The following is a 57,671-nucleotide window of genomic DNA, read 5'->3' on the forward strand; positions in this document are numbered from 1 at the left end:
TTTCGATATACTTATGCGCATGAATACTGAAACGACAAATACAACTCAAATGCAAAAAGACGCTAAGCAAACGCAAGCCTTTCACTGGGCAGATCAATATGCGCAAAAAATTATACGCGAGCGCGGAGATTTGGACGTATATACTTGCGCTTCGGGCATAACCCCGTCGGGAACCGTTCACATCGGAAACTTCCGCGAAATCATATCGGTCGATTTGGTAGTGCGTGCGCTGCGCCGCTTCGGTAAAAACGTGCGCTTTATTTATTCGTGGGACGACTACGATGTATTCCGCAAAGTCCCCGAAAATATGGAAAAAAAAGAAGAATTGGAAAAATACTTGCGTTTTCCGATAACGATGGTGCCCGATACGAGCGGGAACGAAACCTCTTATGCGCGCCACCACGAAGTTGACGTGGAACAAGTGCTGCCTGTCGTCGGAATTCATCCCGAATTTTTATATCAAGCCGAACGCTACCGTTCGGGAATGTACGCTGAAGGCATGAAAACGGCGCTACAAAACCGCGACAAAATAAAAGACTGCTTGAACCGCTACCGCGACGAAAAACATAAAATTCCTGCCGAAGAAGAATACTGGCCTGTGGCGGCTTTTTGTTGTAATTGCAATAAAGATACTACCGAAATCATTTCTTACGACGGCGAATACGGTTTGGAATACCGCTGCACAAGCTGCGCCCATCACGAAAAGGCGGATTTACGCACTTCAAAAGAATTAAAACTCGGCTGGCGGGTCGATTGGCCTATGAGATGGCAGTATGAAAAAACGGTTTTTGAACCTGCGGGAAAAGACCACCACAGCCAAGGCGGTTCTTTCGATACGGCGCGTCTTGTAGCTGATGAAATTTATCATTGGCAAGCGCCGGTCAGTTTTCGCTACGATTTTATCGGCATAAAAGGTTTGCCCGGAAAAATGTCGTCGTCGAAAGGAAAGGTTATCAGCTTGCCGGACGTTTTGAACGTGTATCAGCCGGAAATCGCGCGCTATTTGTTTGCAGGTACTCGGCCGAACACCGAGTTTGCCATCAGTTTTGATTTGGATGTTATCAAAACTTACGAAGACTACGACAAAACCGAACGCATTGCATGGGGCGCCGATAAAGCTAAAAACGACGAAGTATTCGAAAAAGAAAAACGCATATACGAGCTTTCGCAAATAAAAGACGGAATGCCTGAATGTATGGCTTATCAAGTTCCTTTCCGCCATTTGTGCAATATGCTGCAAACGGCTTCGGGCGATATAGACGCCGTTATTGCTTCTTTACCCGATATAAAAAGCGGACAGCTTGAACGCTTCCGCAAACGCTGCACGTGCGCATGGTATTGGATAAATGAATGCGCGCCCGAAGAGTTCCGCTTTTCGCTTAAAGACCCTGCTTGTGCAGAAAAAGTTGCGCTGAGCGAAAGCGAAACTGTGTGCATACGTATGTTGTACACCGATATTCTTCCGAAACTTGACGGGCTTGAAGAAAAAGAGCTGTCTACAGCGCTGTACGATGCGGCGGGCAAGGCTGCTCTTGAACCTAAAGCATTGTTTGAAGCCGTATACCGTATTCTTATCGGCAAAACGCAAGGACCGCGCCTTGCAGGCTTTATAAAACTAATCGGAAAACAGCGTTTGGAAGCGCTTTTAAAGCCGTATTTTTCTTGACCAAATTTTCGTTTCTTACTACTATTAAAGGTATGAAAACACATATCTTTAATTATGGAGGACGAGTATGGACGAACTGAAAGGTACGCAAACAGAAAAGAATTTATTGACCGCTTTTGCAGGCGAAAGCCAAGCGCGCAATAAATACACGTTTTATGCGTCAAAAGCAAAAAAAGAAGGCTATAATCAAATAGCTCGTTTTTTTGAAGAAACGGCGGGAAACGAAAAAGAACACGCGGAAATTTGGTTTAAAGAACTGCATGGAGGCTCAATTCCCGAAACAACGGAAAACCTGTTGGATGCGGCTGCCGGTGAGCATTATGAATGGACGGATATGTACGCCGAATTTGCAAAAACCGCAAAAGAAGAAGGCTTTACACGTATTGCCGCTTTATTTGAAATGGTCGGAAAAATCGAAAAAGAGCACGAAGAGCGTTACCGAAAACTGCTTGAGCGCTTAAAAGACGGATCGTTGTACAAAGACGGCGAAAAAGTGTTTTGGATTTGCACTAACTGCGGTCATATTCACTTCGGCGAAAAAGCTCCGGAAAAATGCCCCGTATGTGCTCATCCGCAAGGCTATTTTGAACGCCGCGTAATATCATACTAAAAATTAAAAGCAAGGCGGCTAATGCGGATAAGCCGCCTTTTTACAACTTTGTCATTTGTGTTTTAGGACTTTCGTTTTTTTTTCTTGAGGCAAAAGGACAAATAATATTAAAGCTGCCGCGTAGGGAAGCGATGTTAAAAGAGACGGCGGAAAGCCGTTCGGAAACAATTGCAGTTTTGCCGCTGCGTATTCGGCAGCGGTAAATACGCTAAGCGCGGCGGCGGTTTTTGCTATGTTTTTGTTTCCTAAAAAAACTGCGGCTAGCGCAATCCATCCTTTACCGGCGCTGATGTTCGGTACAAAAGCGGATAATTTAAGTACGTATATAATTCCTCCTATCCCCGCGCACAAAGCGCTCAAACACCACGCTATGCTGCGGTACCGATCTAGCGGTATTTTACGGGCTTGTAACAAATCGCCGTTGCTTGCAACAACTCTTGTGCGCAGCCCCCACGCGCTGCGGTATAAAAATACGATTATAAGAGCCGAAGCTGCCAAACACAAAACGGATGCGGGATAGCGCGAAAAGCGCACCGATGACGCATTAAAAATGTTTGTGCCGGTAAGATATTCGGCTGCAACAGACCTTGTTCCAAACCACAGCGAAGACAAAAGGGAAGACAAACCGCTTGCAAATAAGTTAACCGACAAACCGACTAAAAACGGATTTGCTTGTGTACGCTGTGCAAATACGGCAAAAGCGTACATAAGCACAACGCTTATGCTCAGCGCTGCGGCAGCTCCTGCGGCAAGATTTCCGCTAAACAGTGAAAAAGCAAAAAATAAAAAAGCGGTTAAATTGATAATACCGTCGGCAAAAACCGCCGTAACGCCTGCGTATTCGCTTATCAGAGTGCCGAGCGTAATCAAAAACAAAGGCGAAAAAGAAATCAGCGCATAGCTTAAAAAATTGATCATAATATTTTCTTTTTTCCGGTAAAAGAAGCTGAAATAAGCAAAATAATTGCTCCCTGAATTAAATATCCCGAATCAAAAGACAAACGGCCGCTCAACGACGAGCGGCTGATGCCGGTAAAAATATAAGATAAAAAAAAGGAAGCCGGAATAAGGGCTGCAGGGTGTGCTCGTGCAATGAGAGCTGCCGATAAAGCGTTCCATCCCATCCCGGCATAAAAACCGCTGTGGCATGTGTGATAGATTCCTGCAACCGCAAAAAATCCGGTTAAACCGTGAAAAGCTCCGGAGAGCGACATAGCTCCGATGGAAATCGTGCGCACCGGATAAGCACAGTAAAGCGCAAATTCTTCGGCGCTGCCGCTTATGCGGAATTTATAGCCGGCTGCGGTTTTGTATAAAAAATATGCGGCGCATAGGGCAATCGGTATTGCAAAAAAAACAAAGCCGTTTAAAGGAGAAAGGGCCGGTATATCGGGTATGTACAGTTTTTCGTTGATGAGCGGCAGAGCCAAAAGGTTTTTGGTTTTGTCTCTGAGCGGTCCGGATACGGTATAATCGATAATCGGGATGAGTGCAGCGCCTAACAAAAAGGAAGAAATTAATTCGCTGATGTGCCGTTTGATTTTTAAAACGGCGGCAGCGCTTGCCGTTAGTGATGCCGCAGCTGCTGCAGTACAAGCTGCCGCAAGCAGCACAAAAAAGGAAAAAAATCCGCTTATTTGTGCGCCGGCGGGAAGCAATGCGTTCATTATTACGGCAGCGCAAAACCCGCCGATGTAAATTTGGCTTTCTCCTCCCAAATTGATATTGCCCGACTGTAAAGCCAAAACAGCGCCCGTTCCTGCGGTAATTAAAAGTGCGGCAGTATTAAACCATACGCCGAAATAATACGGCGATGTAAACACGGCGGTAAAAAAGCCGAATGCCGTTTGTACCGGGTTTTGCGCGGTAAGCGCAATAATAAGCATAGCGGTTACAAGCGCTGCCGCCGGCGCTATGTAGGATAGGTTGTTATGCTTCATAAAGATGTCCTTCGTTAAGAAAATAACATACGTCGGGGTTAAAAATTTCGGGACTGTCTGCACTCATAAAAAGTAAAATACCCGTTCCTTTGCCGGCATAAAAACGAAGCTGGCGCTCTAAAGCGCACACAGCCGGCGTGTCCAAACCTTGCGCCGGTTCGGATAAAATTAAAAGCATTTTAAATGTGTCGGTTTCACGCTCTATAATTAAACGCTGAAGCATACCGCCTGAAAGCGCTGAAACTTTTTCTTTTATGCCTATGGATATTCCCGCTTGATGTATAAGTTTTTGTGCATATTGTTCGGCTTCTTTTTTTTCAGGATGTTTTAAATAAACGCAAAGCATTTGCTCTACGGTTAAATTGGGAAACGAAGCGCGCAACGCCCGGTTAAACGGCACTATACCGGTTCCGAAATCGCGTAATTGTTTTACCGTCGGTACTGCGTTTTGTTTATGAGCTGTGCTCATGCTTTTATCCGTACTTGCCAAAGTTATACTGCCGCCGTGTACATAACCCGAACTTTTTACACCTGTTGTAAGGTTTTCAAGTATTTCAAGACCGTTTTCGCGTTTGCCGTAAATGCAAGTAATCGATTGCGGGTAAACGCAAAAGTCTATATTTTGTAAAAATATACCGTTTGCTGATTTAAAGCAAAGATTGTTTGCCGTTAAAAGCGCATTTTTTCTGCTGTAAGCGTTTTGCCGGCGTATAAGCTGTTCCGGTTGCGCAGGGCATCTGTTGTTTACGCCGCCGAACAATAGCGTGCGCACTTGATTTTTGCAAAAATTTGTGTCTGAGCATTTGATTAAAGCCGGTACTTTTCCGTTTACAATCGGTATTAAACAATCGGTGTATGCGAGCGCGTCGCTTATATTATGCGTAATTAAAATAACAGCTTTTCCCGTGCGCGCATAAGATTTGAGTGCAGGGTACAGTCTTTTTTTTTCGTCTTCGTTTAAAACGGCGCCCGGTTCATCCAAAATAAGCACATCGGTATTTTTGTATAAAGCTGCCGTTAAAGCCGTGTATAAGCGTTCGGCGTCGCTTAAAGAAGCGGCTTTTGCATGCAAATCAATAGGAAAATGCCATTTGCTTGTCAGTTGTTTTATGCTCAGTTCCGCTCGGTTAAAATCTATAAATGCACCGTGTTTCGGTTCATTTCCCAATATAATATTATCGCGCACGCATAATTCATCGGCTAAAAGCGGTCTTTGGTGCACGGCTGCAACAGTGCGTAAACCTTCATATAAAATCTTTCCCTCGTCGGCTTTTTTTTCGCCGCACATAATCGCCGCAAGGGTGGACTTGCCCGCGCCGTTTTCGCCTAAAAGAGCATATAAGCTGCCTTCTTCGATATCGCAGCTTAAACCGTCGGGTACGGTTTTATTCGGGTAGCGCTTGCTGATGTGTACCAAACGCAAGCGCTTTTGTTTTGTATGCGCAAGGTGAGCAGCGTTCAATTTTGCGTTGCTAAAACGAGCGTTCCGCTTTGAATGTCTTTATACACCGATGCAAGGCGCGTTCGGATATCTTCGGAAACGGTTTTCTCAAAAAGCGGGTCGTCCAGTATAAAATCGATATAACCGTCGCGTATACCCAGCGTTTTTGTTTGTCCGAACACGGTTTTACCGTGTAAGTATTCCATCGTTTGCTCGTATGCCGCTCTTTTTTGTTCCATAACCGAGCTTGAAACGACATATCCGGGAGCTTTTGAAAAACCGTTGTCGTCGAACCACGTTATATAAAAGCCCAATTCTTTTGCCGCTGCTATAACGCCTTGCGACGCTCCGCCGGCTATGGGTAATATAACGTCAACACCTTCATCGTATAAATTGCGGGCTATATCGGCGCCTTTTGATGCGTCGTACCAATTACCGACAATGCGAAACTCTACTTTTGTGTCGGCAACTGCGGCTTGGGCGCCTTCGATAAACGCCGGCAAAATAATCGTGTTCATAACCGGATATTCTTGCCCCGCTATTAAAGCAATTTTCTTTTGTTTGTTTGCGTACTTCATTGAATTTGATGCGCTTACCGCCGCAGCTGCAAAACCGGTAAGATATGCTTGTTCTCTTTGGTTGTAGCGGACTGCTGCGATTTGATTTCCGCCTTTAAACTGTGCATCCAAAATAATGAATTTTTGATTGGGAAACTGTTTAGTCAGCGGTTCTGCCAATTCGGGAATTGAAGGGTTGGAAGAAACAATCAACTCATATTCTGAACTTGCGGTTAACGCGGTCAGCTGAGATGCCCATTCGGCTTGATTGGTTCCGGCTTCTACGATGGTTAACAGCACTTCTTTTTGCAACCCCTTGTGCTCGTTGTATTCGTCAACCGCTTGGCTTACGCCTGCGGCAAGCATTTCGTATACCGGGTTTCCCGAAGTTATGCCGGGAACAAAAACCGCTATCTTTCGTACTTTTGCGTTTTGCGCCGTACAAGAAAGAAAAATAAAAACAATACAAGCCGCACATACGGCTGCCGTTAGCACACTGCGTTTTTGTACATTCATATAAAATCCTTATAAAAAAAATCGATAGGTTAATATAGTTTTATGTCAAACTATTGTCAAGTCTTTGATCTTTTTTATTTTTTTGCTGTTGTTGCCCGGCGCTGTCGGCGCTGCTTGCGGTACGTTCGCTGTATTTTGTTTGCCGCATTTTTATATGTGCTCAAAGTTTTGTTCCATACGGCATAAAAAATCGTACAGACGGTTTTTTTCTTCAGCGGAAAAACCTTTGTAGCATGTGTCAATTAAAGAGCGGGAAATTTGCTCCGTAGCATCCGTATATGCGCAGCCTTTAGGCGTAAGCGAAATAAAAACGACACGGGCGTCCCCTTGCGCACGGCTTTTTTGTACGCAGCCTATTTGTTCCAGTTTTTTTATAAGGGCGGTTGCCGTCGATTTGTCTTTGTGAATGCTACGCTTAATTTCGCCCATAGTCATTTTACCGTTTTTTGCAAGTAAATATAAAATAAAGCCGTGCGAAGAAACAATGCCGGAGAATCCCCGTTCTTCCAAACGGCGGTTTAAGTATGAGCCGATATCGCTTGAAATCTTCGATAAAAGTGACGATATGTTGTTTAAATCTTTTTCCATGCGTTCAGTATAACGGCGCACCTCTGCATTGACTAGCGCTTTTGCACCGGCTAGCGAACGTGCATTGACGAGCCCTCGTTTATTCCGTACATTATACCTATGATTTTGTTTTTTCTTAAAAAGAATTTTTGCGACGGCTGGGACAACCTTTTGTATTTAGTGCTGTTTAATTTAATATTGTTGGCCTTGTTTGCCGGTTTGTATTTTGCACTTTCTTTGCTGATAAGCGTGTCCGTGCCGCTTGCTTTGCTTGTAAGTGCCGTATCTGTGTGCATTTTAATGATTCCGCTGTTTGCTTTAAGCGATTCGTGTGCACGCTTGGCGGATTTTAAATCCGTTAGCGTAAAAGAAACTTTTGCAGCTTTTTCTGCGGTGTGGAAAGACGCGGTTTTATTCGGCTTATTGGTACAATTGCTTGTGTTTATGGGTGCAGTTGCGCTGCCGTTTTATTTCGGCATGAAAAACATACTCGGCTTGGTGCTGGGCTCCCTGATTTTTTGGATTTTAGTTGTGTGTGTGCTGTCTTTTCAATGGTTTATGCCGCTGCGTTCCCGTTTCGGCGGCGGCTTTCGTAAAAATATAAAAAAATGTTTTGCCGTATTTTTTGATAACGCGCTTTTTTCCGTGTTTATGTTTATATATTCGCTTGTGCTATTTGTGCTTTCCGGTTTGGTTGCTTTTATGGCGCCCGGTGCTGCGGGTGTAATTTTAGGTTACAACAATGCTCTTCGGTTGCGCGTATATAAGTATGATTGGCTGGAAACGCATCGGGATATACCGCCAAAAGAAGCGCGGCGCAGCATTCCGTGGGACGAACTGCTTGGTGAAGACAGAGAAACGCTCGGTCCGCGCGATTTAAAAAGTTTTATATTTCCGTGGAAATAGAGATAGCAGCAGCTTGTTTTAACATATTGTTATTTCTCAGTTATATATGATATAATTAGCCGTGATTTTAAACTGGGAGCAAGTATGCTTAGGGCAAAACAAAATTGGATAACGGTCGCTTCGTTTGCTGCCGTTTGCGTGTTGTTTACCGTTATAACTTTTTTTTTAACGAGCGGTCAAAGTTTTCTTTTTTCTTTTATAACGGCTGCTATTGTTTTATGCATATTAACCATTACCGGCTCTGCACTTAACCGATCTTTGTTATCAAAGATTGAATACAAAGTTTTGTATGAAAGTGAAACCGGGTTACTGAGCCGCTTTATAGAACGCATTCGCTTTTGTTATACGCTTGACGATTTTATACGCGCCGTTTCCGATATTTGCGAAAACGAAGGCGGGATTTCTGTTTTATACGTGGATAAAGCCGAAAATCAAGTGTTATACAACAGTTCTTCGTATATCGCTTGCGCCGAACAAACAAAACAAAAATTGGATTTGAATTTTCCGGCAGAATGGGCAGACGGATACTATTTTTTTGACGGGGAACTCGGACTTGTCAGCAAAAGTAGGCAAGCGCGCGGTTTTTTTATTGCATCCGATAAACGTCACTTATACTTTTTTTGCCGCTATGTGCATTTGTTTGATGAAGTTATATTTCCCCGTTTGTTCGCCGAAATAAAACATTTTCAATTAAGCGAAAAAACCTTTACGGGTATGAGCGAAATCAGTTCTTTGTCAAAAGAATGGGCATCTTTAGCGGATACGCAGCGCTCTTTTTTGCAAATTGAATTACCGAAAATCAATAAACTTGATATGGCGGCTTATTACCGTCCTTTGGTTAATATATCGGGAGACTACTATCAAGTATTTCCCATCAGTGATCATAAAACGCTTGTTATGCTCGGAGACGTGTCGGGTAAGGGACTTGCCGCAGCACTTCTTATGGGCGTTATTATGAACACGGTTCGTATTTTGAAAAATAAAGAAGATTTGAACGAAATTATTTTCTCAGTTGATAAAGCCATTAAAGGAATGCACTTGCAGGATAAATACACTGTTATGTTCCTAGCTCTTATCGACACCGAACAAATGAATATTACATACGTAAACGCTTCTATGGCGGATCCGGTTATTATATCGCGCGCGCCCGACGGTGGAAGGCTTCGCTTTTTAAAATCGAACGCAAGTCTTGTCGGTATTATAGACATGGAACCGATTACGCCGGTTGTACAAAAGCTGTATACCGGAGATGTTCTTTTTATTGCTTCCGACGGTGTTTCCGAAGCGATGAATGAAGAAGGTGTTGAGTTGGGTACTACGGAACAGTTTGAACGGGTGCTTAAAAAAAGCTTTGTAAAAACCGCACGTAATTTTGTAAACGACGTAGTCGATTTGGTGTTTGTTCACAGCGGTATTAAGCATTTACGCGACGACGTCAGTATCGTAGCGGTAAAGATAGGGGCGTCCGTATGATTTTTTTGTTTTTGAATATATGTTTAACCGTTGCTTTGCTTTGGTTTTCTTTAACGGTTGACTTTACTTTTTTGAAAAACCGAAGCAAATATTTTATAAACATGCTGCTGGTACAGATCGCCTCAGCTGTTATTTCCGTACTGTGTATATTGTTTTTTCGGTTCGATATGCACGGACTTTTAACCACATCTATAAAAATCTTTTTATGGCTGCCGTCTGTACAAGCGGTATTGATTTTTATGTGGAGTTTACGTTTTACCCGCGAAAAAAACAATCCGCTCGATTTTTTACTTGAAGTTCCGCTTTTGCTTTGTTCGTTTTATATTGTCTTTTTTTTGGTAACCCGTGTCAACTTAACCTCGAAAAGTTTAATTATTTTTTCTCTTCCCATTTTATATACGAATATCGACTGGTATGGTTTGTATAGACTGCTTTATACTTTTATATTGCCTTTGATTACCGTATGTATTTTATTTTTTAAATATGAGTTGTCTACAAGCCGGTTTTTACGGCAGCGTATGCTGTTTTTTATCGGAGCGCTGTGTATAGGAGAACTGCTTTATGCAGGTATCCGCCTTGCAACGACCGTGTCGCTTTACTACGGTTTTATCTTTTTAGTCCCCTTTGTGCAAGCGTTTGTACTGTATTTGCTGTATAAAATACAGTTTATAAACACGCTGTTCAGTTTTCTTTCTTTTTTACGTACGGCAGGATCTTTTTATTTGTTTTACATAGTACCGGCTTTGCCCGGAGCTGTTATATTCGCTTTGCTTTTGCCTCTCGCTTCTAAAAACAAAGTGTTGTTTTTTCTTTTAACTGCGGTATCTGCAGTTATTTTAGTGTTTCTTTTTTACATACTGCGCCGTGTTATGTCCCGGTTTGAAAACCAAAGCGAATCCGACTATGCCGAGCGTTTGGAAAAAGAACTGGCTTCTTTAAATTTTACCGATGCCGACATTCAAATAGAACAGCGATTTGCTCAAATCTTAAAACAAAATTTGGATATAGCAAACGTTATTATTTTAACGGAAAATAATGAAAATAAATTGATAACCCGGTATTCTTTGGATTCAACTCAGAGCGAATTCGATATCGACGATACATTGTTTTCTTCAGTAATCAACATGAAATTCCGCGTTATATTTAAAACGCACTGTGAAACCGTTTATGCGCTTTCTCCTGTTGCATCAAAACTTACCGCACTGTTTGACCAAACCAATACTGAAGTGATGATTTTGTTAAACGAAGGTTCTCACTTGTTTGCACTTATTTTACTTGGCAAAAAAAACATGGAACGTTCGTATACCGACTTTGATTTTGAAATGCTGAATTCGCTGTATTCGCACTTTTTTTTAATCGGTTATTACTTAAAAAACATCGCAAACGAAGCGCTTGTAGGTACGGTCGGCCGAGAAATCCGTTTTTCCGAAGAGGTAATTCAATCGTTGCGTAAAAATACCGACGCTTTTGTGCAAGACGGTTACGATGCCGACTCCTTTTCTTTAAGCGCACGTTCACTCGGCGGCGAATTTACCGATTTTATAAAATTGGATAACCGGCGCTATATGATTGTAATCGGAGACTTAAGCGGTAAAGGCTTGGCGGCGAGTATGTCTATGGCAATTCTTAAATCCATTATCCGTACCCTGCTTGCCGAAACGCGCGATTTTAAAGAATTGGTTCAAAAGGTAAATATTTTTATTAAACAAAATTTACCCAAAGGCACGTATTTTAGCGGAATGTTTTGCTTACTCGATACGAGCATGCGTACTTTGTATTATGCAAACTGTGCGCTTCCCGCTTTGTTTATGTACAATAAAACGTACAACAGCATGGTCGAAATACAAGGACAGGGAAAAGTACTCGGCTTTGTCGATGATATAACAAATCTTATAAAGGTAAAAAAGGTTCAATTAGCTGCAGGCGATATGCTCGTTGCGGTAAGCGACGGTGTAATCGGTGCAAAATCCGTACGTGGCGAACAATTCGGTAAAAACCGTATTCAGCAAGTTGTATTGGAAAACATGCAGTATTCGGCAGAAAAGATTTGCAGCTTTTTAGGGGAGGCGGTAAAAGCCTTTACGGTAAACGAACTTGAAGACGACGTAAGCGCCGTTGTGTTAAAGATTTTGTAAAACTTTGTTTTATAAGGATTTACTATGGAACAGCTGGTAATACAGGAAAAAAAAGGACCCAACTATGCTTTGTTGGAATTGACCGGTCCGGTTACCTCTTATAATTTTGCCGAATTCGAAAAAATGGCATACGATTTTATTCAAAAATCGCACCTTGTGTTGGATATGTCGCAAGTAACGGCGATGGATTCTTCGGCGTTAAGCGTGCTGATGGGCTGTTTTAACGACGGAGCAAAAAAAGGTTTTACGCTTTTTTTGCTTAAACCTTCGGATGCAGTGATGGATGCTTTAGCTTCAACCGGCTTTGCCGACAGTTTTCGAAGAATTTATTCGGTAACGGAGATTGTATAGTTCTATGTATTCGTATGCGCGGAATGCTGTTCGGTGCGCTTTTTCGGCTGTGCCGGCAGTAGCGTTTTTGCTTTTTATCGTTGTTTTTGTTTCCTGTGCGCCGCGCAAAACAACCGTACAAGGCGATTCTTCTTTGTCTTTGGATAGTACAAATACTGGAGCTTCTTTAAGTGCCGCCGATGCCGGTGTGCCGGCTGTGTCTGCATCGCCAATGTCCGCGCCGGTTAATTCTGCTCCGGCATCCGCATCGGGCAAGTCTGTTCCGCCGGCATCTTCATCGGCAGATTCTGCGCCGGCGATGTCAGGTTTTGCGGCAAAAAACCAAAGCGAAGTACAAAAACTGGAGCGCGTATTGCAGTCTTTGTACGGCGCTTTGCAAAATACCGCTTCGGATAAAGCACAAGAACAGTTGCACATTGCCGACTTTATAAAAGCAAACAAACAAGCTTTTTTAGCCGATTTGAGCGCCGTACTTCAAGCCGACACCGACGATCTTTTAACCCGCGTCGATAAAAAAGTGCTTTTAAGCGAAGATTTTATACCCGCCGATTTAAAGCCTTTGACCGCGCAAACGGCACAAGCCGGCTCGTACATTATTAACAGAAATGACCTTTCGCTGCGCTCCGTTGCCGAAAAAGCGCTCGCTGTTATGGCAAAAGACGCGCGTGCGCAGGGTATAACTATTTTAGTCAGTTCAAGTTACCGCTCGTATGCGTATCAAAAAAAAGTGTATGAGCGCAATGTTGCTCAAATGGGAAAACAAGCTGCCGACCGCGAATCCGCTGCACCGGGTGCAAGCCAGCACCAATTGGGTACGGTTATCGATTTCGGTTCCATTACCGACGAATACGCAAAAACCGATGCGGGAAAATGGCTTGCGGCGAACGCGGGAACATACGGGTGGTCTCTGTCTTTTCCCGACGGCTACGAATACATTACCGGCTACCGTTGGGAATGCTGGCACTACCGCTATGTAGGAATTCCTGCCGCGCGCTTTCAAAAAAAGTGGTTTAACGATATTCAGCAATATATGATTGAATTCATATATGAGTGGAAAAACCGGTAAACTACACGGGGCAGGGCATACCGGTTATTTTACAACGATATTTACCAGCTTGTTCGGAACGACAATTACCTTTACCGGTGTTTTGCCTTCGGTAAAGCGTTTGGCGCCTTCGGTTTTAAGAGCCGTTTTTTCCAATGCGGCTTTATCCGTGTTAAGCGCAGCTTCAAATTTATCGCGAATTTTTCCGTTTACCTGCACAACGATCGTACAGCTGTCGTCCGTGCACAGTTTTTCGTCCCATTCGGGCCATTTTTCGTATGCACAGCTTGTTTTGCCGCCGAGTTTTTCCCATAATTCTTCACCCATGTGCGGAGCATAGGCGCTCAGCATTAATACAAAGGGTTGCCATATATCGATCGGCAGCGTATCGGCTTTTGACAATTCGTTGACAAATATCATCATTTGACTTATAGCGGTGTTAAAGTTAAGGCTTGCCGTGTCTTCGCTTACTTTTTTTATCGTTTTGTGCAGCAGTTTTTGCAAAGCCGTTTTTTGTGTGCTGTTCGTATCTTCGTTTAGGTTATCCAAACTGGCGCACATCGGCTTTTCGCTGAGCGTCCATATTTTTTCCAAAAAGCGGTGTATGCCGATAAGCCCCTGCGTGTTCCACGGTTTGGAAACTTCAAGCGGCCCCATAAACATTTCATACATACGTACTGAATCTGCGCCGTATTCAGCAATAACTTCGTCCGGATTTACGACATTTTTGAGTGACTTCGACATCTTTGCAACGACGCGTTCCAAAACTTCGCCGGTTGCCGTTTCTTCAAAAATACCGGTTTTACCGGGAACTTCGCGCACTTCATCGGCGGGGACGAGGGTTTTGTTTTTGCGCTGAAAAGCGTACGACGTAATCATTCCCTGATTGATTAAACGCTGAAACGGTTCGGTTGTGTTTACCAAACCCAAATCGTATAACACTTTATGCCAAAAACGCGCGTACAGCAAATGTAAAACGGCGTGCTCGGCCCCGCCGACATATAAGTTTACCGGCATCCAATATTCTATTTTGTCCTTTGAAGCAAAGCATTCGCTGTTGTGCGGATCAAGGTAGCGAAGGTAATACCAGCACGAACCTGCCCACTGGGGCATTGTATTCGTTTCGCGCCGGGCAGGTTTTCCGCATTTGGGACAAGTGCAGTTTACCCATTCGCTTGCGTGGGCGAGCGGACTTTCTCCGGTGCCGGTGGGTAAATATGACTGTACTTCAGGCGGCATAAGCGGTAAGTCTTTTTCGTCAAGCGGAACGCAACCGCAGTCTTTACAGTGAACCAGCGGTATAGGCTCGCCCCAATAGCGTTGGCGGCTGAATATCCAATCGCGCAGTTTATAATTAACTGAAGCTTTGCCGATACCCCTTTGTTCAAGGTATGCAATCATAGCCGGTATGCTTTCGCGTGTGCTTAAGCCGGTTAAAAAACCGCTGTTTATACTGTACCCGTCTGCGGCAGTGCATTTGTCGGCATTGTTAAAAATCTGCGGAAAGCGGTTTTTAAGCGTTTGATACAGCGGCGTTTCGGTTTGCGTAAGCTCGCTTGTATCCGTACCGGCACCGTTTACAGCGGTGTTTGCCGCTTCGCGCAAAAGAGCGGCTCCTTTTTTTTCGTCGCCGTCTCCTATAAGAGTTGTTTCTTCTTTTGAAGCAACCGTTTTTATAACCGGCAAATGAAATGCTTGGGCAAAATCCCAATCGCGCTCATCGTGTGCCGGTACTGCCATAACTGCACCCGTACCGTAGGATATCAATACGTAATCGGAAACCCATATAGGGATTTGCTTTCCGGTTACCGGATTGATTGCATAGGAGCCGGTAAATACGCCCGTTTTTGTTTTTGCCAAATCGGTGCGTTCCAAATCGCTTTTTTTTGCCGCTTGTTCAACATAAGCTTGCACATCTTTTTTTTGTTCGGCTGTGGTCAGCAGGGGAAGCAGTTTGTGTTCTGGAGCTATAACCATATATGTTGCGCCGAATAAAGTATCGGCTCTGGTTGTATATACGGTTAATACGTCGTTTGAAAGCGATTTGGCAATCGGAAAATTTACTTCGGCTCCAGTACTTTTTCCAATCCAGTTTTTTTGCATAAGTTTAATCGATTCGCTCCAGTCAAGACCGTCCAAATCGTCTAACAAGCGCTCGGCGTACGCGGTTATTTTTAATATCCACTGGCGGATTGTTTTTCTGGTAACCGCTGTACCGCAGCGTTCGCATTTGCCTTCTTTTACTTCTTCGTTGGCAAGACCGGTTAAACAGCTCGGGCACCAATTGATTGGAGCTTCAGCTTCGTATGCCAAACCTTTTTTAAAAAGCTGTAAAAAAATCCATTGCGTCCATTTATAGTAATCGGGTTTGCAAGTAGTAACGCAGCGCTCCCAATCGTAAGAAAAGCCGAGCGCTTTTATTTGTTTTGTAAAATGTTCGATATTCGTATTTGTCGCAATGCTCGGGTGGATACCCGTTTTTATAGCGTAGTTTTCCGCAGGCAAACCGAATGCGTCAAAACCCATCGGATGCAGTACGTTAAAACCTTTCATGCGCAAATAACGGCAATAAATATCGGTTGCCGTATAGCCTTCGGGGTGCCCGACGTGCAAGCCTTGAGCGGACGGGTAAGGAAACATATCCAATACGTACGCACGTTTATCGCGCGTAAATGATTCGTTTTCTTCGCAGCGGAAAGTTTTGTTTTTTTCCCAATACTGCTGCCATTTGTTTTCAATTGTTTTAAAAGGATAGTTTGCCATATCCGGTATTATAGCGAGACGCGGCTTTTCGGGCAAGAGCGGCTAAAATAAGCTAAAAACTTCCTGTTGCCTGTTGTGCGCTATTCGGATATAATCACAAAAGAGAGTACAGATGAGCAAAAAGGATTTGTTTTTTTTCCCGCTGACAGTATATGAAGTTTTCCGGCTTTTTTTTATACTAATCTTTCAAGTACATAATGGGGTGCAGCAATTGCCGCTTTCGTGGTATATGGCGCTTCCGCTTTTTATACTGCCTTTTTTTCTTTTACCGTACATAAAACAAAATACTGCTAACGGTCCTTTTGCACTGTTTTTGTATACGGTGCTTAAATCGGCAAGCTTTGCCGGTTATATTGCATTTGGGATTAAAACCTTTTCCGGTGCGGCAGTTAAAGTCGCGCTTTTAAAAACATATTCGGTAAAACAGCTCGGTTTACTGGTGATTTTTTTTATAATTGATGTTATACTGTGTGCGGTAATGGCTGTGTGTATAAGCTGCCGGAAAAACGACAAAACGGAAGGTGAATTATGCAAATAATTCCTATAGCGAGCGGAAAAGGCGGGGTAGGCAAAAGTCTTTTGGCTGCCAATTTGGCTGTAACGCTGGGTAAAGCCGGTAAAGATGTAATACTTGCCGATTTAGACTTGGGCGCATCGAATTTGCATTTGGCGCTCGGTCAACAAGCGCCGAAAACGGGATTGGGTACCTTTTTGTCGGGTGCATCGCAATTTGAAGATATTATTATGCCTTCCGGTTATAAAAACGTGCGCTTTATTGCAGGCGATTCGGAAATTCCCGGTTTAACGGCATTGCCGTTGTCGCAAAAAAATATGCTTATTAAAAAATTTCAGCGTATGCAAACCGATTACCTTATTATCGATTTGGGTGCGGGCACGCATTTAACCATTTTGGATATGTTTTTGCTTTCGCCGCAAGGAATTTTAGTTACCGCGCCGACGGTTACGGCAACGCTGAACGGTTATTTGTTTTTAAAAAATGTATTGTTCCGCTTAATGTACAATTCATTTAAAAAGAATTCAAAAGCGTATAAATATTTGGAACAGTTAAAATCCGACGCCGCTTCGCTGCAGCGTTTGTATATTCCTAAATTAACCGAAGCTATTATACGAGAAGATCCTGAAAGCGCAAAAGTTTTTGTAAAACGCATTCAAAAATTCCGCCCGCGCCTTGTAATGAATATGATAGAAGATCCAAAAGACGCCGAGCGCGCTGCAAAAATCAGACGTTCTTGCAGCGAATATTTAGGACTAAACCTCGATTATTTAGGAGTAGTGTACCGGGACCCTATGCAAGACATCGCGCTTTCTTCGCGTTTACCCATAACAGTGTATAAGCCGCAGTCCATATTATCGCAGTCCATTTACCGCATCGCGGATAAAATTATGCAGTCCGAAGATTTGAATTTTGACGACGAAGGATTGCCCATTGACAGCTTCGATTTGGTGGAATCGGAAGCGGTTGAAGATTACGAAGCTAAGATGTCTTATGTTGAAGACTTAATCGGAAGCGGCGCGTTAACGGCTGCGGAATTGGCAGATACGATAAAAGCGCAGCAATATGAATTGACACAATTGCGAAAAGAAAATTTGCTTTTAAAATCGAAAATAGTAAAAGCCCACTCGCAAGGTTTTCAAGTATAGCGCTTTTTAAGGATTGATTATGTTTTTACTACTGCACTATCCGTCATGGATACACCCCGAAATTTTTCCCGGCGTTCCGGTTTTAGGATTGCTGCGCTGGTACGGTCTTATGTATATATGCGCATTTGCAACGGCAATCCGCATATTCGGCAAATTGCGCGCTCAAGGGATGCTCGATTCGCCCGACCGTCCCGCTACGCAAGACGATGTGTTCGGTTTTTTTACGTTCGGCATTGTATGTTTGCTGTTGGGCGCACGGATTTTTTCCACATTAGTATACGATCAAACGGGTTTGTATGTGCGCAAACCTTGGCTTATATTTTGGCCCTTTAGCGAAACCGGCTCTTTTACGGGTTTAGCGGGAATGTCATACCACGGAGGTTTTATAGGCGGCTTAATCGGTATGATTTTGTGGTGTGTAAAAAATAAACGCCCTGTCCTCAAATGGGTGGACGCTATGTGCGTCGCCATCCCGCTCGGATACACGTTCGGGCGCTTGGGCAATTTTTTTAATGCCGAACTGTACGGACGTATTACAACTATGCCTTGGGGTATGGTGTTTCCCGGTGCGCAGCGCTTTTCTTCTTCCATTGAATGGGTGCGCAATACCGCACAACAAGCAGGTATGACGCTTGACAGTCAAACGGTGTTGGTTAATTTGCCGCGCCATCCGAGCCAGCTGTATGAAGCGTTTTTTGAAGGCATTGTTTTATTTTTTTTGCTATGGTTTTTGCGTAAACGCAAACCCTTTGACGGTTTTTTGGCGGCAATGTATACCATAGGCTACGGCGCCGTCCGCTTTTTTATAGAATATTTCCGCGAACCGGATGCCGACATGGGCTACCGTATTGCGGCAAAATCGGACAGTCCTACATATTTTAACCAATCGCTGCTGAATTTATCTACCGGACAGATTTTGTGTTTGATAATGATAATTTCAGGAGCAGTTACCATAGCGGTTTTGGCACTGCGCAAAAAAAATACCGGCGTCGCATAATTGCAACGCCGGATACTTTACTTTACAAAAACCGCCGCCTGCCGTAACTTGCCGCAAATGATAAGATAAGCCGCCTTCTTTTAGGTTGTTGGCTTGCGAACGGCTAAAAGCTTTATTTTGACCCGATTAGTTTAGCAAGCGCGCTCGATGTAAAACCGAAGTGTTCGGCAACTTTTTTAGCCGGAGCTGAAGCTCCGAAATCGGTTAAGCAAAACAAATCTTTTTCGTTTCCAACAAAACTTTCCCAACCCATAGGACTTGCCGCTTCGGCAACGACTGTCCGTACGCCTTTTCCCATAACGGCTTGTTTAACCGTATCCGGCTGCGAGCGGAACAATTCTCTGTCCATAACCGACACAATGCGCACTTTTTTCCCTTTAACTTGTTTTGCAGCTTCAAGCGCTAAAGACACTTCCGATCCGGAAGCGAGTACCGTTACATCGGGTTTTGCGCCGCCTTTTTGCACTATGTATGCCCCGTGCGAAATGCTTGTGCGCCAATCGGCATCGTCTTTCGGGTATACGGTTAATGCTTGTCGGCTGAGCGCTATACACACCGGAGTTTCTTTGGATAAAAGTGCGCTTTCCCACGCGGCAGCCGTTTCTTCGGCATCTCCGGGGCGAAGCACGCGGACATTCGGAATAATGCGCAAAGAAGACAGCGTTTCTACCGGCTGGTGCGTCGGTCCGTCTTCTCCGACAAAAATGGAATCGTGCGTTAAAACATAAATAACCGGCTGTTTCATAAGGGCGGCAAGGCGCAGTGCCGGACGCAAATAGTCGGCGAATACCAAAAAGGTTGCGCAAAACGGCTTAAAGCCGCCGTGAAGCGACAGTCCGTTACAAACGGCTGCCATGGCAAACTCTCGTATGCCGAAGTGAATATACCGTCCCGAACGGCATGCGGGGCTGTAATCTGCAGTATCGGCAAGTTTTGTAACGTTCGGACCTTGTAAATCTGCCGAGCCGCCGATAAGATTTTTGTATACTTTGCTTAAGTCGAATAACGCATTACCCGAAGCGTTACGCGTTGCAAGAGAATCGCCTGTTTTATACGATGTCATAACCGGCTTTTTGGACGGTTTTCCGCTGTAAAAATGCTTCCATTCTTTAGCCAAAGCCGGATTTTCTTCAGCCCATGCGGCAAATATTACTTTCCAATTGGCTTCGCGTTTGGCAGCTTCGGCTCGCAATTTTTCAAAATATTCGTAAGCTTCCGGCACTACATAAAATTCTTTATCTAAGGGAAGTCCCAACTCTTTTTTTGCCGCAGCAATGCCGTCTGCTCCGAGCGGGGCTCCATGTGCTTTTGCCGTTCCGGCGACGGTGGGAGCACCTTTACCGATAATCGATTCGAGTATAATCAGCGAGGGGCGCTCGTCTGCCTTTGCTTTTTCAACGAGTAAAGCTATTTTTTCCATATCGTACATGGAACCGTTTAACACTTGCCATCCGTAGGACTCATAGCGTTTTGCCACATCTTCGGCAAAAACCATATCGGTTGCACCGTCTATGGTAATTTTGTTTTTGTCGTAAAAAGCAATCAGTTTGCCCAATTTCATCGCGCCTGCAAAGCTTGAAGCTTCGGAAGCAACGCCTTCCATAAGGCAGCCTTCACCGACCAGCGTGTATGTGTAATGGTCTACGATTGTATGTTTTTTTGTATTGAACCTTGCGGCAAGTACCGTTTCGGCAAGCGCCATTCCCACCGCCGTGGCAATCCCTTGACCGAGCGGACCGGTTGTCGTTTCTACTCCGTCGGTTACCCCGTATTCGGGATGACCTGCGCAGCGCGAATCGATTTGGCGGAAAGACTTAATGTCTTTTAAGGAAACTTTATAGCCTGCCAAATGCAAAATTGAATACAGCAGCATGGAACCGTGCCCTGCGGACAGTACAAAACGGTCTCTGTTTGCCCAATGCGAATCGGCAGGATTGTGCTTCATAATTTCGCCGTATAAAACGGCTGCAAGTTCGGCACAGCCTAAGGGAAGTCCGGGGTGTCCCGAATTTGCTTTTTGGATGGCATCCATTGAAAGGCTGCGCACCGAAAGCGCGGTAGCTTTAAGCGCTTGAATGTTCATATAAACTCCTTTTGTTTCGAACTTTTTATTTTATAACGGAAAAAGCGTCTTTTCGTTTGCTGCGCATAATTACGGTTAAGTTTTCTTCAATGTCTTCAAAGCTGCCGTACATACCGTCTAGGGAAGCGGCTGCGGCGTCAAGTTCTTTATCGCTCATATCTTCTTGATACAATATAACTTCTATCAGTCTTCCGGCATGCGCAAATAATTGCGACAAAATAACCAAATCCTGTTGCGGAAATGCGTGAACGGGCAGTCCGCACGAATCCAGTGCACACATAAGGTGCAGTAAAGCCGAATACAAACGCAGCGCATCGCTGCGCACGCCAGCTTTTTGAAAATCCGAAAAGCGGTTGTATGTTTTAGCAAGTATAGCATACCTTGCTTCAATGTGCAATAAAAAGGTTTTTGACTGCCATTTTTCCAAAAGACAGGTTTCCGGCACAATTCGTTTGTATAGAGCTGATGTGTCGCCGTCATTTTGGTACAGCGCATCGTAGATATAGGCGTCGACAATAAATTCGGGCATAGGAAGCCCCGTTTCCGCGTACGAAGCGTTCAGCGCATTTTGATCATCCGTTACCGTATCGTTCCATAAACCTTGCGCCGGAACATCTTCGCCTTTTTTCCACAAGCGTGTTTCGACGCCGTAAGTTTCAAAGCCGATTGTTTGCGATTGTTCAAAATATTCTTTTGCCGAACCGCAGCTGCGTTTAAACAAATGAGGCGCGTTTTCAAAATAAGCACAGGCAAGCTGTTCTTCTATGCTTGCACACGGACCGTATTTTTCTATTACCGTAAGCAATGCTTTTTCAAAAGCGCCGTACCATGCGCTGCGTTTTTCATCTTCTTCCGTACGCTCAAAGATATGCCGGCGCTGTTGTTTAAGCGGAATTATTTCCACATAACCTTTGTTCCAATCAGTAATGCGGGCAAGCAAACGGTCTGTGTAAGCGAATTCCCATTTCTTATACAAAGCGTCCATATCGCATACAAGTAAGTCTATGCGGTTCGGAATTTCGTAGTCGTTTTCGGCAAAATTGCGCTTTTCGTTTGCCGGATCAAGGGCAATGTATTGGGGAATATATTCTTCGCCGAATAATTGATACAAATCCAACACGTCATCGGCTAATACGGTAGTGCATTTTTTTGCAATGGGTTTTTGTTCGTAAAAAAACTGCAGTTCGTGCGGAAGCATTTCCGGGTCGCAAAAGGGCATACAACGCTCTGCGATAACGAGAATGCCCGAAGTAATTTCAAATTTTTCGGGTTTTATGCTAAAATACCGATTTGTAAAAATTCCGGCACGGCTTATGTATGCGTCGGTACCGTAGGGGAATACGAGCGGATGCTCATCCAAATAATCGGGAAGCTCCCGCGCGGACGTACGATAGCCTTGACGCCATAAATACTGTTGCAGCAGTTTTGGAGTAAAAATAGAAGTGTGTGTCCGCAAAAAAACTTCTACAGCTTCTTCCGGAAAATTCGTTTCAAACATCTTCTTCAGTATATTATACCACAAAAAAAATAAAACGTGTATTATTTTAAGGATAAAAATACTCAAAAAAACGCCCTTGCGATTTTACATAGTGTCATTTTGACTCTTTTTTGATGAGATTTTTTGACACTATTTATATTTTGATCTTGCGTTATAAGTTTTTTTATACTTTGTTTTTTTTATTTCTTTATATTACAATAAAATACACAGTGTTTTTTACCGGCGGTAAAAAGTTGGCACGCTATCTGCAATAGTGTAAACGGTATGTAAAAGCCGTACAGTATGTACGCAAACATACCGGATAAAAATTGTTCTTATCAGGAGGTATAATTATGAACGCATTGTCCTTTTTTAATCCCCGCTTTACGTCCGATTTGTTTGACGTAATCGACCGCAACTTTCCTACAGGTGAAGTTTCGGAAAAATGTATGCTGCCGAAAGTAGACGTACGCGAAACAAAAGACGCTTATTTACTGGATATGGATTTACCCGGCTGTACGGACAAAGACGTACAAATTAATTTAAAAGATAGAATTCTTTCCATATCGTCGGTAAAGGAAGAAAAAAAAGAAGAAAAAACCGAAGGCGAATTTCTTATAAAAGAGCGGCGCACCAGCCGCTTTGCCCGGAGCTTTACGCTGCCTGAAGATATCAACGGCGAAAAAGTTAAAGCGGAATTTAAAAACGGGCTTTTGTCGGTACTTATACCGCGTAAACCCGAAGCGCAAAGCCGCTCTATTGCCATTACCGCCGGTTAATCGGTATGGGTGTATGGTATAAAAAAGCTGCCGGAGATTTTCCGGCAGCTTTTTTTGTTTTAACCGTTAAGGAACTTGTCGAATTTTAATACCAATTTTTTTATGCTGGCAGCCTGTAAGTGACATATTTACATTTATGCTTACATTTAGTACTATCTGTACAGGGATGTTCTTTATGGAAAAAATATATACGGGGAAAACAAAAGATATTTACCGACAAGAAAACGGAAATTATGTTTTAAAATTTAAAGACGATGTTACCGGAGAAAACGGGGTTTTCGATCCGGGTGCCAATACGGTGGGACTTTCCATCGAGGGGGTAGGAAAAGAAGGATTAAAGATAACCCGTTATTTTTTTGAAATCCTTAAATCAAAAGGAATAAAAACACATTATATAGATTCGAATATAGACGAAAATACTATGACCGTTTTGCCTGCGAAAGTTTTCGGAAAAGGCTTGGAGGTTATTTGCCGATTCAAAGCTGTCGGCAGTTTTGTAAGAAGATACGGTGCTTATGTGAGCGGCGGCGAAGATTTAGATACCTATGTCGAATTTACATTAAAAGATGACGGTAGAGGGGATCCGCTTATAACAAAAGACGCGTTGATTATGCTCGGTATTTTAAGCGAAACCGAGTATGAACAAATAGTGGCGCTGACAAAAAAAATCTGTACGATTATAAAAGATGTGCTGCATGAAAAAGGACTTACCCTTTACGATATAAAACTGGAATTCGGCAGGGTTAAAGATGAAGTCGTCTTAATCGATGAAATATCGGGAGGGAACATGCGGGTTTATAAGGGCACCCGAACAGTTGCCCCTACCGAACTATATTCTTTTTTGTGTGCATAAATGAACGGCCGGCTTTGTCCGGCCTTTATCATTTATAGGAGGTTTTATGAAAGTAGGATTGGTAATGGGCAGCATTTCCGATAAGGAAATCGTAAACAAAGCCGTAGACGTCTTAAAAGAATTCGGCGTGGAATATGAAGTGCGGGTTATTTCCGCGCACCGGTCATTGGATGCCGCTATCGAATTTGTAAATGCAATGGAAAAAAAAGACATAGCAGTTATAATAGCCTTTGCGGGCAAGGCTGCTCATTTGGCGGGCGTTTTAGCAGGGATGTCCGTAACGGCGGTAATAGGCGTTCCCATAAAGTCTTCAGCACTTGACGGAATGGATGCTTTGCTTTCAACTGTGCAAATGCCGAAAGGAGTACCCGTAGCAACGGTCGCAATAGACGGCGCAGAAAATGCGGCGTTGTTGGCAATTCAAATGCTTGCAATTCAAGATAAAACTTTAAAAATAAAATTAAAAGCGTATAAAGAAAAATTAAAACAAACCGTCGCGGAAATGGATAAAAATATAAATTTATAGAATGGTATTTTTAAAAACTAACGGTGTAGGGAGCGTATTTTGAGCGGGATATGCGGTGTTTTTTCTACAAATCATAACAACGATGTCGTTGATTTAATTCAATACGGCTTATATGCCTTGCAGCATCGAGGCCAGGAAGGCTGCGGAATAGTTACGATAGATAAACAAAGAACCTACGAACTCAAAAGAAGAAAAGGTTTATTATCCGAAATATTAACGCAGGATATTATAAACGACATAAAAGGTTTTGCGGGTATAGGAATGGTAAAATACGCTTTCGGCGATCACATGAAATACGAGCCCGTTATGCCGTATATTTACAATACCGATGACGGAAACACCGTTCTTGCCATCGACGGCAATATTGTAAACAAAGACTTTTGCATAAGCCGTTTGGTCGAAAAAATCAATTCGGAAGAATCGGAACTAAAAGACTATATTTCGTCTTTAGAAGGAATCTTTTGTATTGTCTATATCAGCAAAAATAAAATGATTGTCATACGGGATAAACACGGAATAAAACCGCTTTGCATCGGCCGTCTCAATGACACTTTTGTTGCCTGTTCGGAAACATGCGCGCTCGATGCGATGGGCGCTGTCTTTATAAAAGATATAGAGCGCGGAGAAATATATATAAAATCGAAAGATACGGAAAAATCGCTTTTTTCCGAGCAGGGCGCACCTCATCTTTGTTTATTTGAAATGATATACATAGCGCGTCCCGACAGCTGTATCGACGGAATAAATGTGTATCAAGCGCGATATGCTATGGGGAAAAAATTGTATGAAGAATGCAAAACAAAGGCGGATATCGTTATCGGTTCTCCCGATTCGGGGCTGATCGCCGCTAAAGGATATGCAAAGGCTGCAAACATAGAATTCGTTGACGGCATCCTGCGCAACAGATATATCCAAAGGACATTTATAAAACCTCGGCAAAAAGAGCGGCAAGAATGTGTCGGTATAAAACTGACTGCCTTGCGTGCCAATATTAAGGACAAAGAGTTGATTCTCGTAGACGATTCTATCGTAAGAGGTACAACCATAAAAAGAATAATAAAAATTCTAAAAGATGCAGGTGCAAAAAAAATTCACATTAGAATTGCATCCCCTCCTGTCGTCGGGACTGAAAAATACACCATTGACATACCCGAAAAAGAACATTTAATTGCATACAATAAAACCGTAGAACAAATACGGCAGGAATTGGGATGCGATTCGCTTTATTATTTAAGTCTTGACGGTATAAAATCTTGCTGCGGAAACAAAGGGTATTACGATACATACTTTACCGGTAAAAATCCCATACAAGGAGGAGATGATGGCGTTAACTTATAAGTCTGCCGGAGTAGACAAAAACGAAGGTTATAACGAAGTAAATTTAATAAAAAAGTTTATAACAAAAACATATACAAAAGGTGTTATATCCGAACTCGGCGGATTTTCAGGGCTTTTTGAATTAAATAAAAACGATTACGAACAGCCTGTTTTGGTTTCGGGAACCGACGGCGTGGGAACAAAGGTAAAAATTGCGCAAATTGCCGATATTCATAATACAATCGGAATCGATTGCGTCGCGATGTGTGTAAACGATATTCTTTGTCAAGGAGCAAAGCCCTTATTCTTTTTGGACTATATTGCAACGGGTAAATTGATTGCACAAAAAATGGCGTCTATCGTCGAAGGCGTTGCAAACGGCTGTATGCAGGCGGGAGCGGCTTTGATCGGCGGAGAAACAGCGGAAATGCCCGGTATCTATAAAGAAAACGATTACGATTTGGCAGGCTTTTGCGTCGGAATTGCCGATAAAACAAAAATAATAGACGGTAAAAAAAATATAAAAAAAGGAAACATTATTTTAGCGCTGCCTTCTTCCGGCGTGCACAGTAACGGTTTTTCTTTAATAAGAAAAATTATTTTTGACCATAAAAACATTCCGCTTAACACTTATATAGAAGAGCTTCAAAAAACCTTGCAGGAAGAACTTTTAACGCCGACAAAAATTTATGCAAAAGCGGTGTTAGCGGTTTTGGAAAAACACAAAATAAACGGGCTGTGTCATATCACCGGAGGCGGCATATACGAAAACGTTCCGAGAGTTTTAAGCGAAAACCTTGATGCAAAATTGTACGAATCCAAACTGCCGCAAAAGAAAATATTTGAGCTGCTGCGGCAATGGGCAGATATTTCCAAAGAAGAAATGTTCGGTACCTTTAATATGGGCATCGGTATGCTGCTGTTTGTGGAAAAAGAAGATGCGGAACCGATAAAAAGTATTTTAAAAAATTTAAATGAACAAGTGTATGAGGTCGGAGAAGTGATAGAAGGGAACGCACGGGTAATTTTACAGGAGGGTTAATGTATGGATAAAAGAATTTTTGTTAAAAAAAGAAAAAAATATAATCAAGAAGCGCTTCAATTGCAAGAAGCGTTAAACACGGAATATCATTTACAATTAACCGACTTGGAACTGTATATAATTTATGACATCTACAATATAGACGAAAAAACATACGAACTTGCAAAGCATTCCGTATTTTGTGAAATTACCGTTGATCAAATTTTTGAACATATAGCATTACATGAGAATGAATATTTTGCGTACGAAACGCTTCCGGCTCAGTATGACCAGCGCTCTGACAGTGCCGAACAGTGTATTAAACTATTAAATCCGAATGCAAAAACCGTTGTAAAAACAGGTACATTGGTCGTGTTTAAAAAGAAATTAACTAAAGACCAATTAAAACAAATAGAACAGTATTTAGTAAATCCTATCGAGTCACGAAAAAAAGATTTGAGCATATTGCAATTTGCGTTCAATTCAAAACCGAAGGAATTAAAAGATTTAACGGGGTTTAACGGATTTTCAAAGCAAAAACTTGAATCGTTGAAAAACGAAATGAATTTGGCATTACATATACAAGACCTCATTTTTATTCAAGATTATTTTAAAAAAGAAAACAGAGATCCTACCGAAACGGAAATTTATGTTTTGGATTGTTATTGGAGCGATCATTGCAGGCACACAACCTTTGAAACAATACTGGATACCATAACAATCAAATCGGAATTATTTCAAAAAGAAATGCAAAGCGCATTCGATATGTATTTGGATATGAAAAAAAGTTTGCACAGCAATAAGCCCGTAACGCTTATGGATATGGCGCGCATTACCGGTACATACCATAAAGATATTTTATGCGATGTAAATATGGAAGTAAGTGAAGAAAATAATGCGTGTTCGTTTTTTACGGATATTACGAATAACGGCAAAAAAGAAAAGTGGCTTATTCAATTTAAAAACGAAACGCACAATCACCCGACGGAAATAGAACCGTTCGGCGGAGCAAGTACGTGTATAGGCGGAGCGATACGGGATCCCTTATCGGGTAGAAGTTATGTGTATCAGGCGATGCGTATAAGCGGCAGCGGAAATATTTTGCAAAGCCGTGAGCAAACGCATCCGGACAAATTGCCTCAAGCTTATATTTCAAAAAAAGCTTCGGACGGCTATTCTTCTTACGGTAATCAAATAGGTTTGGCAACTACGTATGTAAAAGAATTATATGACGATTCATATATCGCAAAGCACATGGAAGTAGGAGCAGTGGTCGGCGCGGTAAAGGTCGGCAATTATAAAAGAGAAAAACCTGTAAAAGGAGATATTGTCGTCGTTATAGGCGGCAGAACCGGCAAGGATGGAATACAAGGTGCAAGCGGTTCAAGCGTAATGCATACGCAAGATTCATTACAAACCTCTTCAAGCCAAGTGCAAAAAGGAAATGCCGTTGAAGAAAGAAAATTGCAGCGCTTATTTAGAAACCCGAAAGTAACTTCGCTTATAAAAAAATGCAACGATTTCGGGGCAGGCGGAGTGTGCGTAGCGATAGGCGAATTATCCGAATCGATCGAAATACATTTAGACAAAGCTTTGCTGAAATATGAAGGCTTAAACCCTACGGAAATTGCCATAAGCGAATCGCAAGAAAGAATGGCTGTAGTAATAGATAAACGCGATTACGATTTATTCATTAAAGAATGTGAAAACGAAAACATAGAATATTCGCGCATGGCGGAAATTACCGATAAAAAAAGATTACAGATGTATTACAACGAACAAAGGGTCGTCGATATAAGTGCCGATTTTTTAGCGACAAACGGAGTAAAACAGCATGCCGAAGCGGTCCTGACGGATAACTGTTTGCAAAATCCTTTTGCAGATAAAATCTTTTCAAAACAAGCGCTTTTAGAAGAATTAAGCAGTTTAAATGTTACCTGCCAAAAGGGACTGGCATCAAAATTCGATTCTTCTGTAGGCGTTACGACCGTGCTTATGCCCTTTGCCGGAAAACACCGCCTCACGCCCGTTCAGGCAAGCGTACAATCCGTTCCCGTTCCGTATTCGGTAAGCGGTACTGCAACGATTTTAGCGTACGGATTTATTCCTAAAATATCGCACTATTCTCCGTTTTTATCTGCAATATATGCAGTACTGGAATCGGTTGCAAAGGTCTATGCGGTAGGCGGAACTAAAGATTCGCTTTATTTTTCTTTCCAAGAATATTTTGAAAAATTGGGAGCCGATCCCATAAAATGGGGAAAGGTAAGTCAAAGTTTACTCGGAAGCATTTATGCGCAAAAGGAGATCGGCAGACCGAGTATCGGCGGCAAGGACAGTATGTCGGGCACCTTTAACGATTTACATGTTGTAGAAACGCTCATTTCTTTTGCCTGTGCTCCTTCGGATGTTGAACAAATCATTACCCCTGAATTAAAGGAAACCGGCAATAAATTGTATTATATTCCCGTGATAAAAAACGCTAAAGGTTTTCCCGACATAAAAACAACCGTCAAACAATATGAGCTGATGCATACATTTATTAAAGAAAAGAAAATAGTATCCGCCTATGTACAGGAAGAAGGAAGCCTCGCTTCTTCTCTGGTAAAAATGGCAATTGGAAACGGACTCGGATTTACCGTAAATAAAAAAGATATTTTGCATTTTGCTCCGGCTTCTATCGTAGTGGAATCAAAATACGACTTGCCTTTTGAAATGATCGGTGAAGTTTCCGATACGATTGTTATCAATTCGGTTCAATTTGAATACGCTCAAATATATAATGCGTATACCAAAACCTTAAATGGAATATATCCGCTATATCATAATACCGATAAGGGCGCTTGTGAAAATATAAGCGTACCGTGCAAGAAAAAAATATATTATCCGCAATACGTTAAAGATGTTACGGTGGTTATTCCGGTGTTTCCCGGAACAAATTGCGAATACGACAGCGCAAAAGCTTTTATGGAAGCGGGTGCCCGTATCATAACGGTTATAATAAAAAACAAAAAAGAAAGCGATATACAAAATTCAATAGATGCGTTTGCCGATGCAATAAAAAAGTCTCACATCATTATGCTGCCCGGCGGTTTTTCAAATGGAGACGAGCCTGACGGCAGCGCAAAATTTATAGTGAATGTTTTAAAAAATAAAAAAATTAAAGATGCCGTTCATAATCATTTAAAAAATAAAAAATTGATTTTAGGGATTTGCAACGGTTTTCAAGCGCTGATAAAATCGGGATTATTGCCGCACGGTAAAATCACGGATTTAACCGAAAACGATTTAACGCTTTATCATAACGACAGTTATACACATGTATCTACAACGGCATTAACGCGCGTTGCAAATACCAATTCTCCGTGGACGCAAGATTTTGATGTAAACACCGTGCACGAAGTTGTCTTTAGCCATGGGGAAGGAAAACTTGCCGGAAACGATGTGGAAAAATATAAAAACTTGACTGCTTTTCAATATTGCGATTTTGACGGTAACGCATCGCTTAACGGGAAATATAATCCGAACGGCTCTTGCTATGCGATAGAAGGTTTAATCAGTGAGGACGGTCTTATTTTGGGTAAGATGGGGCATAGCGAACGGTACGCAGAAAACTTATATAAAACGAATACCGTAAAAGGCAAACAAGACATTTTTAAAAACGGGGTTAATTATTTTAAACAGGGAACATTATGTTAAAGATAGCGGTATTGATATCGGGCGGCGGAACAAACTTGCAGGCGCTAATCGATGCGATAAAACAAAAAAAAATCAACGCAAAAATCGATGCGGTTATTTCAAATAGAAAAGACGCTTACGGTTTAATACGTGCAAAAAATGAAAACATAGATGCACTTTGTTTTTCAAAAAAAGATTTTCCCGATAGCGAGCAGTACGATGCTCGGATAATTACAGAATTGAAAAAGAGAAATATTGACTTGGTTGTTTTGGCCGGATATTTAAATATTTTAACAAAAAAATTTATTGCAGAATACGGCGGTAAAATTATCAATATTCATCCGTCATTGATACCTGCATTTTGCGGAAGCGGGTATTACGGCATACATGTGCACAAAGCCGTAATAAACAAAGGCGTAAAGTTTACGGGTGCGACAACGCATTTTGTAGATGAAAACATAGATACGGGCGTTATCATAATGCAGGATATAGTTCGCGTTTTGCATACGGACGACGCGGAAAGTATTGCAAAAAAAGTTTTAAAAATAGAGCACTGCATACTGGTTAAAACCGTAAAAGCTTTTTGTGAACGGAGAATTATTGTAAAAAATAATAAAGCTGTAATAGTGGAAGAAAATGAAAGAGGCGGGAGGCACTAAATGAAAAAAAGGGCGTTGATAAGCGTTTATAACAAAGAACGTATTGTACCGTTTGCACAAGAACTGGAAAGGCTTGATTGGCAAATCATATCGACCGGCGGTACTTACAGCCGATTAAAAGCAGAGGGCATTCAAGTGCTTGAAGTAAGCGAGGTTACCGGTTTTGCCGAGATTTTAGACGGACGTGTAAAAACGCTGCATCCGCACATTCATGCAGGAATATTATATAAGCGGGATAATACACAGCATGCGGAAAGCATAAAAAAATTAAATCTTTTTTCGATCGATATGGTTGTAAATAATTTATATCCGTTTGAAACCGTGTTAAATGATAAAAAAAATACCCATGATATTTTGATTGAAAACATCGATATAGGCGGTCCTTCGATGATACGAGCTGCGGCAAAAAATTATAATGATGTGTGCATTGTGACCGATCCTGATGATTATGACGAAATAATAAACAGATTAAAAACGGACACATTGGATAAAAACTTCCGGCTTTCTCTTGCCCGCAAAGCTTTCAATTATACCGCTTATTATGATGCGTTAATTGCGGATTATTTTAATGATCTGGCAAATATACCTTTTCCCGATACGCTGACGCTATCGTATAGAAAAAAGCAGGATCTTCGGTACGGAGAAAATCCGCATCAAAAAGCCGCTTTTTATGAAAGGGTATATGTAAAAGAAAACGAAAAAGCCGTGTTTACGCAATTGCACGGCAAAGAATTATCTTACAATAATTTAGGCGACATTTATTCTGCTGTCAAAATGATTAAAGAATTTGAAGAGCCTGCCGCAATAGGAATAAAACACGGAAATCCGAGCGGCATCGGAACGGGAAATACTATAGATGAAGCTTTTGATAAGGCGTATAACTGCGATCCCGTATCGATTTTCGGCGGTATTATTATTTTAAACGGAATTGCGACAAAATATATTGCAGAAAAAATAAACGGCTTTTTTTTGGAAGTTATTATTGCAAAAGCATTTGACACAGACGCTCTGTCAATACTCCGTTCGAAAAAAAATATCAGAATAATAGAAATAAAAAATTTGCAAAAACTTTCTTTGCCGGCTAGAGTTTCAAAAGAAGTTTTAAACGGACTTTTATATCAAGATTATGATGCAGCATTGTTTTTAGACGATTTAAAATTTGTAACTCAAAAAAAGCCGGACGATGAGCAGTTAAAGAATTTAATCTTTGCGTTTAAAGCATGTAAATGCGTAAGTTCAAACGGAATAGTATTGACAAAAAACGGAGGAACGGTCGGCATCGGACAGGGAGAAGTCAGACGTTCATGGGCTGCCGAACAAGCGATTGCAAGAGCCGGTAAAAACTGTACGGGCGCAGTGATGGCTTCGGACGGTTTCTTTTTTGAAGACACGGTAGAGCTTTTACATCAAAATAATATTACAGCGGTTATTCAGCCGGGCGGCTCCGTAAAAGATGAAAACGTAATACGCTTATGCGATACGTACGGTATAGCGATGGTATTTGCATCCGTAAGGCATTTTAGGCACTAGGAGAAAACAATGAAAGTATTGGTAGTGGGTAACGGCGGACGAGAAGATGCACTTTGTAAAAAGATATCCGAAAGCGGTAAACTGACAAAGCTTTACTGCGTAAAGGGAAATGCGGGAACCTTGCGTTATGCCGAAAATCTTGATTTGCAAAGCACTTCTGATATTTTGGATTTTTCTTTAAAAGAAAAAATCGATTTAGTCGTTATCGGTCCGGAAAATCCCCTGTGCGAGGGCATTACCGATTTATTTTCAGCAAACAATATACGGGTTTTCGGAGCCGATAAAAAGAGTGCGCAGCTTGAAGGCAGTAAAGATTTTGCAAAGCGGTTTATGCAAGAATACGGTATACCGACAGCGCGGTACAAAACCGTTTTTTCAAAAGAAGAAAGCAAATATGTTTTAAAAGAATTTTCTTATCCTTTGGTTATTAAAGCTGACGGTCTTTGTGCCGGAAAGGGCGTTCGGATTTGTAATAGTAAAACCGAAGCTGAAAAATATATAGCTGAATTATTTGACGATGAAATTTTCGGAGAGGAAGGAAAAACCGCCGTCATAGAAGAATTTTTAACCGGAAAAGAAGCCTCTCTTTTATGCTTTGTTTCGGGGAATAAAATAATTCCTATGGAAAGTGCACGTGATTATAAAAAAATATTCGATAATGATTTGGGTGAAAACACAGGCGGGGTAGGCTGCTATTCTCCAAGCGAATTATTTGATGATACGTTAAAAACGCGCGTTCATACGGTTTTGGAAAAAATTTCAGTCGGTCTTAAAAATGAAGGTTTAGAATATTTCGGAATTTTATTTATCGGATTTATGATTGACGGTTCGGATATAAAAATATTGGAATTCAATGTGCGCTTCGGAGATCCTGAAACGGAAGTTGTGTTGCCCAGACTGAAAAGCGATTTACTGGAACTGATAGAAAAAGTTTTTAATAAAACACTTGAAGAAAAAGATCTTAAATGGAAAAAGGAAAAATGCCTTACCGTCGTTCTTACTTCCGAAGGTTATCCGGGAACATATAAAAAAGGAAAAGAAATTTCCGGTTTAAAAACTGCATGTGACGATAGGAATGTGTATATTTATCATAACAATACAAAATATAAAGACGGCAAAATCCTATCCGACGGAGGCAGAGTGCTTTCGGTTACCGGTTTAGGAGAAAGTTTTGAAAAAATCAGAAAAAAAATATACGAACGTATCGAAACAATCCATTTTGAAGGAATGCGGTTTAGAAAAGATATAGGCTGTATATAAATGAGCATTTTTTCAGATTATTAATGCTGCGCAATGCCGGCAGTTAATGCCGGTGTGTGCGCATAAAAAAAGCTGCAGGAAAATCTCCGGCAGCTTTTTTGTGTTAAACCTTAAGCGCTTTTATGCGCTTCGGTATGCTTTAGATTTTTTTGTATGCAAACCACCAATCGAATGACTCTTGCATACCGCGCCGTTCGGCAGCCGTTTTTTCGTCCGAAGCCGGAGGAATAATAACTTTGTCGCCGATAAGTTCATTGTTGGGCCAGTTTGCAGGACATGCAACGCCGTGTTTGTCGCTTGTTTGCAGCGCTTTTACGGAACGGATGATTTCGTCCATATTGCGGCCGATTTCCTGCGGGTAATAAATAACCAAGCGCAGCACTCCGTCCGGATCGATAATAAATACCGCACGCACCGTATTGGTACCTTTGCCGGGGTGAATCATACCCAATTGTTCGGCAACTTTTCCCATGTCGTCGGCGATGATGGGGAATTCGATTTTGGTTCCCAGTTTTTCACCGATAAATTCAGTCCATTTGATATGAGACTGTACTTGGTCTATCGAAAGACCGAGCAGTTCACAGTTAACCGCTTTAAAGTCCGCATAGTGTTTTTGAAAAGACACAAATTCGGTGGTACATACGGGTGTAAAATCGGCAGGGTGCGAAAAAAGCACCAGCCATTTTCCTTTGTAATCGCCGGGGATGTTTTTCATTCCATGCGTTGTTTTAACCGTCAACGACGGTACTTTGTCACCGAGTAAAGGCATTCCGTTTTCCATAACAATCTCCTTAAAAAAAGTTTTCAATGATTAAAATTTGTAATCATTACAATATTTAATATAAATGAATTTTCTTTTTTTGTCAAGCGTTTTTTTAAGTTTTGCCGGTTTATCACGCCGTCGGCGCTGCCAGTTCCGTTTCGGTATTCATACTTGTACTTTTTTGTGTTCTGTAGTATCCTTATAAGCGGAGGGTTATATGGCAGTCGATGATGCGCAATTACAGCTCGTTACGTTTCAACTGGGCGAAGAGTTGTACGGTGTAAATATAATGGATGTAAAAGAGATTGTAAAAACACAAAACGTGCGTCCCATTCCGCATGCGCCGTATTACGTAGAAGGAATTTTTAATTTGCGCGGTGAAATTATACCGGTAATTAATTTGCATAAACGTTTCCGCTTGGGAAAAATGGCAGCGGATGAATACGGCGAAGATACGGGCGGGTTTATTATCCTCAATATCGACGGAATAAAAATCAGCATTATTATCGATAGAATTTCGCGCGTGGTAATGATAGATTCTTCGGAAGTAAAGCCTCCTCCTCAAATGCTCACCGGTATCGGTTCCGAATACATTCACGGTGTTACGCAAAAAGAAAACGGCTATTTGATTGTACTTGATATACGCAAACTCTTTGACCCCAAAGAGCTGCAAAAGTTAATCGGTAATCAACGCTGATGGCAATACGAACATTCAGTCCTACAATCCGCAGAAAAGAAATGGATGCGGTGCTTACTTGTATGGTCGAAGAAAAACTGGGGCCGGGCGAATTGAATGCACGGCTTATTCAGCAAGTAAAAGAAACATTCGGCGTAAGCGGTGCATGTGCATTGCGCAGTCCGTCCATTGCGTTAAAATACGCGTTAAAAGCGCTGGACTTGCCGAATGACAGCGCCGTTATGATTTCAGCCCTCGCGCCCTCATGGCAATATACCGCTGTAAACGAGTTCGGCTACCGCTGTATTGTTTTGGATGTGTCTGCAGAAAGCGGTTTGGTAATACCGGAAACGGCTGAAAGCGCCGTAAAAGAGGGCGCTCGCGTTTTGCTTTTGCACGAATCGCTCGGTCAGCTTCCCAATTTTTCGGCTTTAGCGGATTTAGGTGTTTCTATAATAGAAGATATTTCGCAAAATGCGGGTGCGGCGATAGAAGATAAGCCTGCCGGAACCTTCGGTGTGTTTACCATTCTCGGACTTGAAGAAAAAGATATTTTAACTGCCGGCGGCGGTGCCGTTCTTATGGCGTCTCAAAACCGAAATTGGTCGGTGCTGCGGAAAGTTTTGGAAACCTCTCCGTCTACCGATTTACTGCCCGATATAAATGCCGCTTTAGCATATATTCAATTGCGCGAATTAAACCGCAATGAGCAAATACGAAAAGAAATGTACGAAATGTATATACGTTCTCTTATGCAAGGCAGGCACAAAACTTTTTCGGCGCTTGGTGATTATGCGGTTCCTGCCGTGTATTCTTTTCCCGTAGTGCTTTCCGGCTCTTTTAAAGATGTAAAGCAATATGCAGCAAAAAAAGATATAGAAGTTGTGCCTGCTTACGAAGATTCGGTAGTATCGGTATTCCGCGAGCAGTGTGCGCATTGTCCGCAAGCATCTTCGCTTTCGCTCAGGTGCGCTTTATTTCCTTTGTATCCGCGTTTGGGTGTGTCGAAGTCGCAAAAGATAGCAAAAGTTTTGGCAACGCTGCCGTAACGTACCGAATACCGGCGCAATACCGGTAGGGCGGGATGCCGTTCCTAAGGAGAACGCATGACGTGCATACTTGTAGTAAATACGTATAATAAAGCAGCTAAGCTTTTAGCAGGGGATATCACCTCATTTTTAAAAGAGTTGTCTCACAAAACTGTCCGTGTGGATTTTTCCGGTGCGGACACTCCTTTTCCCTGCGGCTCTTACGATTGTGCAATTACTTTAGGCGGCGACGGTACCGTGCTGTATGCAGCCCGTCAGTGCGCGCCGTCGGGGGTGCCGGTTGTGCCGGTTAATTTGGGAGAATTCGGCTTTATTGCAGGAATTGACCCTAAAAAATGGAAAACTGCGCTTAAAGCGTTTTTTGCCGGCAAAATGAAAATGAGCGAGCGTTCTTTAGTGTGCGCACAGGTTGTGCGCGGCGGAAAAAATATTTTTTCCGGTACGGCGTTAAACGATATTGTGTTGAGCGGAAAGCAAGCGGCAAAAACGCTTAAAGTTTCGGTAAGCGCCGGCACTTCAGCATTCGGTATATTTAAAGCCGACGCCCTTATTGCCGCAACGTCTACCGGATCGACTGCATATTCGGCTGCAGCCGGCGGCCCTATTGTAGAGCCTGCACTCGATGTGATTATATTGAACACGGTGTGCGCGTTTTCGCTTTCCACTCGTCCGCTTGTGTTGCCGGCGGACACACGGTTGAGTGTGTCGGTGCTTCCGGCGCGCATAAACGAATTTGTTTTAACTTTGGACGGGCAAGTGTGCACGGCAGTCCAAGCGCACGACCGTATCGACATAACAAAGGCGCAGCACCCCGTGCTGCTCGCCGGCTGCGACTCTGCAGTGTTTTACAGCGCGCTGCGCTCAAAACTGCATTGGTCCGGAGGCCCGCATGATTGAAGATATCCGCATAAAAGATTTTGCCCTTATAGACGAAGCGTCTCTTGAGTTCGGAGACGGTTTTACCGTGCTCAGCGGAGAAACGGGTGCCGGAAAATCCATTTTAATAGGGGCTATTTCATTTTTGCTCGGCGGCAAAGGCGGACCGGAATTGATTAGAACGGGAGCGCAAGAAGCTCAAGTAAGCGGCACTTTAAAGCCTAATTTAAGCATAACAGGTTTTGCCGCTTGGCTCGATGAACACGGTATTCAGCCGGAAGACGGCAGACTCTTGCTGCGCCGTTCGGTGCGCGTTAATGGCAAAACTTCGGCATGGATTCAAAACGTGAGCGTTACCCGCCAAGAGCTTGCCCAAATGACTGCATGGTGCATAGATATACATGGGCAGCACGAACACCAATCGCTTTTGCGCATTGCAGAACACCGCCGCTTTTTGGATTCGTATGCCGGCATAGAAAACGAAGTTGCGCAGTTTACCGCTTTGTATGCGCGCCTTGTGGAAAAAAGGCAAGAGCTGGAAAGCGCGGATATGGACGAGCGCCAGCGCGCCGAAAAAATAGAGTTTTTAACCTTTGCCGCCGGTGAAATAGAAGCTGCCCGCTTAAAAGACAATGAAGACAACGAACTTGCGCAAGAAGAAAACCGTTTGGCGCAATACGAAAAATTGTATCAAGAAATAGAAGCTTTTTCTGCGCTTACCGGAGCGCAAGGCGAAAGCGTTTTAAGCGTTTTAAAAAAAGCGTGTACAAACCTCGAAAAAGCCTCCGCTATGGACGGTTCGCTGGAAGCGCTTTCCAAACGCGCGGAAAACGTTTTTTACGAATTAAGCGACATTGCAGAAGAAGTGCGCTCGTATGCGCAATCGCTTGTGTTTGACCCCGCACGTTTGGAAGAAGTGCAAGAGCGCCAAGCGCTGTTTTTTAAACTGAAAAAAAAGTACGCTTCGTCGGTACAAGCGCCGCTGAGCGAAGTTGTGTTGTATGCCCAAGAAGCAAAAGTGCAGCTTGAACGGCTTTCGCTCGGAGAAACGCAGCGCGTGCAACTAAAAAAACAAGTGGAAGAACTTGAACGCAGCGTGTACGGGGCAGCTGTAGAACTTTCGGCAAAACGGCGCGCCAGCGCGGAAAATATGGAAAAAGCTGTGGAAACGGTGCTTGCCGATTTGGGTATGAAAGGCACGAAGTTTTGCGTGCATATTGAACAAAAGCAAGCTGCCGCAGACGATCAAAAATGCGGTCCGTACGGTATAGACGATATAGAATTTCTTATTTCTCCGAATCCGGGAAGCCCTGCCAAACCGCTGGCTAAAATAGCTTCCGGAGGGGAACTTTCGCGCGTTATGCTTGCACTTAAAACGGTTTTAGGCAATTCGGACTTTATCGACACGCTTATATTCGATGAAATAGATACCGGTATAGGCGGTGAAGTCGCTGTAGCGGTCGGCGCTCATTTAAAACACCTTGCCGCAGGCAGGCAAATTTTGTGTATTACCCACCTTGCTAATATCGCCGTTTATGCCGATACTCAAATTAAGATAGAAAAATCTGTGGCTGAAGGGGCAACTTCCACACATGTGTATCCGATAAGCGGAGAAAAACGCGTTGAAGAAATTGCCCGCATGCTTTCGGGAGACCGCTTGAGTTCCGTTTCGCTCGAACATGCCCGAACCATGCTCAATACCTACGGAGGCTAATATGGCAAAAATTACGGCTGAAAACAGAGAATTGTTTGCATCAAAAATGCAGCCTTATAAAGACACTATAGATACCGTGCTGGAAAAAGAAAAAACGTTTATTGCGGCAATGGCGCAAAACGAACAGGCAAACGCGTACAAGCGTGTGGAACTTGCCGAAGATATGATTTACATTACAACGCTGTATGTGCTGATAAACAATTTATCCGTTGAAATTTTAACTACTAAAAATACCGACGCTTTAAATGAGGGACGAAAATCGCTGTATAAAGCGATTATTTATTTGGAAGAAACCGTTTCGAATTTAATCGATGCGCCCTATGCGGAATACGAAGATAAAGTCGAACAAATTGCAGACGTTCCGCTGGTTAAACGCTACGAGCTTGTACGTAAACTCGGGCTTGCTTTGCGTTTAGTTGTCGACGCTTTTGGGGACAATACCAAATGGCGCTGGGCGTTTGTGGAATTGCAAGGGCGCTTTACAACGGTAGCAAAAAATATGATACCGATGAAAGCGGCGCTTAAAATATACTTTGACCCGCGCAGCGCAAACTACGATACGGTAGTGTTTTATTTTAGATTGATAAAAAAAATGCTCGGAGAATCTGCGGACGGCTACCGCGACCGCTACGAACTTTCCACCCGCCGTTTTGACGATATTAGGCTCGGCATAAACTATTTGGCGGCGCTGCGCCGTTTTCATATTATGCTGGAAGAAAGCGCCGAAGCCGAAGAAGTTAAAAAGAAAGCACTGGTGTGGAAAACCAAAATGGAAGATGACCGCAAAAAGGGTATAAGCAATTAAAGCAAAAGCCTTATCCAAAACTTCCTTAAAACCTCTATAAAATTTTTACAAAATCTTTACAAAGCGGCGGATTTATCTTGTGTTTTTCCTAAAATATTGTATAATATTTTACAAAGGAATACGGAGCACAAGTTCCGCAAGTACATCCTTTTATTCGTTGGAGGTAACGATAGTGAAAAAAATTGTGTTCGGTTTAACGGCTTTGCTGTTAATGGGAGTTATTTTGTCCTGCGGGAAAAATAAAGACACTGCTTCAAGTTCAAAGCCGACGGTACGCCTTATTACGGATGCAACCGGTGTCGACGACAAATCTTTTAACGCTGCCGCATGGCGCGGAATTTTGGAATTCTACGGCGATACGTGGGAAAAACAAAAGGGACGCGGAACTTTGTATGATGTTATAACTTGCCAAACGCAGGATATGTATGTTCCGAACTTAAAACAAGCTGCGGATAAAGGGTATGATTTAATTATTACCACCGGTTTTACCTTTGCCGATGCGGTCGGAGAAGTTGCTGATTTGTATCCTGACCAACATTTTATGATTGTCGACGTAAACTGGGTAAACAAACCGAACTTGGCAGAATATGTGTATTCCGAAGAACAAGGTTCTTTTCTTGTAGGAGCTGTAGCGGCGCTGCAAGCACAAGCCGACGGTATACAAAACCCCAAATTCGGTTTTATCGGCGGTATTCCCGGTGCAGTTATTACCAAATTCGAAATGGGATACATTCAAGGTATACGCTCCGTTTTGCCTGATGCCGAAGTGGTCGACTACTATGCAAACGATTGGGGGGCACCGGATAAAGCAAAAGCCCAAGCTAAAAACTGGTACGATTCTGGTGTAGCAACCATTTTTTCCGCTGCGGGCGGAACGGGTAACGGTACGATTGCACAAGCAAAAGAGTATCGTTCGCAGGGTAAAAAAGTCTGGGCTATCGGTGTAGATTCGGATCAATACGCTGACGGCTTGTATGCAGATGAGAAATCAGCCGTTCTTACATCCATGATAAAAAAAGTGGAAACTTCTGCTGTGCTGTCTTTACGCTCCGTTGCCGAGGGAACTTTTAAAGGCGGTGTGTTCAAATTGGATTTAGCCGGTGACGGTGTAGGGTATTCAACTACAAATAAAGAGTTAAGCGCGGATGTCGTTAAAAAAGTCGACGCGATGAAAAACGATATCGTTTCCGGAAAAATCAAAGTTTTCGGAACATACAAAGAAGCGCTTGCCGCAAATCTTGTTCCCGCTGGATTGGGTGCAAAAGACGATTAATTTTTCCGTTTGTTTTACGGTATAAATTGTGCGGCTGTTTTTAAAGCGTACCGCTTTTAAACAGCCGCATGTCGTTTATAGGTACGAGGGCAGTACATGGAAGCCAATGCAATAGAGATGATCGGCATAACCAAAACGTTTCCGGGTGTGGTTGCGAATGACGATGTAACGATTACGGTAAAAGAAAATGAAGTTTTGGCTTTGCTCGGTGAAAACGGTGCGGGAAAATCGACTCTTATGTCGATTTTGTTCGGCGCATATGAAGCCGACAAAGGAATAATCCGCATACGGGGAAAAGAGATTAAAATAAAAGATCCGAATGCGGCAACCGCCCTCGGCATCGGTATGGTGCACCAACACTTTAAACTGGTAAATAATTATACGGTAGCGGAAAATATCGTATTGGGTATGGAGCCGGTAAACCGGTTCGGCATACTCGATTTAAAAACAGCTGAAAAACGGGTAGCCGAAATATCGAATCAATACGGTCTTATGGTAAACCCGCATGACAAAATAGAAGATATTACCGTCGGTATGCAGCAGCGCGTTGAAATTCTAAAAACGCTGTACCGCAATGCCGACATTATTATTTTTGACGAACCGACTGCGGTTTTAACCCCTCAAGAAATAGACGAATTGATGAATATTATCCGCCGCCTTAAAGCGGAAGGAAAAACTATTATCATTATTACGCATAAGCTTGAAGAAATAAAAGCTGTCGGCGAGCGCTGTACCGTTTTGCGCCGCGGCAAACTTATAGGAACGGTACAAGTTGCCGATGTAAGCGAACACGACCTTGCCGAAATGATGGTCGGGCGTGCGGTAAAGTTTGAAATAGACAAAAAAACTGCAAATCCTTCTCGTACCGTGCTTGCGCTTAAACACGTGTGCGTTAAAAGCAGCCGCGGCCGCCTTGCCGTAAAAGATTTATCGCTTGATGTACGGGCAGGCGAAATCGTCGGTATTGCCGGTGTTGACGGCAACGGACAAAGCGAATTGATTTATGCGATAACAGGTATGCTGCCGGTAGAAAGCGGTACAATTATGCTTAACGGTACCGATATTACCAAATGCGGCATACGCGAGCGTATAGAAGCCGGAGTGGGGCATATTCCCGAAGATCGGCAAAAACACGGTTTTGTATCCGAGTTTACCGTAGCTGAAAACGCCGTGCTTAAAAATTATTATAAAACGCCGTACAGCAGTAAAAGCGGTTTACTTAATTATGCGGTTATACGCGAAAACGCCGAGCAATTGATAGACGATTTTGATATCCGTGCCGGGGAAGGGGCGGCTACCCTTGCCGGCAGTATGTCCGGCGGCAACAAACAAAAGCTTATTATAGCCCGCGAAATAGAATTATCGCCTGAGATACTCGTTATAGCTCAGCCGACGCGCGGTTTGGACGTGGGGGCAATAGAATATATCCGTAAAAGAATTATTGAAGAGCGCGATAAGGGCAGGGCTATTTTGCTCGTTTCGTTTGAACTGGATGAAATTATGAATTTGTGCGACCGTATTGCCGCCATATCCAAGGGCTCCATTGCCGGCGTGTTTAACGCAGGCGAAGTTACCGAGCGCGAAATAGGCGTTATGATGGCAGGTTCCAAAAAGACGCAAAACCAAGAGGAGCACGCATGAAAAAAAACAGTTTAAAACCGCTGCAAAAAAATGATGTAATGCGCTTTTTGCTTAATTCGAACGCAGCGGTGTCCGTACTCGTAGTTATTTTAGGATTTTTATGCGGCGCTTTACTGGTACGTTCGGTAGGGCGCACCCCCTTGGGTATGTTTAAATCCTTTTTTCAAGTGCTCACCGGTATTTTTTGGACTAACAAAGGCGTAATGAAATGGGAAATCCGCTATATAGGTGAATGGCTTAACTTATCCGTTCCGTATATCTTGTGCGGTTTTACCATGGGCTTTGCCGCGCGGGCGGGGTTGTTTAATATCGGCGGCGAAGGTCAGTATTTAAGCGGTTTAACTATTGCAACCGTGCTCGCTTTAAATCTTCCGCATATTCCGGTCGTTCACTGGCTTATTGCAATAATTGCCGCAATTATTTTAGGCGCGCTGTGGGGCGGAATCGTCGGTTTTTTAAAAGCAAGGTTTGAAGTATCGGAAGTTGTTGCAACGATAATGCTTAACTACATCGCTTTGTATGCATCGCGTATTATTATTTTGGCTATTCCCGGCACAAATACGTATCGGACGGTAACCTTTCCCCAAACAGCATTAATCCGTGCCGGTTTTTTAGATGCGATTACAAACGGCTCTCATCTTAATTTGGGATTTTTCTTCGCTTTGTTTTCAGCCGTGCTCTATTGGTTTTTAATGGAAAAAACGAACTTAGGCTTCGGTTTACGCGCTACCGGTTTTAATAAAGATGCTGCGCGCTATGCAGGTATTCCGGTTATAAAGAGTATTGTGCTTTCCATGGCGATTTCAGGAGCCTTTGCCGGGCTTGCAGGCGGAATTGTCGCTTTAGGGTCTTTTAATTACGGGCGCGTTCCGGTTGCTTTGGAAGGCTACGGTTTTACCGGGATTGCGGTAGCCTTGGTTGGAAATAACACTGCTGGCGGAACACTGTTGGCAGGATTGCTGTTCGGTATGCTTGCACGAGCTCAGGGAATTATGCAGGATAACGGCATTCCCAAAGAAATCACTTTTATTATACAAGGTTTAATCGTTGTATTTATAGCTTTGCGCGCCGGTCTTAAAATATATTTGCAGTGGCGTTTAAAAAAAGACCTTGAGCGCACGGTGCTTACACAGGAGGGAAAATAATGGACATTATACGCGGACTTGTTCCTTCTACATTAATGGTTGTTTCTCCCATTTTAATTACGGCTGCCGGAGGCATGGTATGCGAGCGTTCCGGAGTGGTAAACATTGCCCTTGAAGGTCTTATGGGGATAGGCGCTTTTACGGCTGCGGCTTTGCACGTTCTTTTGGAATCTTCTTTTCCCGGCTCCATATATTTTGCGTTAACTGTGGGCGCTTTTGCCGGCATGCTGATGTCGCTTATACACGCTTATGCTGCCGTATCTTTAAATGCCGATCAAACCATCTCGGGTACGGGAATAAATTTGCTTTCTTCCGGTCTTACTGTCTTTTTTTCTCAGATTTTGTTTAATGCCGACCGCACAACAGCATACAAAATGGGAATGCTTCCCGGTTGGCACGGCATTTATCCGACTGCTCTTATTGCACTTGCTGTTATTGTAATAGTGTGGTTTGTTTTGTACAAACTGCCGTTCGGTTTGCATTTGCGTGCGTGCGGCGAACACCCCCATGCGGCTGCTTCAGTCGGAATTAATGTAAAACGCATGCGCTATATTGCGGTGCTGATTTCCGGCTTTTTAGCCGGTTTGGCAGGCGGCTGCCTTGTGTTAACGCAAACAATTCAATATACGTCTACAACCATAAACGGCGCCGGTTTTATTGCGCTTGCTGCAGTGTCTTTCGGAAGGTGGCGCCCGGCAGGTATTACCGGATCTTCGCTTTTGTTCGGGACTGCGGTTGCCTTTGCCATTTATGTGGTAAACATTCCTGCGCTGCGCAATTTGTTCCCTTCCGAATTTTTCAGTTTGCTACCCTATGCGATTACGCTTTCGGCTTTGGTAGTGTTCAGCGGTAAAAATTATGCCCCTGCGGCAAACGGCAAACCCTACGAACAGGGAGCAAGTTAAGCGATGGTTACCAAGGCACTTGTTTTAAAATTATTTGAAGGTTTTTCTATAGAGCGCTGGACCGACTTGGTGCGCCCCTTCGATTTAATCGAAATGGATAAAAGCGCCGAAAAAATGGTGCTCGCTTATATTATCGGTAAATTCGAAGAAAGCAAGGGCAATACAATCGATTGGGATTGGATGATTTACGCTTCGCTGTTCGAGCTTTTTAGAAAAATAGCATTGTGCGATATAAAATCGCCCTTGCAGCGGCGCATACGCTTGGAGTATCCGGACGAATACCGGCGATTAAACGAATGGGTATGCGCTCAGTATAAAAATATTATAGAAGACGAAAACCTCTATGAGCTTTTTTGTGCCTATATGAAAAAAACCGCTGAAAACGAGCGCCCTGTAAGCTTAACCGAACGCGTGTTCAGTGCCGCTCACAAATTTTCGGCTTTGCGCGAATTCGAAATGATTGCCAAGGTAAACGAAGCGTACCGCTTAAAAAACATAGAGCGCGAATTAAACGGCGATTTACAGCCTTTTTTGGATTTGAAAGGCTTACAGCTTTTGATGACCAAACAGCGTCCCTATGAGTTTTTAATGGTGTTGGAACAGCTGCGTTTTCAAATACGCTGGAACCAAACGCCGCGCGTACCCAAAACCACCGTGCTCGGTCATTCTTTTTTTGTAGCGATTGTAACGCTTTTGCTTTCGCGCCGTTACGAAACACTCAAACAAAAAGAAAACGCTTCTTTTAAATTTTGTGCAAAACGTCGGTTTAACAACTTTTTTTCGGCGCTTTTTCACGATTTACCCGAAGCGGTTACGCGCGATATTATTTCTCCGGTAAAGCAAGCTACCGACAGTTTGCCTTCTATAGTAAAGCAAATAGAAGCGGAAACGGTAGAAAGCGATTTACGCCCTCTTATGGAAGATTTGTATGCGGATGAACTTATGTATTTTACCGGCGACGAATTTGAAAACAGAATATTGATTGCGTGCGACGGGGGCAAAAACAGCGTGGGCAGCGGTAACGGCGGAAAAAACAAAGTCAAAACGGAAAAAGCCGTCAGTTTTGAACAGCTGAACGAGCAATACAATTCCGATGAGTTTTCGCCGGTCGACGGGCGCTTGGTGCGCGTTGCCGACCACATAGCGGCTTTTGTTGAAGCCGACAGTTCTATCCGCTACGGCATAACCTCAAGCCAATTGGAAAGCGGCAGAAAAAATTTATTGGAACTGTACCCCGAAGGAAAAATAATCAACGGTTTTGAACCGGCGTCTTTTTTTAAGTCTTTTTTGTAAAAAATCCGTTAAAAATTGCCGAACATAAAGATATGAGATTTTGTGTCCGTTTTTGTTTTGTCTTATCCTTTGTTTTATGTGTACAAAGCGCAGTTATAGGCGAAAATATATATCATACCGTTGAAAAAGGCGATACGCTGTATTCTTTGGCAAAAAAATACGGTGTAACAATGGACGATATACGCAGTGCAAACGGCATGGGCTCGGCAAATGATTTGTATGTCGGACAAAAATTAAGCATACCGGCAAAAGCATCCGGTACGGTAACTTACGAAAGTTATACTGTAAAAGCAGGCGATACGCTGTACAGCATTGCAAAACGCAGCGGTATTACCGTAGACAAACTGCGCTTTTTAAACGATTTGGACACTTCTTCGGTTTTAAAAACAGGACAAAGATTAAAAGTCCCGTCGGTTTCCGGTTTTACTTCAAGTCAAATCGCTTCGGGAAACTCAAGCGGCGCTCAAGCAAGCTCTTCTCAAAGTTCCGGTACAAAAGGCGGTACAAGCGGCGGCGATAAAACCGTTTTGCCTCTTATCGGCTCCGATAAAGATCCCCGCTCCTATGCTAAAAAAGCCGGCGATACTAGTTTAATATGGCCGGTAAAAGCAACCGAAGTGGTATATGTTGCCGGAAAGATTTCAGGCGTTGCGCTGACCGGCAGTAAAAACGAACAAGTTACCGCTATACGTTCGGGTACGGTTATGTTCAGCGGCGTATACCGCGGTTTCGGGCAAGTGGTGTTTGTACAAGCTTCAAGCGGTCACATGTACGTATATACGGGCTTAGACAGTCTTTCGGTAAAACGCGGACAACAGGTAAAATATGGGCAGCAGCTCGGTATTATCGGAAGCGATCCCATATCCGGAAAAAACTTAATCAATCTTATGGTATTTAAAAAAGGAAGTCCGCTTGACCCTGCGAAAGCTCCCCGCGGATAGCTTCAGGATGTGCTTGCGTATACTGTGTAATACAGCGCACAAATACGTCTTTGCATGCGAGGGCATCATCGGATGCGCGGTGAGCCCTGTCGAGTGCGATGCCGAACGTATTTGCTAAAAACTGCAAGTTGTATTTACTTAAAGACGGAAACGCGTTTTGAGCAAGCTGCAGTGTATCCGCTGCCGGAAGCTGGGGCGCTTTTAAAGTAGGGTAGCCGGCACGTTTTAATTCGGCATTTACAAAGCCTATATCAAAAGAAGCGTTATGCGCTACCAAATGCGTGCCTGCGGTAAAACGCAAAAAATCAAGGGCGACTTCCTTAAACGCGGGGCAGCTTAAAACCATTTCGTTGCTGATTCCGTGCACGTCGACCGCTTGTTTGGGGATTTCGATTTGCGGGTGAATGAGCGCTTCGTAAGTATTTACTATACCGTTTTTATCGAATTTTACCGCACCGATTTCCACTATGCGGTCGGACGCGCAGTACAATCCGGTTGTTTCCGTATCGAAAGCGGTAAAAACGGCACCTTTTTCGTACATGCGCGCCCATTCGCGCAAATCAGCGTTACACTTCATCGAGTACCGCTAAAATTTCTTTTTCTAGAGTATCGCACAAAAGCGTACTTTCTTTTTTCGCGTCGGCAAGATTTGTTTTGATCGGAGTAACCGCATTTATATAGAATTTGATTTTAGGCTCCGTGCCGCTCGGGCGCGCGCTGACTACCGTGCCGTCCGAAAGGAAAAACTGCAATACATTGCTTTTTGGAAGCGTAATCGTTTCTTTTTTGTCGCTTGCATTCGGGTTGTAGCGTACGCTTTGCAAAACGTCGCGGATACTGACTACTTGTTTTCCTGCAAGGCTTTTTAGCCCCTGCTCGCGCAGTTTTACCATAATGTTTTTCATTGTTTGCACGCCTTCGGCACCCGGAAAGTTTTTTGAAATAGTGCGGTCTTCGTAATAGCCGTATGTTTCGTACAATTCATTTAAGCGCTGCAAAAGGCTTTTGCCTTGCGATCGCCAATACAAGGTCATTTCCGCACACAGCGCGGATGCCGAAACGCCGTCTTTGTCGCGTATGGCTGTTTCTACATTGTAACCGTAACTTTCTTCAAAACCGAAAATATAGGTGTGTTCTTTGCTTTTTTCGAATTCGTCCATAACCGTGGCAATCCACTTAAAGCCGGTAAGGCATTCGGCTAAGTACACGCCGTTTGCTTTGGCGATTGCGTCTACCATGGGTGATGTTACAATGGATCTAATCATTCCCGGATTGGCAGGCATTTTGTGTAATTCTTTGCGCGAAAGAATAATGTAGTCGGTAAATAAAACGCCCATTTGGTTGCCGCTGATAAGTACCCATTCTCCGTTGCTGTCGGGAACGGCGCTTCCGAAGCGGTCTGCATCGGGGTCTGTTGCCATAAGCACGTCCGCTTTTTCTTTTTTTGCCAAAGCGAGCGCCATTTTAAGCGCGGGGGCTTCTTCGGGATTCGGTTTTTCGACTGTGGGAAAGCGTCCGTCGGGTTCCCGTTGTTCGGGAACGGTTATAACGGTCAGTCCCAAATCGCCTAATACTTTTTCTACGTGCATTGCACCGGTTCCGTGAAGCGGCGTGTATACTACGCGTACTTCTTTTGCTTTTTGCTTTATCAATTCGGGGCGGAACAATTGTTCTTTACACATAGTCCAGTATTTTGTGTCCATGTCGCTGTCTATGAGTATCAATTTGCCTTGTTTTACCGCTTCTTCTTTTGAAATGATTTTTACTTCGGATACCGCGTTGACTTTTTCTATTATACCGGTATCGTGCGGCGGGGTAACTTGAGCGCCGTCGGACCAATAAGCTTTATAGCCGTTGTACTGTGGGGGGTTATGCGAAGCGGTAACGACAATACCGGTGGTACAGCCCAGTTCACGTACGGCAAACGAAAGTTCGGGGGTAGGGCGCAGGGTGCTGAATAAATAAGCGGTAAATCCGTTTGCAGCGAATATACACGCGGCTTGTTCTGCAAATATGTTTGAATACGAGCGAGAATCGTAAGCGATAACGGCTTTTAATGTACCGTCGGCGGCTTTTTGCGGTAACGCTTTTATGCAATAATCGGCAAGCCCTTGGGTTGCTTTGCGTACCATAAGGGTGTTCATGCGGTTAGTGCCGCCGCCGATAATTCCGCGCAAACCGCCGGTTCCGAATTCGAGTGTTTGATAAAAACGTTCGTTCAGTTCTTTTATATCGCCGCTTTTAAGCAGCTGTTCAACTTCCGAGCGGAAAGACTCATCCGTTTCTTCGGCTATGTAAGCTTGTGCCCGTGCAATAATTTCTTGTGTATCCAAAATGACCTCCTAAAAATGACCGAATTAAAAAGTGCAAAATCCCCACGCAATAAAAAATTGTGCGGCAATATAGGTTAACATAACGACAAAGCGCGATTGTTTAAAGGGTTTAACAAACACGGTCCGCGATAAAATACCGTCCGATACAAGAAAAAACAGTGTACCTGCAGCTATTTTTAGCGCGGCAGCCGTTTGCATGCTCTTGTGACCGGAATTGAGCATACCGGCAGCTTTAAAAAAAGCCGTATAACTGAAAGCACCCAAAACCGAAGCGTATACGATTACCCCTATGCCTATAACGCCTTTGGGTTTATGCGATAAAAGCCATGCGCTTACAATTCCCGCCGTGTATAAAACGGCTGCCGCAAGCGCAAGGGGTAAGTTCACCGGGTAAAACGGTATAAACGATACAAGTGCGATAATATATAAAATGTGTCCTGCTAAAAAAGACAGTAAGCCCTTTGCCAATTTATCCGTTTTTACTTGTTCTCCCAGTAAAAAAACATCGCCTGCGTTTCCCGCACACAGTGCTAAGCTTGCTAAAAGACCGATGTAAAAAAGGCGCCATGCGCTGTTTGCGCCGCTTGCCGTATCGGCGATATTGTTTGCCAAGTTTGCCAAACCGGTTGCACCGGCTGTTTTTGCTGCCGAAGATGCCGCAAAAAAATAAAATACGATAAACGCTAAAAGTAAAAGCGGCATAAGCACTATTTTGGAAATATCGGCTGCGCGGCGCTTACCTAAAACGCAGCTTGCCAAATGAAAAATCGAAACGGCAAAAAAGGGTATACATAAAATTAAAAAAAACCGAGCGTTCATGCGGACAGTATAATGTATTTGTACTTCTTGAACAAGATTTATATTTCCGCTACAATCGGTGGTAAACGATTTCGTATGTTTTTTATACGTTTTTATAATGGAGGCTGTATGACAATAACGGAAATGCTGGGGCAAAGTTTGATTTTAACTTTACTCGGTATGGGTGTTGTGTTTTCGTTTTTAATTATTATGGTCGTCGTCATTACTGTGGCGTCGAAAATAATCAAAGCTTTAAAATTGGATCGTGATGACGCATCTGCTGCCGCACCGGCTTCGGCTGCCGGCGGTACACAAACGGCAGTTGTTGCGGCTATTGCCGCTGCCGTGCGCGAAAAACAAAACAATTAATTTCAGGAGAAAATTATGGCTCAAAAGGTTAAACTTACGGATTTGGTGCTGCGCGATGCACACCAGTCTTTACATGCAACGCGTATGACAACGGCGGATATGCTCCCCGTATGCGATAAATTGGATAAAATCGGATACTTTTCTTTGGAAGCATGGGGCGGTGCTACTTTTGATTCGTGTATCCGTTTTTTGAACGAAGACCCGTGGGAACGCTTGCGCAAATTGCATGCAAAGTTACCCAATACCCCCATTATGATGCTTTTACGCGGTCAAAACTTGTTGGGTTACCGCCATTATGCCGACGATGTGGTAGACGCGTTTGTCGCTGCAGCTGCTAAAAACGGTGTCGGTATTTTCCGCATTTTTGATGCGTGCAACGACCCTCGCAATTTAAAACGCGCAGCGGATGCCGCTAAAAAAACGGGCAAACATGTTCAAATGGCTATTTCTTATGCTACAACGCCCTATCATACAAAAGAAGTATACGCGGATTTGGCAAAATCCTATGCGGATTTCGGTGCCGATTCCATTTGTATTAAAGATATGTCCGGCTTGCTTAAACCCTACGAAGCTTACGATTTGGTAAAAGCTATAAAAGCAAAAGTCGATATTCCGATTGAAATTCACTCGCATGCAACAACGGGTATGTCGGTCGCTTCTCTTACCAAAGCTGCCGAAGCCGGTGCTGAAATATTGGATACAACCATTTCGTCCATGTCTATGGGAACGTCTCACAGCCCGACTGAAACTATGGTTGAAATTTTTAAAGGAACGGCTATGGATACCGGTTTGGAAATCAAACCGCTTTTGGAAATTGCCGCTTATTTCCGCGAAATCCGCAAAAAATATGCAAAATTCGAATCGAGCTTTTTGGGTGCGGATACCCGCATTTTAGCTTCCCAAGTTCCCGGCGGTATGCTTTCCAATATGGAAAACCAATTAAAAGAGCAGGGAGCTGCCGATAAAATCGATGAAGTTTTAAAAGAAATTCAAATCGTACAAAAAGACTGCGGTTATATTCCTTTAGTAACGCCGACCAGCCAAATTGTGGGTACCCAATCGGTATTTAACGTGCTTTTCGGCCGCTACGCAAAGCTTACGCAAGAAACGCGCGACCTTTTAACCGGAAAATACGGTGCAACGCCGGCAAAACCGAACCCCGAGTTGGTAAAAGAAGCATTAAAGCAAAATAATATGGAAGAACCGGTAACTTGCCGTCCTGCCGACCTTATTCCCAATGAACTGGATAAAATGGCAGCCGAAGCTAAAGAAAACGGCGGCGACGGTTCCATCGAAGATACGTTAACCTATGCGATGTTTCCGAAAGTCGCTCCTAAGTTTTTCAAAGAACGTGCAAACGGGCCTGTCAGTTCCGATTCTTTTGCCTTGCCCAAAGCATCTTCCGGTTCGGCTTCCGGCGGAAACTATACGGTTAGCGTAAACGGCGCCGCTTACAACGTTGTTTCCGGTCCTGCAGGTGATACGATGAACATTACCGTAAACGGAACGGCGTACAATGTGGCGTTTGCTTGTGCTTCGGCGTCCGCACAAGGTGCTTCTTCAAGTTCTGCCAGTGCGGTTGAATTAAAAGCTCCCGTTGCAGGAACGCTTTTAAAACAAACGGTTGCCGACGGTACGAATGTAAGCGAAGGTCAAACCGTTATTATGGTAGAATCCATGAAAATGGAACTTGAAGTAAAAGCGACTGCTTCCGGTCCCATTCACTTTAAAACTGCAGCAGGAAGCGCCATTACGGCAGGTCAAGTGCTTGCCGTTATCGGCAATGCAAGCGTATCTCCCGTTCAAGCTCCTGCCGCTGCGGTTCAAGCTCCCGCTGCTGCACAAGCACCTTCCGGCGGAGCCGTTGTCAACGCTCCGGTTGCCGGTACGTATTTGAAAAACACTGTTGCCGAAGGTTCTGCGGTAACTGCAGGACAAACGATTGTTATGATAGAGTCGATGAAAATGGAACTTGAAGTAAAAGCGGCTTCTAACGGAACCGTTCACTTTTTGGTTTCTCCGGGTGCGGCAATTACTGCGGGTCAACCGCTTGCGGAAATAAAGTAAACGGAGTAAATCATGCTTGGTCAAAATAAGTTTCAAACAAAGATTTTAGGTTTAACCCTTCTTATTATGGCGATTGCGGCAGTGCTTTCGATTGCCGGAACCGTTTTTGCGGATAACGGCGAAGACGTTGCTTCTTTCCGCACAATGAGCACGGCAAAAATTAAAGGCTCGGAAAATGTACCGGATATTTCCGTTTCCAAATTTTTACACAATACGCTCGAAAATACCGGCATCAATTCGATTGTAAACGGTTCGGAAGAAATGACCGATTTATCGGACGCTTCCAAAACCGTTTGGGTGATGGGCTGGCAGCGTTTGGTAATGATGGCTATCGGGTTTTTAATTATTTATTTGGGAGCGGCAAAGGGGTTTGAACCGCTTTTGCTTATACCCATCGGTTTCGGTACCGTTTTTGTAAACATTCCCGGCGGCGGCATGTACGCCGAACATTCGGGTATGCTTAAAATTATTTACGATGCAGGTGTCGGAAACGAGTTTTTCCCCATGCTCATTTTTATGGGTATCGGCGCGATGACCGATTTCGGCCCGCTTATTGCAAATCCGAAAACCGCCTTGCTCGGAGGGGCTGCGCAATTGGGTGTTTTTGCAACTTTGTTCGGAGTTGCGCTGATGAACTTAATTCACGGTGTGGACTACAATATGCTTGAAGCGTGCGCAATTGCGATTATCGGCGGTGCGGACGGTCCGACTTCCATTTACGTGTCCGGAAAACTTGCCCCTCACATGATGGCGGTTATTGCCGTTGCCGCGTATTCGTATATGGCGCTGGTACCGATGATTCAGCCGCCGATTATGAAATTGCTTACAACCGAACATGAGCGGCGCATAAAGATGAAACAGCTTCGTACCGTTTCCAAAACGGAAAAAGTGTTGTTCCCTGTAGTGCTGCTTATTCTTGCCATATTGCTTTTGCCTTCGGCAGCTCCGCTTATCGGTATGCTGGCGTTCGGTAACTTTTTAAAACAATGCGGTGTTGTCGAACGGCTTTCCAAAACGGCTGAAAATGAATTGATGAACATTGTTTCCATAATGCTGTCTTTGGGCGTAGGTTCGCAAATGACCCCTGAAAAGATAATGAACCCCAATTCGGTCGGTATTATTATTTTGGGTTTGGTCGCCTTTATTATCGCGACTACCGGCGGTTTATTGATGGCAAAGTTTATGAACTTATTCTTAAAAGAAAAAATAAATCCGCTTATCGGTTCTGCCGGTGTTTCCGCCGTTCCGATGGCTGCACGCGTATCGAACAAAGTCGGTATGGAATACGATCCGTCGAACTTTTTGCTTATGCATGCGATGGGACCGAACGTTTCCGGAGTTATCGGTACGGCGATTGCCGCCGGCGTATTTATTGCAACGTACGGAACTAAATGAAAAAAACTTTTTTGCCGCTGCATGCGCTGTTGTGTGTGCTTGTGCTCGCAACCTTTAGTTTTTCTTGTGCGCTTACCAAAAGCCTTGCGTTAAATGCCGTGTCCGATTCTCTTGCAGGATCGGACAAAAACGGTAAAGTGCATGCTGCACAAAAACGGCATGCGCAAACTAAAGCGTCATCGCCGGCGGCAAAGACAAACGAAAATGATGCTTTGAGCGCTGTGCTTACGGGAGAAAAAGATCCTGTTTTAATGGGTGATTTTTTTCCTACGGCGCTTAAGCTGTACGAAATAATACTTGCACAAAATCCGAAACACCGCGGTCTTGCCGTTACTACCGGCTCCCTGTACGTTATGTATGCAAACGCTTTTGTGCAAGCTCCGGCAGAAATGCTGCCTTCGTCGCAGTATTCGCACCAAGCCGAAGAACAGCAAAGGGCAAAACTGCACTACCTTCGCGGAAGAAATTATGCGCTTCGCTCTTTGGAATTGCGCTGTGCAGGAATTGAAAACGCTCTCTTGAGCGGCAACACTGAGTTATGTGCTCCATTTTTTACCCGTTTAAAAAAAGACGACGCTGCAGCCGCTTATTGGGCGGGTGCGGGTTGGCTCGGCGCTTTTTCTGCAGACCCGCTTGATGTGGAGCAATTAAAAACGCTGCCCTGTGCGGTTGCACTGCTTGAAAAAGCAGCGGAATTGGACGGCTCGTACAACAACGGTGCCGTGTGGGATGCACTTACTTCGTTTTATGCGCAAGTTCCGCCCGAATTCGGCGGTGATTTGGAGCGTGCCCGTTTTGCCAGCGAACAGTCTTTTCTTGTATCGCAGGGGAAAACTCCGGGGCCTTACATTACTTATGCAACATCTTTTTGCGTTGCCGACCAAGATGCTTTAGGCTTTAAAGAAAATTTACAAAAAGCGCTGGCAATCGACCCCGATGCGGATCCTGCAAACAGATTGGGCGTAGTAATTGCACAAAAAAAAGCCGCATGGCTGCTTGCACACGGCGATGATTATTTTATTGAGTGGGAGTAATGTATGAAATCAAAATCTTTCAGTACCGCTTTGCTGCGCATGCCGCTTTTACTTCTTGTGCTGTTGTTTCTTTTTCCGTTGTTTTTAAATGCACAACAAGCTCAGCCGATTACGGTAAAAATAGCTTCAGTTGCGCCCGTTCGTTCTCCGTGGGATATGGAGCAAAAAGTGCTTGCCGAAGAGTGGGCGCGCATTACAAACGGAAGCGTTGAGTTAAAATTTTACAACGTCGGTTCTTTAGGCGGAGAAGGCGGCGTTATAAAAAAAATGAAAGCAATCCGCCCCGGTCAAAAAAGCCCTATAGACGGCGCTATCTTTACCAATATAGGTATCTATGAATTGGCTCCCACATCTCAAGCGCTTACGCTAACCGTTCCATTTCTTTTTAGAGATCAAGAAGAATTGTCTTATGTGCTTGACGCGCTTAATCCGGAAATAGAAAAAGCGATTAACGATGCGGGCTTTGAACTTTTAGGCTGGTTTAATGTAGGTTGGGCAAATTTTTTTACCAAAACTGAGGTGCGCACTCCATCTGAACTGAAAAAAAATAAAATGGGTTTTTCCGGCATATCTTCTCCGGGGATGATGGCAGCTTTTAAATCTGCCGGTTTTACTATGGAAGACGTTCCCGGCGAAAAAATGCTGCAAAGTATAAAAAGCGCAAACGGTATAAAAGTTGCTTACTGCATTCCCATGTATGCTTATGCAACGGCGTATCACACCGGCTTGCCTTATGCAATCGATGTATCGCTTAACCCGATTATGTCGGCTTTTCTTATTTCCAGTTCTACGTGGCAAACCATTCCTTCACAATACCGCCCTGCGCTTAAAGAAGCGGTGCGCAAAGCCGAAGCAAAATTTATTTCTGTACAGCAGGAAGCCGATCGCGATTATCTTTCAAAAATGGAAGCTGAAGGTTCTACTTTGGTAAAATTGACCGATGCGGAAAGAATGCAGTGGGAACAGTCTTTTACGGTTGACGCGGAAAAAATGGCAAACATTTCCGGCTCTGTTATAGACGGACCTTTTTACCGAAAAATAAGCTCCCTTTTGCAAGACTACAGGAAAAAACATGGCAGATAAAACGGAAACTTTTTGTGCAAAAGCCGAAAATGCCGTTTCCGTATTTTTAGTGTTGATTTTGTGTACACTGCCGTTTGCACAATTGATATCGGAAAACTTGCTGCATATTCCTTTGCAAAATATAGACATCGTTATGGTGCATGCGGTGTTTTTGTTTGCCTGTTTTACCGGTATAATAACGTGGCGTAAAGATAAACACATTTGCATTGCGGCAGTCGATGAATTTGCTCCGCTTGCGGTAAAAAAAGTCGTACATATCTTAAAAGCATGCTTTATTCCCGCCGTTCTTACCGCTTTGTTTTTTTCTTCGCTATCCGAATTTTTTTCGGGCTTTGTTACCGGAGATAGGGTATGGGGAATACCGCTGTACTTTGTATTTATAGTACTGCCTTTTTCTTATATCGCAATGCTCGTCCATGCGCTTTTAAAAAAAGAAAACCGGCTGTTTTCCGTATTGGGAATAGTGTTGGGGCTGTGTATATCTGCAGGTCCTTTGAGCGGCGTTTTGTACTATATTATTCATTCGGAAAACTTGGGCTTTTTGTACGCTCTTTCCGAACGCTGGATGGCTTTTTCCGGCGCTGCTTTTCCGTTTTTAATTATTTTAGTTATACTGTTTGCTTTTTTGGGCGTGCCGCTTTTTATCGTTATAAGCGCAGTTTCCTACATTGCTTTTTCACAAGGCGGCGGCTATGTGGAAATGCTTTCGCTTGAAGCGTACGGTATTTTAACCGATAAAAGCATTGCAGCCATTCCGCTTTTTACAATGGCAGGCTATATTTTATCCAAGGGAAGCGCCGGCAGCCGTTTGGTTGAAGTGTTTAAAGCACTGTTCGGCTGGTTCCGCGGAGGAGCTGTAGTTGCTGCCGTTGTTGTAACTACGTTTTTTACAACGTTTACGGGAGTGTCGGGAGTAACCGTTCTTGCCTTGGGTTCTTTGTTAACGATTGTATTAACCGGAGCCGGTTATCAGCGTTCCCGTGCCGAATCGCTGATTACTTCTTCGGGGGCTTTAGGGCTTTTGTTTCCGCCGAGTTTGGCAGTTATTATGTACGGCACAACCAATTATTTTTCGATAGATGTTTTTGAACTGTTCAAAGGAGCGGTTATTCCCGGCATTATTTTAGCCGTATCTATGATAGCACTCGGTATTTTTTTTGATAAAAATACTAAAAGAATTCCCTTTTCGCTGCGCAGCGCTTTGTCCGCCGTTAAACACAGCGCTTTTGAACTTCTTTTGCCCGTTTTTATTATAGCCGGTTATTTCGGCGGATTTTTTTCGTTGTTTCAAGCGGCTTCTTTTGCCGTTTTGTATACGTTTATAATCGGGGTGTGGGTACGCAAAGACTATTCTTTTAAACAAGCGCTGGATATTATTGTAGAAGCATTGCCCGTTACCGGCGGTGTATTGGCGATTTTCGGCGCGGCGCGCGGTCTTTCGTATTACCTTTTGGATGCCAATGTTCCGGCAGTGCTTTCCGATTTTGTGCTTACCTTTGTTCATTCAAAATATCTTTTTTTATTGCTTTTAAACTGTGTACTGCTCATTGTCGGCTGCCTTATGGATTTGTATTCGGCGATTTTAATCGTTTCGCCGCTTATTATACCCATTGCAGAATCTTTCGGCATTCATCCGGTGCACACCGGTGTTATTTTTTTAATGAATATGCAATTAGGCTTTTTAACTCCGCCGGTCGGC

48 protein-coding genes (1 of these 48 cut by a window edge) are annotated in these 57,671 nt (G+C 43.4%); 36 read left to right on the plus strand and 12 right to left on the minus strand.

The window, feature by feature from the left end; all coding sequences use genetic code 11:
- Window positions 1-19 precede the first annotated feature (19 nt).
- Together lysS and rbr are read left to right on the plus strand one after the other, a co-directional pair.
- Window positions 20-1,666, plus strand: a complete 1,647-nt coding sequence (gene lysS / locus HMPREF9193_RS04255) for a lysine--tRNA ligase (RefSeq protein WP_021686840.1) — start codon at window positions 20-22, stop codon at window positions 1,664-1,666.
- A 67-nt stretch (window positions 1,667-1,733) separates the two neighbouring features.
- Window positions 1,734-2,276, plus strand: a complete 543-nt coding sequence (rbr, locus tag HMPREF9193_RS04260) for a rubrerythrin (RefSeq protein WP_021686841.1) — start codon at window positions 1,734-1,736, stop codon at window positions 2,274-2,276.
- Window positions 2,277-2,327: 51 nt separating this feature from the next.
- Here the strand turns inward: rbr and HMPREF9193_RS04265 are convergent, their stop codons facing one another.
- The 5 genes from HMPREF9193_RS04265 to HMPREF9193_RS04285 all read right to left on the minus strand — a co-directional run bounded on the left by HMPREF9193_RS04265 (window position 2,328) and on the right by HMPREF9193_RS04285 (window position 7,318).
- On the minus strand, window positions 2,328-3,194 hold the full coding sequence (locus HMPREF9193_RS04265; RefSeq protein WP_021686842.1) for an ABC transporter permease subunit: 867 nt from the start codon (window positions 3,192-3,194) through the stop codon (window positions 2,328-2,330).
- On the minus strand, window positions 3,191-4,216 hold the full coding sequence (locus HMPREF9193_RS04270; RefSeq protein ID WP_021686843.1) for an ABC transporter permease: 1,026 nt from the start codon (window positions 4,214-4,216) through the stop codon (window positions 3,191-3,193). The genes HMPREF9193_RS04265 and HMPREF9193_RS04270 overlap by 4 nt, the downstream gene beginning before the upstream one ends.
- The gene (locus HMPREF9193_RS04275; RefSeq protein WP_021686844.1) at window positions 4,206-5,678 is read right to left on the minus strand and encodes an ATP-binding cassette domain-containing protein; all 1,473 of its coding nucleotides are present in this window, start codon (window positions 5,676-5,678) and stop codon (window positions 4,206-4,208) included. The genes HMPREF9193_RS04270 and HMPREF9193_RS04275 overlap by 11 nt, the downstream gene beginning before the upstream one ends.
- Window positions 5,675-6,730, minus strand: coding sequence for a BMP family ABC transporter substrate-binding protein (locus HMPREF9193_RS04280; protein ID WP_021686845.1), 1,056 nt, complete (start codon window positions 6,728-6,730; stop codon window positions 5,675-5,677). Before HMPREF9193_RS04280 ends, HMPREF9193_RS04275 begins: the two co-directional genes overlap by 4 nt.
- A 150-nt stretch (window positions 6,731-6,880) precedes the next feature.
- On the minus strand, window positions 6,881-7,318 hold the full coding sequence (locus tag HMPREF9193_RS04285) for a MarR family winged helix-turn-helix transcriptional regulator (RefSeq protein WP_021686846.1): 438 nt from the start codon (window positions 7,316-7,318) through the stop codon (window positions 6,881-6,883).
- Window positions 7,319-7,417: 99 nt separating this feature from the next.
- On the opposite strand from HMPREF9193_RS04285, the gene HMPREF9193_RS04290 reads away from it, so the two are divergent.
- The 5 genes from HMPREF9193_RS04290 (at window position 7,418) to HMPREF9193_RS04310 (ending at window position 13,228) form a co-directional block, all read left to right on the plus strand.
- On the plus strand, window positions 7,418-8,203 hold the full coding sequence (locus HMPREF9193_RS04290) for a hypothetical protein (protein WP_021686847.1): 786 nt from the start codon (window positions 7,418-7,420) through the stop codon (window positions 8,201-8,203).
- A gap of 84 nt (window positions 8,204-8,287) precedes the next feature.
- Window positions 8,288-9,676 (plus strand): PP2C family protein-serine/threonine phosphatase, encoded by a 1,389-nt coding sequence (locus HMPREF9193_RS04295; RefSeq protein WP_021686848.1) that lies wholly within the window; start codon window positions 8,288-8,290, stop codon window positions 9,674-9,676.
- Complete coding sequence (locus tag HMPREF9193_RS04300; protein ID WP_021686849.1) at window positions 9,673-11,811, plus strand: PP2C family protein-serine/threonine phosphatase; 2,139 nt, start codon at window positions 9,673-9,675, stop codon at window positions 11,809-11,811. Before HMPREF9193_RS04295 ends, HMPREF9193_RS04300 begins: the two co-directional genes overlap by 4 nt.
- A 24-nt stretch (window positions 11,812-11,835) precedes the next feature.
- Entirely contained in the window at window positions 11,836-12,162 is a 327-nt protein-coding gene (locus HMPREF9193_RS04305; protein ID WP_021686850.1) for an STAS domain-containing protein, read from the plus strand.
- Window positions 12,163-12,166: 4 nt separating this feature from the next.
- A complete protein-coding gene (locus HMPREF9193_RS04310) occupies window positions 12,167-13,228 on the plus strand; it encodes a M15 family metallopeptidase (RefSeq protein ID WP_021686851.1) in 1,062 nt (353 codons plus the stop codon).
- Between the two features lie 24 nt (window positions 13,229-13,252).
- Here HMPREF9193_RS04310 and leuS read toward each other — a convergent pair whose 3' ends face one another.
- Window positions 13,253-15,970 (minus strand): leucine--tRNA ligase, encoded by a 2,718-nt coding sequence (gene leuS / locus HMPREF9193_RS04315; RefSeq protein WP_021686852.1) that lies wholly within the window; start codon window positions 15,968-15,970, stop codon window positions 13,253-13,255.
- A 112-nt stretch (window positions 15,971-16,082) separates the two neighbouring features.
- On the opposite strand from leuS, the gene HMPREF9193_RS04320 reads away from it, so the two are divergent.
- From HMPREF9193_RS04320 to lgt, 3 genes are read left to right on the plus strand one after another with little or no spacing between them, the layout of a single operon-like run.
- A complete protein-coding gene (locus HMPREF9193_RS04320) occupies window positions 16,083-16,508 on the plus strand; it encodes a hypothetical protein (RefSeq protein ID WP_021686853.1) in 426 nt (141 codons plus the stop codon).
- A complete protein-coding gene (locus HMPREF9193_RS04325) occupies window positions 16,499-17,632 on the plus strand; it encodes a P-loop NTPase (RefSeq protein ID WP_021686854.1) in 1,134 nt (377 codons plus the stop codon). The genes HMPREF9193_RS04320 and HMPREF9193_RS04325 overlap by 10 nt, the downstream gene beginning before the upstream one ends.
- Before the next feature lie 19 nt (window positions 17,633-17,651).
- Window positions 17,652-18,629: a prolipoprotein diacylglyceryl transferase gene (gene lgt / locus HMPREF9193_RS04330; protein ID WP_021686855.1), complete on the plus strand. Its 978-nt coding sequence runs from the start codon at window positions 17,652-17,654 to the stop codon at window positions 18,627-18,629.
- 112 nt (window positions 18,630-18,741) lie between these two features.
- Here the strand turns inward: lgt and tkt are convergent, their stop codons facing one another.
- Entirely contained in the window at window positions 18,742-20,712 is a 1,971-nt protein-coding gene (gene tkt / locus HMPREF9193_RS04335) for a transketolase (RefSeq protein ID WP_021686856.1), read from the minus strand.
- 25 nt (window positions 20,713-20,737) lie between these two features.
- Window positions 20,738-22,210, minus strand: a complete 1,473-nt coding sequence (locus HMPREF9193_RS04340; RefSeq protein ID WP_156882450.1) for a hypothetical protein — start codon at window positions 22,208-22,210, stop codon at window positions 20,738-20,740.
- A gap of 332 nt (window positions 22,211-22,542) precedes the next feature.
- On the opposite strand from HMPREF9193_RS04340, the gene HMPREF9193_RS04345 reads away from it, so the two are divergent.
- From HMPREF9193_RS04345 to purD, 9 genes are all read left to right on the plus strand, one after another.
- Window positions 22,543-22,968 carry an Hsp20/alpha crystallin family protein gene (locus HMPREF9193_RS04345; protein WP_021686859.1) on the plus strand — a complete coding sequence of 142 codons (426 nt, stop codon included), beginning with the start codon at window positions 22,543-22,545 and terminating at the stop codon, window positions 22,966-22,968.
- 175 nt (window positions 22,969-23,143) lie between these two features.
- Window positions 23,144-23,821: a phosphoribosylaminoimidazolesuccinocarboxamide synthase gene (locus tag HMPREF9193_RS04350; RefSeq protein ID WP_040847480.1), complete on the plus strand. Its 678-nt coding sequence runs from the start codon at window positions 23,144-23,146 to the stop codon at window positions 23,819-23,821.
- A gap of 46 nt (window positions 23,822-23,867) precedes the next feature.
- Window positions 23,868-24,347 (plus strand): 5-(carboxyamino)imidazole ribonucleotide mutase, encoded by a 480-nt coding sequence (purE, locus tag HMPREF9193_RS04355; RefSeq protein ID WP_021686861.1) that lies wholly within the window; start codon window positions 23,868-23,870, stop codon window positions 24,345-24,347.
- A 39-nt stretch (window positions 24,348-24,386) separates the two neighbouring features.
- A complete protein-coding gene (locus HMPREF9193_RS04360) occupies window positions 24,387-25,685 on the plus strand; it encodes an amidophosphoribosyltransferase (protein WP_021686862.1) in 1,299 nt (432 codons plus the stop codon).
- Entirely contained in the window at window positions 25,669-26,706 is a 1,038-nt protein-coding gene (purM, locus tag HMPREF9193_RS04365; RefSeq protein ID WP_040847482.1) for a phosphoribosylformylglycinamidine cyclo-ligase, read from the plus strand. Before HMPREF9193_RS04360 ends, purM begins: the two co-directional genes overlap by 17 nt.
- A gap of 3 nt (window positions 26,707-26,709) precedes the next feature.
- Entirely contained in the window at window positions 26,710-30,384 is a 3,675-nt protein-coding gene (locus HMPREF9193_RS04370; RefSeq protein ID WP_021686864.1) for a phosphoribosylformylglycinamidine synthase, read from the plus strand.
- Window positions 30,378-31,022, plus strand: a complete 645-nt coding sequence (gene purN, locus HMPREF9193_RS04375; protein ID WP_021686865.1) for a phosphoribosylglycinamide formyltransferase — start codon at window positions 30,378-30,380, stop codon at window positions 31,020-31,022. Before HMPREF9193_RS04370 ends, purN begins: the two co-directional genes overlap by 7 nt.
- Window positions 31,023-32,552 carry a bifunctional phosphoribosylaminoimidazolecarboxamide formyltransferase/IMP cyclohydrolase gene (gene purH, locus HMPREF9193_RS04380; RefSeq protein ID WP_021686866.1) on the plus strand — a complete coding sequence of 510 codons (1,530 nt, stop codon included), beginning with the start codon at window positions 31,023-31,025 and terminating at the stop codon, window positions 32,550-32,552.
- 9 nt (window positions 32,553-32,561) lie between these two features.
- Entirely contained in the window at window positions 32,562-33,812 is a 1,251-nt protein-coding gene (purD, locus tag HMPREF9193_RS04385; protein ID WP_021686867.1) for a phosphoribosylamine--glycine ligase, read from the plus strand.
- Between the two features lie 139 nt (window positions 33,813-33,951).
- Here purD and HMPREF9193_RS04390 read toward each other — a convergent pair whose 3' ends face one another.
- Window positions 33,952-34,593, minus strand: a complete 642-nt coding sequence (locus tag HMPREF9193_RS04390) for a peroxiredoxin (RefSeq protein ID WP_040847484.1) — start codon at window positions 34,591-34,593, stop codon at window positions 33,952-33,954.
- 199 nt (window positions 34,594-34,792) lie between these two features.
- On the opposite strand from HMPREF9193_RS04390, the gene HMPREF9193_RS04395 reads away from it, so the two are divergent.
- The 11 genes from HMPREF9193_RS04395 to HMPREF9193_RS04445 all read left to right on the plus strand — a co-directional run bounded on the left by HMPREF9193_RS04395 (window position 34,793) and on the right by HMPREF9193_RS04445 (window position 46,893).
- Window positions 34,793-35,272 carry a chemotaxis protein CheW gene (locus tag HMPREF9193_RS04395; RefSeq protein ID WP_021686869.1) on the plus strand — a complete coding sequence of 160 codons (480 nt, stop codon included), beginning with the start codon at window positions 34,793-34,795 and terminating at the stop codon, window positions 35,270-35,272.
- Entirely contained in the window at window positions 35,272-36,300 is a 1,029-nt protein-coding gene (locus HMPREF9193_RS04400) for a DegT/DnrJ/EryC1/StrS family aminotransferase (protein WP_021686870.1), read from the plus strand. The genes HMPREF9193_RS04395 and HMPREF9193_RS04400 overlap by 1 nt, the downstream gene beginning before the upstream one ends.
- Before the next feature lie 57 nt (window positions 36,301-36,357).
- Window positions 36,358-37,197: an NAD(+)/NADH kinase gene (locus tag HMPREF9193_RS04405; protein WP_021686871.1), complete on the plus strand. Its 840-nt coding sequence runs from the start codon at window positions 36,358-36,360 to the stop codon at window positions 37,195-37,197.
- Entirely contained in the window at window positions 37,190-38,890 is a 1,701-nt protein-coding gene (gene recN / locus HMPREF9193_RS04410) for a DNA repair protein RecN (RefSeq protein ID WP_021686872.1), read from the plus strand. Before HMPREF9193_RS04405 ends, recN begins: the two co-directional genes overlap by 8 nt.
- Before the next feature lies 1 nt (window position 38,891).
- Window positions 38,892-39,695 (plus strand): TP0443 family flagellar-associated protein, encoded by an 804-nt coding sequence (locus tag HMPREF9193_RS04415; protein WP_021686873.1) that lies wholly within the window; start codon window positions 38,892-38,894, stop codon window positions 39,693-39,695.
- A 172-nt stretch (window positions 39,696-39,867) separates the two neighbouring features.
- On the plus strand, window positions 39,868-40,968 hold the full coding sequence (locus HMPREF9193_RS04420) for a BMP family lipoprotein (RefSeq protein WP_040847487.1): 1,101 nt from the start codon (window positions 39,868-39,870) through the stop codon (window positions 40,966-40,968).
- Window positions 40,969-41,064: 96 nt separating this feature from the next.
- A complete protein-coding gene (locus HMPREF9193_RS04425; protein ID WP_021686875.1) occupies window positions 41,065-42,609 on the plus strand; it encodes an ABC transporter ATP-binding protein in 1,545 nt (514 codons plus the stop codon).
- On the plus strand, window positions 42,606-43,754 hold the full coding sequence (locus HMPREF9193_RS04430; protein ID WP_021686876.1) for an ABC transporter permease: 1,149 nt from the start codon (window positions 42,606-42,608) through the stop codon (window positions 43,752-43,754). Before HMPREF9193_RS04425 ends, HMPREF9193_RS04430 begins: the two co-directional genes overlap by 4 nt.
- Window positions 43,754-44,659, plus strand: coding sequence for an ABC transporter permease (locus tag HMPREF9193_RS04435; RefSeq protein ID WP_021686877.1), 906 nt, complete (start codon window positions 43,754-43,756; stop codon window positions 44,657-44,659). The genes HMPREF9193_RS04430 and HMPREF9193_RS04435 overlap by 1 nt, the downstream gene beginning before the upstream one ends.
- A 3-nt stretch (window positions 44,660-44,662) precedes the next feature.
- Window positions 44,663-45,952 (plus strand): HD domain-containing protein, encoded by a 1,290-nt coding sequence (locus HMPREF9193_RS04440; protein ID WP_021686878.1) that lies wholly within the window; start codon window positions 44,663-44,665, stop codon window positions 45,950-45,952.
- Between the two features lie 32 nt (window positions 45,953-45,984).
- The gene (locus tag HMPREF9193_RS04445) at window positions 45,985-46,893 is read left to right on the plus strand and encodes a LysM peptidoglycan-binding domain-containing protein (protein WP_021686879.1); all 909 of its coding nucleotides are present in this window, start codon (window positions 45,985-45,987) and stop codon (window positions 46,891-46,893) included.
- Here HMPREF9193_RS04445 and HMPREF9193_RS04450 read toward each other — a convergent pair.
- Genes HMPREF9193_RS04450 through HMPREF9193_RS04460 form a run of 3 tightly spaced genes read right to left on the minus strand, consistent with a single transcriptional unit; the run spans window position 46,847 to window position 50,045 of the window.
- Window positions 46,847-47,470: a 3'-5' exonuclease gene (locus HMPREF9193_RS04450; RefSeq protein ID WP_021686880.1), complete on the minus strand. Its 624-nt coding sequence runs from the start codon at window positions 47,468-47,470 to the stop codon at window positions 46,847-46,849. The genes HMPREF9193_RS04445 and HMPREF9193_RS04450 overlap by 47 nt on opposite strands.
- A complete protein-coding gene (locus HMPREF9193_RS04455; protein ID WP_021686881.1) occupies window positions 47,460-49,226 on the minus strand; it encodes a phospho-sugar mutase in 1,767 nt (588 codons plus the stop codon). The genes HMPREF9193_RS04450 and HMPREF9193_RS04455 overlap by 11 nt, the downstream gene beginning before the upstream one ends.
- A gap of 24 nt (window positions 49,227-49,250) precedes the next feature.
- Window positions 49,251-50,045, minus strand: coding sequence for a lysoplasmalogenase family protein (locus tag HMPREF9193_RS04460; RefSeq protein WP_021686882.1), 795 nt, complete (start codon window positions 50,043-50,045; stop codon window positions 49,251-49,253).
- Window positions 50,046-50,153: 108 nt separating this feature from the next.
- On the opposite strand from HMPREF9193_RS04460, the gene HMPREF9193_RS04465 reads away from it, so the two are divergent.
- The 6 genes in view from HMPREF9193_RS04465 to HMPREF9193_RS04490 are tightly spaced (at most 15 nt apart) and all read left to right on the plus strand, a layout consistent with a single transcriptional unit that may run on beyond the window.
- A complete protein-coding gene (locus HMPREF9193_RS04465; RefSeq protein WP_040847490.1) occupies window positions 50,154-50,393 on the plus strand; it encodes an OadG family protein in 240 nt (79 codons plus the stop codon).
- Between the two features lie 15 nt (window positions 50,394-50,408).
- Window positions 50,409-52,460 carry a sodium-extruding oxaloacetate decarboxylase subunit alpha gene (oadA, locus tag HMPREF9193_RS04470; RefSeq protein WP_021686884.1) on the plus strand — a complete coding sequence of 684 codons (2,052 nt, stop codon included), beginning with the start codon at window positions 50,409-50,411 and terminating at the stop codon, window positions 52,458-52,460.
- Window positions 52,461-52,472: 12 nt separating this feature from the next.
- On the plus strand, window positions 52,473-53,855 hold the full coding sequence (locus HMPREF9193_RS04475) for a sodium ion-translocating decarboxylase subunit beta (protein ID WP_021686885.1): 1,383 nt from the start codon (window positions 52,473-52,475) through the stop codon (window positions 53,853-53,855).
- Window positions 53,852-54,889: a TRAP transporter TatT component family protein gene (locus HMPREF9193_RS04480; RefSeq protein ID WP_021686886.1), complete on the plus strand. Its 1,038-nt coding sequence runs from the start codon at window positions 53,852-53,854 to the stop codon at window positions 54,887-54,889. Before HMPREF9193_RS04475 ends, HMPREF9193_RS04480 begins: the two co-directional genes overlap by 4 nt.
- A 3-nt stretch (window positions 54,890-54,892) precedes the next feature.
- Window positions 54,893-55,972 (plus strand): TRAP transporter substrate-binding protein DctP, encoded by a 1,080-nt coding sequence (gene dctP / locus HMPREF9193_RS04485; RefSeq protein ID WP_021686887.1) that lies wholly within the window; start codon window positions 54,893-54,895, stop codon window positions 55,970-55,972.
- Window positions 55,962-57,671, plus strand: partial view of a TRAP transporter large permease subunit gene (locus tag HMPREF9193_RS04490; protein WP_021686888.1) — the 5' portion only. It continues 141 nt past the right edge of the window; the window shows 1,710 of its 1,851 coding nt (coding positions 1-1,710); its start codon is at window positions 55,962-55,964; its stop codon lies off the right edge, out of view. The genes dctP and HMPREF9193_RS04490 overlap by 11 nt, the downstream gene beginning before the upstream one ends.

It is taken from the genome of Treponema lecithinolyticum ATCC 700332 (genome assembly GCA_000468055.1).
GTDB lineage: Bacteria > Spirochaetota > Spirochaetia > Treponematales > Treponemataceae > Treponema_C > Treponema_C lecithinolyticum.

Bases quoted from the DNA above. Each gene is read 5' to 3' on its own strand.
- HMPREF9193_RS04475 (WP_021686885.1), top strand. From the start codon at position 52,473: ATGCTTGGTCAAAATAAGTTTCAAACAAAGATTTTAGGTTTAACCCTT.
- HMPREF9193_RS04290 (WP_021686847.1), top strand. From the start codon at position 7,418: ATGATTTTGTTTTTTCTTAAAAAGAATTTTTGCGACGGCTGGGACAAC.
- HMPREF9193_RS04405 (WP_021686871.1), top strand. From the start codon at position 36,358: ATGACGTGCATACTTGTAGTAAATACGTATAATAAAGCAGCTAAGCTT.
- HMPREF9193_RS04320 (WP_021686853.1), top strand. From the start codon at position 16,083: ATGAGCAAAAAGGATTTGTTTTTTTTCCCGCTGACAGTATATGAAGTT.
- HMPREF9193_RS04270 (WP_021686843.1), bottom strand. From the start codon at position 4,216: ATGAAGCATAACAACCTATCCTACATAGCGCCGGCGGCAGCGCTTGTA.
- HMPREF9193_RS04390 (WP_040847484.1), bottom strand. From the start codon at position 34,593: ATGGAAAACGGAATGCCTTTACTCGGTGACAAAGTACCGTCGTTGACG.
- HMPREF9193_RS04285 (WP_021686846.1), bottom strand. From the start codon at position 7,318: ATGGAAAAAGATTTAAACAACATATCGTCACTTTTATCGAAGATTTCA.
- purM (WP_040847482.1), top strand. From the start codon at position 25,669: ATGGCGTTAACTTATAAGTCTGCCGGAGTAGACAAAAACGAAGGTTAT.
- HMPREF9193_RS04265 (WP_021686842.1), bottom strand. From the start codon at position 3,194: ATGATCAATTTTTTAAGCTATGCGCTGATTTCTTTTTCGCCTTTGTTT.
- HMPREF9193_RS04370 (WP_021686864.1), top strand. From the start codon at position 26,710: ATGGATAAAAGAATTTTTGTTAAAAAAAGAAAAAAATATAATCAAGAA.
- lgt (WP_021686855.1), top strand. From the start codon at position 17,652: ATGTTTTTACTACTGCACTATCCGTCATGGATACACCCCGAAATTTTT.
- HMPREF9193_RS04305 (WP_021686850.1), top strand. From the start codon at position 11,836: ATGGAACAGCTGGTAATACAGGAAAAAAAAGGACCCAACTATGCTTTG.
- HMPREF9193_RS04295 (WP_021686848.1), top strand. From the start codon at position 8,288: ATGCTTAGGGCAAAACAAAATTGGATAACGGTCGCTTCGTTTGCTGCC.
- HMPREF9193_RS04435 (WP_021686877.1), top strand. From the start codon at position 43,754: ATGGACATTATACGCGGACTTGTTCCTTCTACATTAATGGTTGTTTCT.
- purH (WP_021686866.1), top strand. From the start codon at position 31,023: ATGAAAAAAAGGGCGTTGATAAGCGTTTATAACAAAGAACGTATTGTA.
- tkt (WP_021686856.1), bottom strand. From the start codon at position 20,712: ATGAACATTCAAGCGCTTAAAGCTACCGCGCTTTCGGTGCGCAGCCTT.
- HMPREF9193_RS04325 (WP_021686854.1), top strand. From the start codon at position 16,499: ATGCAAATAATTCCTATAGCGAGCGGAAAAGGCGGGGTAGGCAAAAGT.
- oadA (WP_021686884.1), top strand. From the start codon at position 50,409: ATGGCTCAAAAGGTTAAACTTACGGATTTGGTGCTGCGCGATGCACAC.
- HMPREF9193_RS04450 (WP_021686880.1), bottom strand. From the start codon at position 47,470: ATGAAGTGTAACGCTGATTTGCGCGAATGGGCGCGCATGTACGAAAAA.
- leuS (WP_021686852.1), bottom strand. From the start codon at position 15,970: ATGGCAAACTATCCTTTTAAAACAATTGAAAACAAATGGCAGCAGTAT.
- HMPREF9193_RS04445 (WP_021686879.1), top strand. From the start codon at position 45,985: ATGAGATTTTGTGTCCGTTTTTGTTTTGTCTTATCCTTTGTTTTATGT.
- HMPREF9193_RS04350 (WP_040847480.1), top strand. From the start codon at position 23,144: ATGGAAAAAATATATACGGGGAAAACAAAAGATATTTACCGACAAGAA.
- HMPREF9193_RS04345 (WP_021686859.1), top strand. From the start codon at position 22,543: ATGAACGCATTGTCCTTTTTTAATCCCCGCTTTACGTCCGATTTGTTT.
- HMPREF9193_RS04440 (WP_021686878.1), top strand. From the start codon at position 44,663: ATGGTTACCAAGGCACTTGTTTTAAAATTATTTGAAGGTTTTTCTATA.
- HMPREF9193_RS04480 (WP_021686886.1), top strand. From the start codon at position 53,852: ATGAAAAAAACTTTTTTGCCGCTGCATGCGCTGTTGTGTGTGCTTGTG.
- HMPREF9193_RS04460 (WP_021686882.1), bottom strand. From the start codon at position 50,045: ATGAACGCTCGGTTTTTTTTAATTTTATGTATACCCTTTTTTGCCGTT.
- HMPREF9193_RS04340 (WP_156882450.1), bottom strand. From the start codon at position 22,210: ATGTTTGAAACGAATTTTCCGGAAGAAGCTGTAGAAGTTTTTTTGCGG.
- purE (WP_021686861.1), top strand. From the start codon at position 23,868: ATGAAAGTAGGATTGGTAATGGGCAGCATTTCCGATAAGGAAATCGTA.
- lysS (WP_021686840.1), top strand. From the start codon at position 20: ATGAATACTGAAACGACAAATACAACTCAAATGCAAAAAGACGCTAAG.
- dctP (WP_021686887.1), top strand. From the start codon at position 54,893: ATGAAATCAAAATCTTTCAGTACCGCTTTGCTGCGCATGCCGCTTTTA.
- HMPREF9193_RS04310 (WP_021686851.1), top strand. From the start codon at position 12,167: ATGTATTCGTATGCGCGGAATGCTGTTCGGTGCGCTTTTTCGGCTGTG.
- HMPREF9193_RS04430 (WP_021686876.1), top strand. From the start codon at position 42,606: ATGAAAAAAAACAGTTTAAAACCGCTGCAAAAAAATGATGTAATGCGC.
- HMPREF9193_RS04415 (WP_021686873.1), top strand. From the start codon at position 38,892: ATGGCAAAAATTACGGCTGAAAACAGAGAATTGTTTGCATCAAAAATG.
- HMPREF9193_RS04395 (WP_021686869.1), top strand. From the start codon at position 34,793: ATGGCAGTCGATGATGCGCAATTACAGCTCGTTACGTTTCAACTGGGC.
- HMPREF9193_RS04425 (WP_021686875.1), top strand. From the start codon at position 41,065: ATGGAAGCCAATGCAATAGAGATGATCGGCATAACCAAAACGTTTCCG.
- HMPREF9193_RS04400 (WP_021686870.1), top strand. From the start codon at position 35,272: ATGGCAATACGAACATTCAGTCCTACAATCCGCAGAAAAGAAATGGAT.
- HMPREF9193_RS04280 (WP_021686845.1), bottom strand. From the start codon at position 6,730: ATGAATGTACAAAAACGCAGTGTGCTAACGGCAGCCGTATGTGCGGCT.
- HMPREF9193_RS04300 (WP_021686849.1), top strand. From the start codon at position 9,673: ATGATTTTTTTGTTTTTGAATATATGTTTAACCGTTGCTTTGCTTTGG.
- rbr (WP_021686841.1), top strand. From the start codon at position 1,734: ATGGACGAACTGAAAGGTACGCAAACAGAAAAGAATTTATTGACCGCT.
- purN (WP_021686865.1), top strand. From the start codon at position 30,378: ATGTTAAAGATAGCGGTATTGATATCGGGCGGCGGAACAAACTTGCAG.
- recN (WP_021686872.1), top strand. From the start codon at position 37,190: ATGATTGAAGATATCCGCATAAAAGATTTTGCCCTTATAGACGAAGCG.
- purD (WP_021686867.1), top strand. From the start codon at position 32,562: ATGAAAGTATTGGTAGTGGGTAACGGCGGACGAGAAGATGCACTTTGT.
- HMPREF9193_RS04465 (WP_040847490.1), top strand. From the start codon at position 50,154: ATGACAATAACGGAAATGCTGGGGCAAAGTTTGATTTTAACTTTACTC.